The sequence below is a fragment of the Streptomyces sp. MS19 genome (assembly GCF_047200595.1).
Classification (GTDB): domain Bacteria; phylum Actinomycetota; class Actinomycetes; order Streptomycetales; family Streptomycetaceae; genus Streptomyces.
Window position 1 is genome coordinate 55435 of the sequence record NZ_JBJZOH010000017.1, and the last position, 57054, is coordinate 112488.

50 protein-coding genes and 1 pseudogene (1 of these 51 only partly in view) are annotated in these 57054 nt (G+C 74.8%); 15 read left to right on the forward strand and 36 right to left on the reverse strand.

Features of this window, described 5'->3' with window-relative positions; all coding sequences use genetic code 11:
- The first annotated feature begins 128 nt into the window (after positions 1–128).
- Positions 129–779 (forward strand): HAD family hydrolase, encoded by a 651-nt coding sequence (locus tag ACL02R_RS17885; RefSeq protein WP_412797922.1) that lies wholly within the window; start codon positions 129–131, stop codon positions 777–779.
- A gap of 6 nt (positions 780–785) precedes the next feature.
- Here ACL02R_RS17885 and ACL02R_RS17890 read toward each other — a convergent pair whose 3' ends face one another.
- The gene (locus ACL02R_RS17890) at positions 786–2819 is read right to left on the reverse strand and encodes a glycosyltransferase (RefSeq protein WP_412797923.1); all 2034 of its coding nucleotides are present in this window, start codon (positions 2817–2819) and stop codon (positions 786–788) included.
- 325 nt (positions 2820–3144) lie between these two features.
- Here ACL02R_RS17890 and ACL02R_RS17895 point away from each other — a divergent pair, with 325 nt between their 5' ends.
- Positions 3145–3855, forward strand: a complete 711-nt coding sequence (locus ACL02R_RS17895) for a LamG domain-containing protein (protein WP_412797924.1) — start codon at positions 3145–3147, stop codon at positions 3853–3855.
- Positions 3856–4126: 271 nt separating this feature from the next.
- Here ACL02R_RS17895 and ACL02R_RS17900 read toward each other — a convergent pair whose 3' ends face one another.
- The 6 genes from ACL02R_RS17900 to ACL02R_RS17925 all read right to left on the reverse strand — a co-directional run bounded on the left by ACL02R_RS17900 (position 4127) and on the right by ACL02R_RS17925 (position 8720).
- A complete protein-coding gene (locus ACL02R_RS17900) occupies positions 4127–4879 on the reverse strand; it encodes an urease accessory protein UreD (RefSeq protein WP_412797925.1) in 753 nt (250 codons plus the stop codon).
- Positions 4876–5589 carry an urease accessory protein UreG gene (gene ureG, locus ACL02R_RS17905; protein WP_412797926.1) on the reverse strand — a complete coding sequence of 238 codons (714 nt, stop codon included), beginning with the start codon at positions 5587–5589 and terminating at the stop codon, positions 4876–4878. The genes ACL02R_RS17900 and ureG overlap by 4 nt, the downstream gene beginning before the upstream one ends.
- Before the next feature lie 11 nt (positions 5590–5600).
- Positions 5601–6293, reverse strand: coding sequence for an urease accessory protein UreF (locus ACL02R_RS17910; RefSeq protein ID WP_412797927.1), 693 nt, complete (start codon positions 6291–6293; stop codon positions 5601–5603).
- 4 nt (positions 6294–6297) lie between these two features.
- A complete protein-coding gene (locus ACL02R_RS17915) occupies positions 6298–8031 on the reverse strand; it encodes an urease subunit alpha (RefSeq protein ID WP_412797928.1) in 1734 nt (577 codons plus the stop codon).
- A 64-nt stretch (positions 8032–8095) separates the two neighbouring features.
- Positions 8096–8401: an urease subunit beta gene (locus ACL02R_RS17920; RefSeq protein WP_362964870.1), complete on the reverse strand. Its 306-nt coding sequence runs from the start codon at positions 8399–8401 to the stop codon at positions 8096–8098.
- Between the two features lie 16 nt (positions 8402–8417).
- Entirely contained in the window at positions 8418–8720 is a 303-nt protein-coding gene (locus tag ACL02R_RS17925) for an urease subunit gamma (protein ID WP_362964872.1), read from the reverse strand.
- Between the two features lie 218 nt (positions 8721–8938).
- On the opposite strand from ACL02R_RS17925, the gene ACL02R_RS17930 reads away from it, so the two are divergent.
- Complete coding sequence (locus ACL02R_RS17930; protein WP_412797929.1) at positions 8939–9964, forward strand: aspartate-semialdehyde dehydrogenase; 1026 nt, start codon at positions 8939–8941, stop codon at positions 9962–9964.
- 783 nt (positions 9965–10747) lie between these two features.
- Here ACL02R_RS17930 and ACL02R_RS17935 read toward each other — a convergent pair.
- A complete protein-coding gene (locus ACL02R_RS17935; protein ID WP_412797930.1) occupies positions 10748–11311 on the reverse strand; it encodes a TetR/AcrR family transcriptional regulator in 564 nt (187 codons plus the stop codon).
- 102 nt (positions 11312–11413) lie between these two features.
- Here ACL02R_RS17935 and ACL02R_RS17940 point away from each other — a divergent pair, with 102 nt between their 5' ends.
- Positions 11414–12496 (forward strand): saccharopine dehydrogenase NADP-binding domain-containing protein, encoded by a 1083-nt coding sequence (locus ACL02R_RS17940; RefSeq protein ID WP_412797931.1) that lies wholly within the window; start codon positions 11414–11416, stop codon positions 12494–12496.
- Between the two features lie 610 nt (positions 12497–13106).
- Here the strand turns inward: ACL02R_RS17940 and ACL02R_RS17945 are convergent.
- The 3 genes from ACL02R_RS17945 to ACL02R_RS17955 form a co-directional block, all read right to left on the reverse strand.
- Complete coding sequence (locus tag ACL02R_RS17945; protein WP_412797932.1) at positions 13107–14315, reverse strand: DUF5685 family protein; 1209 nt, start codon at positions 14313–14315, stop codon at positions 13107–13109.
- A gap of 98 nt (positions 14316–14413) precedes the next feature.
- On the reverse strand, positions 14414–15505 hold the full coding sequence (locus ACL02R_RS17950) for a S1 family peptidase (protein WP_412797933.1): 1092 nt from the start codon (positions 15503–15505) through the stop codon (positions 14414–14416).
- A gap of 770 nt (positions 15506–16275) precedes the next feature.
- The gene (locus ACL02R_RS17955) at positions 16276–17196 is read right to left on the reverse strand and encodes a S1 family peptidase (protein WP_412797934.1); all 921 of its coding nucleotides are present in this window, start codon (positions 17194–17196) and stop codon (positions 16276–16278) included.
- A gap of 389 nt (positions 17197–17585) precedes the next feature.
- Between ACL02R_RS17955 and ACL02R_RS17960 the strand changes: the two genes are divergently transcribed.
- On the forward strand, positions 17586–18029 hold the full coding sequence (locus tag ACL02R_RS17960) for a cell division protein SepF (protein ID WP_412797935.1): 444 nt from the start codon (positions 17586–17588) through the stop codon (positions 18027–18029).
- Positions 18030–18059: 30 nt separating this feature from the next.
- On the opposite strand, the gene ACL02R_RS17965 is transcribed toward ACL02R_RS17960, so the two are convergent.
- Complete coding sequence (locus tag ACL02R_RS17965; RefSeq protein WP_412797936.1) at positions 18060–19244, reverse strand: acyl-CoA dehydrogenase family protein; 1185 nt, start codon at positions 19242–19244, stop codon at positions 18060–18062.
- A 25-nt stretch (positions 19245–19269) separates the two neighbouring features.
- Positions 19270–20895 (reverse strand): MFS transporter, encoded by a 1626-nt coding sequence (locus tag ACL02R_RS17970; RefSeq protein WP_412797937.1) that lies wholly within the window; start codon positions 20893–20895, stop codon positions 19270–19272.
- Between the two features lie 339 nt (positions 20896–21234).
- Between ACL02R_RS17970 and ACL02R_RS17975 the strand changes: the two genes are divergently transcribed.
- Complete coding sequence (locus ACL02R_RS17975; protein ID WP_412797938.1) at positions 21235–22194, forward strand: phosphatase PAP2 family protein; 960 nt, start codon at positions 21235–21237, stop codon at positions 22192–22194.
- A gap of 42 nt (positions 22195–22236) precedes the next feature.
- On the opposite strand, the gene ACL02R_RS17980 is transcribed toward ACL02R_RS17975, so the two are convergent.
- The gene (locus ACL02R_RS17980) at positions 22237–22452 is read right to left on the reverse strand and encodes a hypothetical protein (protein WP_398844291.1); all 216 of its coding nucleotides are present in this window, start codon (positions 22450–22452) and stop codon (positions 22237–22239) included.
- Between the two features lie 447 nt (positions 22453–22899).
- Between ACL02R_RS17980 and ACL02R_RS17985 the strand changes: the two genes are divergently transcribed.
- Both ACL02R_RS17985 and ACL02R_RS17990 read left to right on the forward strand, forming a co-directional pair.
- Positions 22900–23700: a hypothetical protein gene (locus ACL02R_RS17985; protein WP_362964894.1), complete on the forward strand. Its 801-nt coding sequence runs from the start codon at positions 22900–22902 to the stop codon at positions 23698–23700.
- Between the two features lie 124 nt (positions 23701–23824).
- The gene (locus tag ACL02R_RS17990; protein WP_412797939.1) at positions 23825–24190 is read left to right on the forward strand and encodes a hypothetical protein; all 366 of its coding nucleotides are present in this window, start codon (positions 23825–23827) and stop codon (positions 24188–24190) included.
- A gap of 99 nt (positions 24191–24289) precedes the next feature.
- Here the strand turns inward: ACL02R_RS17990 and der are convergent, their stop codons facing one another.
- From der to ACL02R_RS18055, 13 genes are all read right to left on the reverse strand, one after another.
- Positions 24290–25759: a ribosome biogenesis GTPase Der gene (der, locus tag ACL02R_RS17995; RefSeq protein ID WP_412797940.1), complete on the reverse strand. Its 1470-nt coding sequence runs from the start codon at positions 25757–25759 to the stop codon at positions 24290–24292.
- Positions 25760–25877: 118 nt separating this feature from the next.
- On the reverse strand, positions 25878–26534 hold the full coding sequence (locus tag ACL02R_RS18000; protein ID WP_412797941.1) for a lysophospholipid acyltransferase family protein: 657 nt from the start codon (positions 26532–26534) through the stop codon (positions 25878–25880).
- Positions 26531–27253, reverse strand: a complete 723-nt coding sequence (gene cmk / locus ACL02R_RS18005; protein ID WP_412797942.1) for a (d)CMP kinase — start codon at positions 27251–27253, stop codon at positions 26531–26533. The genes ACL02R_RS18000 and cmk overlap by 4 nt, the downstream gene beginning before the upstream one ends.
- 104 nt (positions 27254–27357) lie before the next feature.
- A complete protein-coding gene (locus tag ACL02R_RS18010; protein ID WP_412797943.1) occupies positions 27358–28443 on the reverse strand; it encodes a prephenate dehydrogenase in 1086 nt (361 codons plus the stop codon).
- Positions 28444–29487 (reverse strand): pseudouridine synthase, encoded by a 1044-nt coding sequence (locus tag ACL02R_RS18015; RefSeq protein WP_412797944.1) that lies wholly within the window; start codon positions 29485–29487, stop codon positions 28444–28446. It lies immediately after the preceding gene.
- The gene (gene scpB / locus ACL02R_RS18020; protein ID WP_412797945.1) at positions 29487–30164 is read right to left on the reverse strand and encodes an SMC-Scp complex subunit ScpB; all 678 of its coding nucleotides are present in this window, start codon (positions 30162–30164) and stop codon (positions 29487–29489) included. The genes ACL02R_RS18015 and scpB overlap by 1 nt, the downstream gene beginning before the upstream one ends.
- Positions 30161–31054 carry a segregation and condensation protein A gene (locus tag ACL02R_RS18025; RefSeq protein WP_412797946.1) on the reverse strand — a complete coding sequence of 298 codons (894 nt, stop codon included), beginning with the start codon at positions 31052–31054 and terminating at the stop codon, positions 30161–30163. The genes scpB and ACL02R_RS18025 overlap by 4 nt, the downstream gene beginning before the upstream one ends.
- 1252 nt (positions 31055–32306) lie before the next feature.
- Positions 32307–32927, reverse strand: a complete 621-nt coding sequence (locus ACL02R_RS18030) for a hypothetical protein (RefSeq protein ID WP_412797967.1) — start codon at positions 32925–32927, stop codon at positions 32307–32309.
- On the reverse strand, positions 32924–33916 hold the full coding sequence (locus ACL02R_RS18035) for a ParA family protein (protein ID WP_398844392.1): 993 nt from the start codon (positions 33914–33916) through the stop codon (positions 32924–32926). Before ACL02R_RS18035 ends, ACL02R_RS18030 begins: the two co-directional genes overlap by 4 nt.
- A 521-nt stretch (positions 33917–34437) precedes the next feature.
- Positions 34438–35553, reverse strand: coding sequence for an alanine dehydrogenase (gene ald / locus ACL02R_RS18040; RefSeq protein ID WP_412797947.1), 1116 nt, complete (start codon positions 35551–35553; stop codon positions 34438–34440).
- A gap of 134 nt (positions 35554–35687) precedes the next feature.
- A complete protein-coding gene (locus ACL02R_RS18045) occupies positions 35688–37790 on the reverse strand; it encodes an AAA family ATPase (protein ID WP_412797948.1) in 2103 nt (700 codons plus the stop codon).
- Positions 37791–37847: 57 nt separating this feature from the next.
- Positions 37848–38495: an NUDIX domain-containing protein gene (locus ACL02R_RS18050; RefSeq protein WP_412797949.1), complete on the reverse strand. Its 648-nt coding sequence runs from the start codon at positions 38493–38495 to the stop codon at positions 37848–37850.
- 5 nt (positions 38496–38500) lie between these two features.
- On the reverse strand, positions 38501–40198 hold the full coding sequence (locus ACL02R_RS18055) for a CTP synthase (RefSeq protein WP_412797968.1): 1698 nt from the start codon (positions 40196–40198) through the stop codon (positions 38501–38503).
- Between the two features lie 325 nt (positions 40199–40523).
- Here ACL02R_RS18055 and ACL02R_RS18060 point away from each other — a divergent pair, with 325 nt between their 5' ends.
- Together ACL02R_RS18060 and ACL02R_RS18065 are read left to right on the forward strand one after the other, a co-directional pair.
- Positions 40524–42389 (forward strand): glycoside hydrolase family 15 protein, encoded by a 1866-nt coding sequence (locus tag ACL02R_RS18060; RefSeq protein ID WP_412797950.1) that lies wholly within the window; start codon positions 40524–40526, stop codon positions 42387–42389.
- A 247-nt stretch (positions 42390–42636) separates the two neighbouring features.
- Positions 42637–43671 (forward strand): LacI family DNA-binding transcriptional regulator, encoded by a 1035-nt coding sequence (locus ACL02R_RS18065; RefSeq protein WP_412797951.1) that lies wholly within the window; start codon positions 42637–42639, stop codon positions 43669–43671.
- Positions 43672–43696: 25 nt separating this feature from the next.
- Here the strand turns inward: ACL02R_RS18065 and ACL02R_RS18070 are convergent, their stop codons facing one another.
- The 6 genes from ACL02R_RS18070 to ACL02R_RS18095 form a co-directional block, all read right to left on the reverse strand.
- On the reverse strand, positions 43697–44839 hold the full coding sequence (locus ACL02R_RS18070; RefSeq protein ID WP_412797952.1) for a glycosyltransferase family 4 protein: 1143 nt from the start codon (positions 44837–44839) through the stop codon (positions 43697–43699).
- Positions 44840–45072: 233 nt separating this feature from the next.
- Complete coding sequence (gene recN, locus ACL02R_RS18075) at positions 45073–46854, reverse strand: DNA repair protein RecN (protein WP_412797953.1); 1782 nt, start codon at positions 46852–46854, stop codon at positions 45073–45075.
- A 101-nt stretch (positions 46855–46955) separates the two neighbouring features.
- Entirely contained in the window at positions 46956–47912 is a 957-nt protein-coding gene (locus ACL02R_RS18080) for an NAD kinase (protein WP_412797954.1), read from the reverse strand.
- On the reverse strand, positions 47909–48733 hold the full coding sequence (locus ACL02R_RS18085; RefSeq protein WP_412797969.1) for a TlyA family RNA methyltransferase: 825 nt from the start codon (positions 48731–48733) through the stop codon (positions 47909–47911). The genes ACL02R_RS18080 and ACL02R_RS18085 overlap by 4 nt, the downstream gene beginning before the upstream one ends.
- 4 nt (positions 48734–48737) lie before the next feature.
- Complete coding sequence (locus tag ACL02R_RS18090) at positions 48738–49004, reverse strand: hypothetical protein (RefSeq protein ID WP_412797955.1); 267 nt, start codon at positions 49002–49004, stop codon at positions 48738–48740.
- A gap of 246 nt (positions 49005–49250) precedes the next feature.
- Complete coding sequence (locus tag ACL02R_RS18095) at positions 49251–49481, reverse strand: hypothetical protein (RefSeq protein WP_412797956.1); 231 nt, start codon at positions 49479–49481, stop codon at positions 49251–49253.
- Positions 49482–49486: 5 nt separating this feature from the next.
- Here ACL02R_RS18095 and ACL02R_RS18100 point away from each other — a divergent pair, with 5 nt between their 5' ends.
- A complete protein-coding gene (locus ACL02R_RS18100) occupies positions 49487–49768 on the forward strand; it encodes a hypothetical protein (RefSeq protein ID WP_412797957.1) in 282 nt (93 codons plus the stop codon).
- A gap of 66 nt (positions 49769–49834) precedes the next feature.
- On the opposite strand, the pseudogene ACL02R_RS18105 reads toward ACL02R_RS18100, so the two are convergent.
- Positions 49835–49939 (reverse strand): annotated as a pseudogene (locus ACL02R_RS18105) (GatB/YqeY domain-containing protein); the annotation flags it as partial.
- Positions 49940–50396: 457 nt separating this feature from the next.
- Between ACL02R_RS18105 and ACL02R_RS18110 the strand changes: the two are divergent.
- Entirely contained in the window at positions 50397–51236 is an 840-nt protein-coding gene (locus ACL02R_RS18110) for a siderophore-interacting protein (protein WP_412797958.1), read from the forward strand.
- Positions 51237–51251: 15 nt separating this feature from the next.
- Here the strand turns inward: ACL02R_RS18110 and ACL02R_RS18115 are convergent, their stop codons facing one another.
- Positions 51252–52292: an HAD hydrolase-like protein gene (locus tag ACL02R_RS18115; protein ID WP_412797970.1), complete on the reverse strand. Its 1041-nt coding sequence runs from the start codon at positions 52290–52292 to the stop codon at positions 51252–51254.
- 34 nt (positions 52293–52326) lie between these two features.
- Here ACL02R_RS18115 and ACL02R_RS18120 point away from each other — a divergent pair, with 34 nt between their 5' ends.
- Positions 52327–53598, forward strand: coding sequence for a DUF1015 family protein (locus ACL02R_RS18120; RefSeq protein WP_412797971.1), 1272 nt, complete (start codon positions 52327–52329; stop codon positions 53596–53598).
- 14 nt (positions 53599–53612) lie between these two features.
- Here ACL02R_RS18120 and ACL02R_RS18125 read toward each other — a convergent pair whose 3' ends face one another.
- Positions 53613–54743 (reverse strand): hypothetical protein, encoded by a 1131-nt coding sequence (locus ACL02R_RS18125; protein ID WP_412797959.1) that lies wholly within the window; start codon positions 54741–54743, stop codon positions 53613–53615.
- A gap of 333 nt (positions 54744–55076) precedes the next feature.
- Between ACL02R_RS18125 and ACL02R_RS18130 the strand changes: the two genes are divergently transcribed.
- Positions 55077–55652, forward strand: a complete 576-nt coding sequence (locus ACL02R_RS18130) for a GNAT family N-acetyltransferase (RefSeq protein ID WP_412797960.1) — start codon at positions 55077–55079, stop codon at positions 55650–55652.
- Positions 55649–57054, forward strand: partial view of an IucA/IucC family protein gene (locus ACL02R_RS18135; protein ID WP_412797961.1) — the 5' portion only. Its footprint extends 379 nt past the window's final position; the window shows 1406 of its 1785 coding nt (coding positions 1–1406); the start codon lies at positions 55649–55651; its stop codon lies beyond the right edge, outside the window. Before ACL02R_RS18130 ends, ACL02R_RS18135 begins: the two co-directional genes overlap by 4 nt.

Below are 57054 nucleotides of genomic sequence, written 5' to 3' on the forward strand. Positions count from 1 at the left end.
CGTTCCTGGGTCCACCATAAACCAGCCATCGAACATGTGTGCGACAGAGAGCGCCGCAGGTCAGCGGCGGACCCTCCCGCACCCTGGCCGGAACCCGACCCCCGCCCGGCACGGGTTAGGCTGCCCGGGTGGCGCTTCCCCTGGAGCTGGTGATCTTCGACTGCGACGGCGTGCTGGTGGACAGCGAGCCCCTCGCCCTGCGTGTGTGCGTCGAGTTGGGCGCCGAGCTGGGCTGGCCGCTCACCGAGCGCGAGATCGTCGACCGCTTCCTCGGCCGCTCCGAGCAGGCCGTGCGGCTCCAGGTCGCCGAACGGCTCGGCGAGGCCCTGGCCGAGCGGTGGGGCGAGGAGTACAGGGCGCGGCTCGCCGCCGCTGTCGATGCGGAGCTGACCGAGGTCGCGGGCGTCTCCGCCGCCCTGGACGCGCTCGGCCCGCTCCCCCACTGCATCGCGTCGAGCGGCGGGCACGACAAGATGCGCCGCACGCTGAGCCGTACGGGCCTGTACGAACGGTTCGCGGGGCGCATCTTCAGCGCCACCGAGGTGGCGCGCGGCAAGCCCGAGCCCGACCTGTTCCTGTACGCGGCGGAGCGGATGGGCGTCGCGCCGGAGCACTGCGTGGTCGTGGAGGACAGCCAGTACGGCGTACGGGCCGCCCGCGCGGCGGGGATGCGGTCGTTCGGCTACGCGGGCGGGCTCACGCCGGCCGAGTGGCTGGCGGGGCCCGACACCGTCGTCTTCCACGACATGCGCGAGCTGCCCGCCCTGCTCGGCCGCTGACTCACCTCACTCGTCGGCGGCGGCCTCGGCGGTCTCCCCGGGAGCGGGCGGCGGGACCTCGCGGGCGCTCAGGACGAGCACGTTGTCCGAGGTGTACCCCACACGCACGGCCACCCCGTCCCGCACGGCCGCCGGGTACACGTCCGTGGCCCTGCGGTCGGCGCTGTCCCCGCCGATGCGGCCGACCGTGAGCAGGTGCCCGTCCACGGTCCGCAGCCGTATCTCCCACTGCGTGGGCTCTTCCTGGGCGCGCCGGGCGAACGCCTCGCCGTAGGGCAGGGTCAGCAGCATCCGCTCCTCGTCGAGGGTCACGGCCCTGGCGGTGAAGTCGCGCCCGGCGTCGAGGCGGCACGCGGCGACGGCGCCCGCCATCCGGCCCGGGGCGGCGTTCCCCAGCAGCCGCACGGTGACGGTGGCCGAGTCCTCGTGCGCCGCGATCCCGGTGACCTCCGCGTGGGCGGGGCGCTGCCAGACGCGGACGGTGAGGTTGCCGTCCTTGGTGGTGTACGGGACCCAGGAGGTGACGCCGCCGGGGCCCGCGGCGGGCGGCGCGGTGACGAGCGCGGCCTGCTCGACGAGCGCGGCGGCGACGCGGCGCGGCTTGTCGCCCTCGGTGGCGAGGAAGCAGTCCCAGCGGCCCTCGGCGAGGGCGTGGGCGGCGCGGGGGACGGCGGCGCGGCCGTCCCGGTCCAGCGGGACCCGTATCTCCCGGCGCGGGGACGACTTGCGCAGCCGCAGCACCAGCTCGCCCCGTGCGGCCTGGCCGAGCGCGACGGTGAAGCCGCCGTCGGGCGTGGCGGCGCAGTGGGCGGACGGCGGTCCCGCGTCGGGCACGGCCGCGACGACCGGCTCGGCCGCCGCCTGCCGCTTCCGGCCGCCGAACAGGCCCCGCAGCTTCCCGGCCGGGCGCAGCGCGGGCCGCAGTTCGCCGAACAGCTCCTCGTACCGGCGCGCTATCGCGTCCGGCCGGTAACGGGCCGCCGTGGCCTGCGCCTTCCCCGCCATGCGGCGGCGCAGCGCGGCGTCCGTCATCAGGGTCCGCAGGCTCTGCGCGACGGCGTCGGCACCGCCCTCCGGCGGGACGAGCAGGCCGTCCTCGCCGTGCGTGATGATCTCGCGCGGCCCGACCGGGCAGTCCGTGGAGACGACGGGCACGCCGCACGCCATCGCCTCGACGATGGTCAGGCCGAACGACTCGTACTCCGACGTGACGGCGGCTATCGCGCCCTTGGCCCACTCGGTCTCGATGGGCGCGGCGGCCCCCATGAGGCGGGCGCGGTCGGCCAGGCCGAGCCGTTCGATGTGCTCCCGCAGCCCCGGCTTGGCCTGGCCGCGGCCGTAGATCCGCAGCTCCCAGTCGGGGAACTCGCCGGTCAGCTTGGCGAACGCGTCGAGCAGCCGGTCGTAGCGCTTGACGCCGACGAGCCGCCCGGCGGCGACGATCACCCGGCTGTCCCCGGTGGCCGGGGCGGCGGCGGGCGCGGCGGAGCCGTTGGGTATGTGGACGATGCGGGCGGGGGCGTCCGGCAGCGCCGCGCGGTAGTCGGCGGCGTCGGCGGCGGCCACGGGGGCGAACGCGTCGAGCAGCGGCACGGCGGCGAGTTGCATCTCCCGCGACAGGTCGGACCGGGTGCCGAGCTGCGAGTGCTCCTGCCCGATCCGCAGGTGGCGCGAGGTACCGAGCCTGCCGAGGTAGGTGTTGAGGGTGGGCCGGGTGCCGATCACGACATCGGCGTCGGTGGCGGCGAGGAACGCGCCCATCCGCTCGTCGCTGAGCCGCGACGCGGTCCGCTCCCCCGGCAGCACCTCGCTCGGCCCGGCCTGCGCGAGCAGCGCGGCGTCCGCCGTCCCCTCCCGCTCGTCGATCAGCGTGACGATCCGGACGCGCGGGTCGAACGTGAAGCTGGTCGTGTCGCGGTGCCGGTAAAGGCTCGCGATCGTGACGGTGTGCCGCTCGGCGAACGCCGCCGACAGCGTCGACACGGCCCGGATGGTCCCCCCGATGCCATAGGCGTTGTTGAGCAAGAACGTGATCTTCACACCGACTCCCCCTCACACGGCCCGCCTTCTCCCCCCGGCGGACACGCTTTCTCCATAACGTGCCAAAGATGTTGCCACATCGGCATCGGGTGTCACAGAAAAGAACCGACGTCACACCACGTCGAGCCGGGCGAACGGCGCAATCCACACACATCCCCACCTCGGAAGTGGGGGAAGTCACAAGATTTTTTGTCCATGGACACGTCATCGACACGCGATTCCCCCCCTTCGGCCACCTTTCCGCCACAGGGACGTCACCCTAGAGTCAGCTGGCGTCTACCTGCCGTGCTGATCCGGGTTGGGGTGGACCGTTGCAACAGGCAAGATGACGAAACAAGGAACGGGCGGGGACGCTGCTGGCGTCCGCGGCGCTGCTCGCCGGGCTGGTGCCCGCCGTCCTGGCGGCGGACGCCACGGCGGCACCGGCGGAGGGGCCACCGGACCAGATCGCTCCCGCCCAGACGAGGCCGCCGGTGCGTCCGCCACCCCCGCCGCCGTCCCGGCCCGCTGGGCGAACCTGGCGGGCACGGCCACCCTCGGCGCCCCCGGGACCACCGGCACGGCGCTCCACCTCGACGGCGCGACGGGATACGCGGCGACGACCGCCGCGGTCGTGGACACGAGCAGGTCGTTCACCGTGTCCGCCTGGGCGCGGCTGGACGCGGAACCGGGACAGGACGCCGTGGTGGTCACGCAGACCGGCAGGCGGCAGGCGGGCTTCGAGCTGTCCTGGTCGGCGGCCGACGGCGGCTGGTCCTTCGCGCAGTACGACGGGGAGGGCGCCGGGGCACGGGTCACCCAGCCGGACGGGCAGGCCGCCGCGAAGGACACGTGGACGCACCTCGTCGGCGTGCACGACGCGTACGCGGGGACGCTGACCCTGTACGTGGACGGCGAGAGGGCGGCTCGGTCCCCTTCGACACCCCGTTCACGGCGGACGGCCCCGTCCTCATCGGCGCGGGCGACACCGGCGGGACCCCGCGTTCCTTCTTCCCCGGCGCCATCGACGACGTCCGCGTCTGGGACCGCATGGTGACCGACTACGAGGCCGCGCAGATCTACCACCAGGCCCCGATCACCCCCTGACACGGCGCCGCGCCGCCCCATGCCCACGAGGCGGCGCGGCGTCAGGGCGCCGGGACGGCGAACGGAGTGCGCTGATGAACGGGCAGCGAGTCGGGATCTCTTCCGGAGAACTGCGGCCGTGCACGCCGCGCCCGACGTCCGCGCCGATCCGTCCGAGCAGACCATCGGGCTGCCGTGCTGTGGGGACCTGCTGCGTGCCATCGGTGGCGGAAGTGGCCTGACTACAGCAGCACGCCCAGGTGTTCCGCGCCCGCTGTCAGGAGGCGGCGCAGTGTCAGGCCGTCGTCGGCCACCGCTGTCACCAGGGCGGCGGGGGCGGCCAGCGGTGTCACCATCGCCGTGTCGCCGAGGAGCAGCGGTTCGGCGGGCTTGTCGGTGAACGCCGGGTCGGCGACGAGGAGCTGGCCGACCGCCCGGTGCCCGCCCAGGACGGCCCCGCCGTCGGCGCCCGGCGCGCCGGGCCCGTACGCCAGTTCCTGGTCGAGCACGACGGCCCCACCGATCCCCAGCACCAGCCGCGCCACCAGCCGCCCCGGCGCCTCGCCGGAACGCCCGAGGATCTGCTCCTCCCGGTAGACGAGCCGCGCCGTGTCCGCGAGATCGACGCGGGTCGTCATCCGCAGGTCGCTGCGCGCGGCGGAGATCACGGGCTCGGGCAGCCAGTGCAGCGAGCCGCCGTCGCCCACGCTCAGCGCGGTGTCGTACGTCGCGCCCGCCGCGTCACGCCCCGGCAGCGCGACGGTCGCGGCGGCGGAGGTGACGCGCAGCGCCGCGCCCGGCAGGACGTCGGCGGTCAGCCGCAGCCGGTCCCCGCCGAGCGGCGCGCTCATCGCGCCGACCACCGTGACCTGGCTGTACGCCCCCGCCGCCCGCGTGCGGCGCAGCGCGAGCGGGCCGTCGCCCCGCAGCAGCGGCAGTGTCCCGTCCGCCGCCGCGGTGAGGCGCGCGTGGGCGGTGACCCCCGCCCCCGTCATACGGCGGCGGCACGCACCGGGCGCCCGGCCGTCCAGGCGGCGAGCCGCTCCCGCACCCACTCCGCGACCGGCCGCACGCCGTCCTCGCCGCGCAGCGACGTGAACGCGACGGGCAGGTCGCCACGCTGCGCCCTCGCGTCGCGCGCCATGCCGTCGAGGTCGGAGCCGACGTACGGGGCGAGGTCGGTCTTGTTGACGACGAGCAGGTCCGCCGAGGTGACGCCGGGTCCGCCCTTGCGCGGGATGTCGTCCCCCGCGGCGACGTCGATCACGAAGATCTGCGCGTCCACCAGCCCGGTGGAGAAGGTGGCGGTGAGGTTGTCACCGCCCGACTCGACGAGCACGAGGTCGAGCGGCCCCGTGCGTTCCTCCAGGTCCTCCACCGCCTCCAGGTTGGCGGAGATGTCGTCGCGGATGGCGGTGTGGGGGCAGGCGCCGGTCTCGACGGCGGTGATGCGCTCCGGCGGGAGGACGGCGTTGCGCAGCAGGAAGTCGGCGTCCTCGCGGGTGTAGATGTCGTTGGTGACGACGGCGATGGACAGTTCGTCGCGCAGCGCGCGGCACAGGGCGGCGACGGTCGCGGTCTTGCCGGAGCCGACGGGCCCGCCCAGGCCGATCCGCAGGGCGCGGCGCGTGCCGTCGGGGAGGGTGGGGCGGGCGCTGCTCCAGGTGTGGCGGTGGGGGAAGGTCTCGGGGTGGTCGAGGTGCATGGGCGGGCTCCCTAGGAGGCGAAGAGGCGCACGGGCCAGGCGGCGTGCTGCTGTGCGGTGATGTCGAGGAGGGGCGCGGAGGCGGCGGGGAGGCGGCCGGTGTCGCCGGTGGCGCGTACGGCGTCGGCGGCCGCGGTGGCGCGCTCGGCGACGGCGTCCATGGCGTCGGCGAGCCCGGCGAGCACGGCGGTGGCGTCGAAGGGGTCGAGGCTCAGGAGCCGTACGGCGGCGGTCGCCGGGCCGCCGCAGCTCTCGTACGCGGCCGTCTGCGCGGCGTCGCGCGGCGCCAGCCCGGCGGCGCGGGCGGTCAGGCCGAGGACGACGGGCTGGTGCAGGCCGCGCGGCCTGGCGGTGGCCACGGCGTCCAGCTCCGGGGAGGGCCAGGTGGCGCGTGCGGCGCGCAGGAGCTGGCGGCCCAGCTTGCGGGCGGTGTCGCGCAGGGCGGGCGCGGGCGTACGGGCGTCGGCGGCGGCGTCGAGCGCGTACGGGTCGCAGCCGGCGCAGGCGGCGGCCGCCAGGGCGGCGGCGACCAGGCCCGTGGTGTGGAGGCGGCCCTCGCAGAAGGCGGCCAGGGTGGCGGGGCCCTGGATGCGGCCCGCGCGGACGGCGGCCTCGGCGCCGCCGGAGTGGGCGTGCGCCCCGGCGGGGAAGCGGCCGTCCGCGAGGAGCAGCAGCGCCGCGCGGCGGGAACTCGTCAAAGGCATGCCCCTAGAAGAGGAAGTAGCGCTGGGCGAGGGGCAGTTCGGTGGCGGGCTGGGGGACGACCGGCTCGCCGTCGATGGTGACGGTGAAGGTGTCGGGGTCCACGGCGACGGCGGGCCTGGCGTCGTTGAGCCGCATGTCGGCCTTGGTGACGCCCCGGGTGTTCGCGATGGCGGTGAACGACTTGCCGACGCCGTACCGGTCGCCGAGGCGCTCGTCGAGCCCGGCCTCCAGCGCGAGCGCGGTGACGAAGTTGAGCGAGTTCGCCGCCGGGGCGCGACCCGTGGCGCCGAACATGGGGCGCGGCAGGACCGGCTGCGGCGTCGGGATGGACGCGTTGGCGTCGCCCATCTGCGCCCAGGCGATCTGGCCGCCCTTGATGACGAGCAGCGGCTTCACGCCGAAGAACGCCGGGTCCCACAACACCAGGTCGGCGAGCTTGCCCGGCTCGACGGAGCCGATCTCGTGGTCGAGCCCCTGCGCGACGGCCGGGTTGATCGTGTACTTGGCGATGTAGCGGCGGGCCCGCAGGTTGTCGGCGGCGCCGTCGCCCGGCAGCGCGCCGCGCCGCCGCTTCATCACGTGCGCGGTCTGCCACGTGCGCATGACCACCTCGCCGACACGGCCCATGGCCTGCGAGTCGGAGGAGATGATCGAGAGGGCGCCCAGGTCGTGCAGGACGTCCTCGGCGGCGATGGTGGACGGCCTGATCCTGGACTCGGCGAAGGCCAGGTCCTCGGGCACGGACGGGTTGAGGTGGTGGCAGACCATCAGCATGTCGAGGTGCTCCTCGACGGTGTTGACGGTGTGGGGGCGCGTCGGGTTGGTCGAGCTGGGCAGGACGTTCGCCTCGGAGACGACGGTGATGATGTCCGGCGCGTGCCCGCCGCCCGCGCCCTCGGTGTGGTACGCGTGGATGCCGCGCCCGGCGATCGCGGCGAGGGTGTCGGCGACGAAGCCCGCCTCGTTCAGCGTGTCCGTGTGGATCGCGAGCTGGGCGCCGGTCTCCTCGCACACGGACAGGCAGGCGTCGATGGCGGCGGGGGTGGCGCCCCAGTCCTCGTGGATCTTGAAGCTGACGGCGCCGCCGCGCAGCTGGGCGAGCATGGCGTCGCGGGAGACGGTGTTGCCCTTGCCGAGCAGGCCGATGTTGAGGGGGATGCCGTCCAGGGCGGCGAACATGCGGGCCAGGTGCCAGCCGCCTGGCGTGACGGTGGTGGCCTTGGTGCCCTCGGCGGGGCCCGTGCCGCCGCCGACGAGGGTGGTGACGCCGGAGGCGAGCGCCTCGTCGGCGATGGTCGGCGAGATGAAGTGGACGTGCGCGTCGATGGCCCCGGCGGTGAGTATCCGGCCGTTGCCCGCGATGACCTCGGTCTCGGGGCCGATCACGAGGTCCGGGTGCACGCCGTCCATGGTGTCGGGGTTCCCGGCCTTGCCGAGGGCGGTGATGCGGCCGTCCCTGATGCCGATGTCCGCCTTGACGATCCCGGTGTGGTCGAGGACGACGGCGCCGGTGATGACCGTGTCGGGGGTGCCCTCGGCGCGGGTGGCGCGCGACTGCCCCATGGACTCGCGGATGACCTTGCCGCCGCCGAAGACGGCCTCGTCGCCCGCCCTGCCGGGGCCGCCCGCGAGGTCGTCCTCGATCTCGATCAGCAGGTCCGTGTCGGCGAGCCGCAGCCGGTCGCCGGTGGTCGGTCCGAACAGGTCGGCGTACCGGGCGCGGGTCAGCTCGGCCATGCCCGTCCCCTCTCCTCGGTCGTGCGGATAGCGGCGGCGGCGGTGGTGGCGGGGGCGGGGGCGGTCACAGCGCGCCGCCGGTCTCGCCGCGCAGGCCCGGCACGACGCGGCGGCCGGCCAGCGGCACCAGCTCCACCTCGACCGGGATGCCCGGCTCGAAGCGGACGGCGGTCCCGGCGGCGATCCCGAGCCGCTTGCCGCGCGCGGCGGCGCGGTCGAAGACGAGGCCGGGGTTGGCCTCGGCGAAGTGGTAGTGCGACCCGACCTGGACGGGGCGGTCGGCGCCGTTGGTGACGGTCAGCCGTGTCACGGGCGCGCCCTCGTTCAGGGGGACGGGGGTGTCGGCGTACAGGATCTCTCCGGGGATCACGGGTGCCTCCTCCCGTTCAGGCGATGGGCTCGTGGACGGTGACGAGCTTGGTGCCGTCCGGGAAGGTCGCCTCGACCTGGACGTCGTGGATCATCTCGGGCACCCCCTCCATCACGTCGGCCCGGCCGAGGACGCGGCGGCCCGACTCCATCAGCTCGGCGACCGTGCGGCCGTCGCGCGCGCCCTCCAGGACGTGGGCGGTGATCAGGGCGACGGCCTCCGGGTGGTTGAGCCGCAGTCCCCGGGCGCGCCGCCGGTCGGCGACGTCCGCGGCCACGTGGATGAGCAGTCGCTCCTGCTCGCGCGGGGTGAGTTGCACGCCTTCCACCTCTGCTGTCGTGGGGGACCGGAAACGCCAGGTTCCGGAGGCTAGTTCGACCTCGTTACGGTGGCGTTACTTCCATACAGAACTATCACCGGCGTGAATGGATTGGCCTTCGGCACTCCGCTCGGGGCAGTCTGGTGGGGGACGGCGGGACATCCACCGGACGAGCACCCTGCCCGTACGGACGGGCGGGCGTACTGCGAAGGAGCCTCATGAAGATCGGGATCGTCGGAGCAACGGGACAGGTCGGCGGCGTGATGCGCGGCATCCTCGCCGAGCAGAAGTTCCCCGTGGACGAGCTCCGGCTGTTCGCCTCGGCCCGCTCGGCGGGCAGCACGCTGCCCTGGCAGGACGGCGTGGTCACGGTCGAGGACGCGGCGGCCGCCGACTTCTCCGGGCTCGACATCGTGCTGTTCTCGGCGGGCAAGACCACGTCGAAGGCGCTCGCCGAGAAGGTCGCGGACGCCGGGGCCGTCGTGATCGACAACTCCTCCGCCTGGCGCATGGACCCGGACGTCCCGCTCGTCGTCTCCGAGGTCAACCCGCACGCCGCCGCGCACCGCCCCAAGGGCATCATCGCCAACCCGAACTGCACCACCATGGCCGCCATGCCCGTGCTGCGCCCTCTGCACGCCGAGGCGGAGCTGACGGCCCTCGTCGTCGCCACCTACCAGGCGGTCTCCGGCAGCGGCCTGTCCGGCGTCGCCGAGCTGGAGGACCAGGTGCGCGCCGCCGCCGGGCAGGACCTGACGCGCCTCACCTTCGACGGCCAGGCCGTGGACTTCCCCGCGCCGCAGCAGTACGTGCGCCCCATCGCGTTCAACGTCCTGCCGATGGCCGGCTCGCTCGTCGAGGACGGCCTGGAGGAGACGGACGAGGAGCAGAAGCTCCGCAACGAGAGCCGCAAGATCCTGGAGATCCCCGGCCTCAAGGTCTCCGGCACCTGCGTACGCGTCCCCGTCTTCACGGGCCACTCGCTCCAGATCAACGCGCGCTTCGCCCGCCCCCTCGGCCCGGCACGCGCCCGCGAGCTGCTCGACGGCGCGCCCGGCGTGGCCCTGTCCGACATCCCGACGCCGCAGCAGGCGGCGGGCCGCGACGCCAGCTACGTCGGGCGCATCCGCGCGGACGAGACGGCGGAGAACGGGCTCGCGCTCTTCGTCTCCAACGACAACCTGCGCAAGGGCGCGGCGCTCAACGCGGTGCAGATCGCGGAAGTGGTCGCGGCCGGCCTGTAGCCGTCACGGGCGGCGGCTGCCCCCGTCCCCCGCGAGGACACGGGGACAGCCGCCCCTCCCCACCGCCACCACCCGCCGGTACGTCCCGCGCCATCCCCCGGGTGGCCTCGCCGGACGGCCGCCGGCGCCACCGGCTTTCGGGAGGCGAGGAGGGCACGCACCCGCTCCGCGGACCGTCCGGAACCGCGACTCCGCCGGACGGTCCCACGGGCGAACCCCGGCCGCCCGGCGAGCATCACCGGGACGTCGCCGCTGACCGTCGACGACCACGCCCCACGCGCCCAGCGCCTGGGCCGGCACGGCCCCCGGCGCCGTATGGGCGGCCGATCGACACACCCTGACGCCTTCCGTGCGGGTCGCCGGAGGGCCTCTCACATGTCGAGGACCACGCCCGCCGACACCGCCGCGCGGACCTCAGCCCCGGTCCGGCGCCCACCGTGATCCCGTACGCGCCCCACCCGGCCCGCGCCGACGCCCCGGGCCACGGCCACCCCGTGGAGCGCACCCCCTCGCTCGGCGCACGCACAGCCACCACCGCCAAGCCCCGTCCCGCCGCACGCAGCGGAACAGAGCAGCCGCCCGACACCACGTCCCCGTCCGGCGGCGCACACCGGTCCACACGCATCACCCGGCGCAGCACCTCCACGCCCCCTGTGCCGGCCACCGCGCCTAGGTGTATCAACCACGAGCGTCGTTGACAGGGGTGGGCGAGCCTCCTGCTCGTCCGCGGTGTCCTCGCGGGCTGTCTGCAATGCTGAGCGGGGCGGCGCCGCCGCTCTCGGCTCACGCGCCCCCGGCCAGCACCGTCTGGAGCGCAGCCTCTGCGGCGTCGAAGCACTCGGGGAAGGCGCCCTCGCCGCTGGCCCAGCGGGCGAACGCCTCCTCGGAGACGATCGAGGCCACCCGCGCGGTGAGGTGCGCCTCGGTGGACCCAGCGCCGCGCTGCTCCAGCGCGTCCCGAAGCGCGGCGGTGACCTCCGCAAGCTTGCTGCGCTCGCGCTCAACGAGCTCCGGGCTGGACTCGATGATCGCCTTGCGGCGCCCGGAGTCGGTGACCATGTCGCTGGCCGCCGTACCGATCTCGCGAAGGGCCGACAGCGCCGCCGGTAGCGGCGCAAGCCCGGGGTCCGCGGCCAGGACGGCCTCGGCCACGGCGGGCGGAAGCCGTTCGGAGCCGGCGAAGAGGATCTCCCGCTTGTCCGGGAAGTACCGGTGGAAGGTCCGCCGGGTCAGCCCCGCCCTCTCCGCGATCTGCGCCACCGTCACGGCGTCGTAGTCGTGCTCGGCGAACAGGTCGAGCGCCGCCTGGCGCAGGCGTTCCGGTGCTCCAGGGTCCCAACGTGCCATGCCCCCACACTACCCACACCGATGTCTCACTGTGTCATCGGGATGTTAGCCTGGCGATGACACACTGAGACATCGGAGAGACGCCGGAGAAGGAGAAGAGCGATGACACAGGGTGAGATGTGGATTCTGGGGGCCACCGGCCGGGTCGGGCGGGCCGTCGCGGCGCAGATCGTGGCCGCCGGGACCATCCCCGTACTGGTCGGACGCGACGTCGGCCGACTGCGTGAAGTCGCCGCCGGACTCGGGCTCGACGCCGACTCGAAGACCGTTGTCGCGGCGGGGGCGGACGCCATGGCGGCCGAAATCACCCGCCAGCGGCCCGCCGTGGTCGTCAACACCATCGGCGACTACGCCGAGACCGTCGTCCCGCTCGCCCGCGCCTGCCTGTCGGGCGGCAGCCACTACCTCGACCAGGCCAACGACCCGACCGCCTTCCACCGCCTGCTCGCCCTGCACGACGAGGCCGCCGCCGCGAGCAGCACCCTGGTGACCGGTGCGGGGTTCGGCGTCCTCGGCACCGAGGCGATTGTGGCCCACCTGTGCCAGAACCGCCCCGTGCCGAGCCGGGTCCGGGTGGACGCCTTCGCTTCGGTTGCGGTGGAGGCAGGCGTGCTCGGCACCGCCCTCGCTACCAGCATCGTGGACGGCTTCGCGATGGGCGGTCGCCGTTACGAAGGCGGCCAGTTGCTCAAGACCCGCCTCGGCGGGGAGGTTCATCACCTGACCCTGCCCGACGGGGAACGCATGTCCGCGGTCGGTGTCCCCTCCGGTGAACTCATCGCCGCTCAGCGGGTGAGCGGGGCCCCCTCGGTATCGGCGACCTCCGGCCTCATTCCCGCCTCGCGTGCCGTCCGGGCGGCCCTGCCGCTGCTGTCCGCGCTCCTGCGGATCCGGGCGGTACGGACCTTCGCGATCGGCCGGATGGCGGGGATCAAGACCAAGGCCGCCCCGCGCCCGCGCCCGCACACCTGGGGCCACGCCGTCGTTACCTGGCCCGACGGCACCGTCCGCGAAGGCTGGCTGCGGACCGGCGACGCCATGGACTTCACCTCCGCCGTCGCCGCGCAGACCGCGCTCCACCTCGCCGCGGGCAAGGGACGACCCGGCGCACACACCCCGGCCGCCGCCCTCGGCCCGGACCTCGCTACCGCCGCCGGAGGCCACATCGTAGATGAGGTTGCTTGACCACGGGCGTTGTCAACCGTGCCGAGCGATCCGGGTCCTTCGCTCAGCGCGGCCCCGCCGGAGCAATTGATGTCGACGTCCCTGGTAGGGACTGCCGCTGTTCTGCCACGGAGATTGGTGACAGGTTTCACGGCGAGGTGATCTTGAGCGAGTGAAGGCTGTCCGGGTTCGGTGTGGATTGCTGCGTCTGGCCCGCTGCGTCGTGGACGACGGCTGGTCGCTGCGACGAGACGCCTACCCGCGATGGCACCACACTCACAATCCCCGCCGCGGACACACCGCACTCAAGGGCCAACCACCCGCCAACCGCGTCCCCGACCTCACGGGTCAGGACACCCAAGGCGCGTCGTCCGGATCTTCCCTGGCACGCGCTGTCGGCGTGGGGGCACCTCCCAGGCCCCCTCGGGCCTGGGGGACCCTCGCCGCGTTGTCTCATCGCGAAGAGTAGGACCGAGTACGAGCCGCGATGCTCCGCCTTGCGAGGCACCGCATCCGACAACGCGGCCTGACCCGGCAAGACCCGGAAGCCGAACCCTGGCGGTCAGTGCACCACGGTCACGTGTCGGCCATCCCCACGGCCACGGCCACGGCGCGGCGGGGGCCGGGGCGCTCAGCAGTCACAGTTGCAGTCGCAGCAGCCTCCGTCGCCCCCGCTGTCGCCGCCACCGCAGTTGCAGCACTGGCAGCAGTTGCAACACTCGCAGCACTCCGCGTAGTGGCACCAGCCGTGCCGCTCCTTGCCCGTCCACGGGTCGGCGTAGTCCTCGCGGCAGCAGACCTGGCAGGTACAGAACATCGCACTCCACGCCGCGCAGCCCGCCCAGAAGTTGCGCCGCTTCTTCCGCTTGTCGCGGTCGGGGAGCAGATCGGGGAGTATGTCGGGCACACCGGGCGGCACCGGCAGCCGGGGGTCGCCCGAACCGGACGCCCACGGCATGGCGGGCCCGTGCCCGTCGTGCGCGTGCCCGCCGCCGAAGGCGCGGTCCACCGAGCGCCCGACCTCGTGGGCCAGCAGCAGGTGCGCCAGCTTCCCGTCGGAGAACTCGGCGTCCCGCAGCGCCAGCCGTATCCCGGTCACCGCCTCGTCGCACAGCCGCCTGACCTCGGGCAGCGGCGTCCCGGTGGCGTCGATGGGGTTCCACGCGCCCTCCCGCCGGTCCTTCTCCAGGTCCTCCACGGCGTCGAGCAGGTGCGCGAGGCGGCCGAAGAGGGTGCCCGCCTCCGCGAGCGGCGCCGCGTTCCCCGGCCGCCCGGCGAGCCGCGCGGTGTGGGCGAACGCGGCGGCGGTCGCCGTCTCGACCGGCTCGGTCACGGCCAGCACGGACGTGCCGGGCCCCGCGAGCCCCTCCACCTCCGGCTGCCGCGCCACCGCGTCCACCAGCACCGACGTGTCGAAGCCGACCGCCCCGCCGGAACGCGCGCCCGCCGCGTCCCACCCGGAGGCGACGCGCCGCGCCGCGCCCGCGAGCACCGGACGCGCGAACACGCCGTCCCGGTCGGCCACATGGTCGCGCAGCTTGGCCGACGCCAGGACCAGGGAGACCACCGCCGCGAGACGCGCGCCCTCGTCCGCCGCGACCGACGCCGTACGCATCCCCCGCAGCGCGCACGGCCCCGCGGTGCGCCGTACCCGCGCGCCGGCGGGCGCCTGGGCGGCGAACAGCACGGATATCAGCAGCCCGTCGTAGTTGGTGGCGACCCGCGCCGCCTGCCCCCGCACCCCCCGCAGGGCCAGGCACAGCCCGCACAGATGCCCCATCCACTCCTGGAACAGACCTTCGGGCAGCCGGTGTCTGCACGGCCGCACGATTCCGAACATTGCGCGTTCCCCCCTGTCGCGCCGCAGCGCGGAGCCCCCGGTCCCTGTCGGACCGGGGGCTCCGTGCAGCGACGTGCCGGTGATCTGACGGTCTACCGCTACGGGATCGTAGCCCCCACCGCGGCGAGCGCGTCCGTCACGGGGTAGAAGAACGTCGTCCCGCCCGACGTGCAGTCGCCGCTGCCGCCCGAGGTGAGGCCGACCGCGCTCGACCCGTCGAACAGGGCGCCGCCGCTGTCGCCCGGTTCGGCGCACACGGTCGTCTGGATCGCGCCCTCGACGGTGCCCTGCGGGTAGCGGACGGCGACGTCCACGGCGGTCACCTGGCCGTCGTGGACGCCCGTGGTGCTGCCGCTGCGCCGCACGTTCTGACCGACCGTCGCCTCGGCGGCGCCGGTGATCTCCTGGGTGCCGCCGTCGTAGAGGGACACCTCGCTCGGGTGCTCGGGCGCCGGGTCGGCGTACTCGACCAGCGCGTAGTCGGAGCCGGGGAACTCACCCGCCGTCAGGGTGCCGACCGCCGCGCCGCCGGCGGAGTCGGACCAGGAGCTGCCGACGCTCCCGCAGTGCCCGGCCGTGAGGAAGCCGGGGGCGCCGCCCACCGTGACGTTGAACCCGAGCGAGCAGCGCGCGCCCGAGCTGTAGATCGCCTCGCCGCCCGCGAGGAAGGGCTGGAACTCCCCGGGCACCGCGGCCAGGGAGGCGGTGTCGCCGAGTCCGGCGACGGCGGTGCGCAGGTCCGTCAGCTCCGTGCCGCGCACCGTGCTGTCGGTGGTGACGCGGACCGTGTTGGAGACCGGGTCGACGGCCCAGGCCGTGCCCGCCACCGCGAACCCGGCGACGGCGTCCTTCACCTCGTCGAGTTCGGCGAGGCTGTGGCGGACGACACGGGCCTCGGCGCCCGCGCCGCGGACGGTCGAGGCGGCCGCCTCGTCCGTGACGTTGACGACGAGCGTGCCCGAGTCCGCGTCGTAGTAGGTGCCGCCCGAGGTCTCGGGGGTGAGTTGTGCGGAGAGTGAGGCCGCGAGAGTGCCCGCCTCGGCGGACGAGAGGACCCGGGGCGCGGCCGTGGGGACCGCGGCCGGGTCGGCGTTCGCCTCCGCGACGGCGAAGGTGCCGGCGAAGAGGGCCGCGGCGCCGGCCGCCGCGGCGGCGACACGTCGCCGGTGTGACGTACGTCGGTGTGTCACGCTCTTTTCCTCCTGTGGGGGTTGGAGCCAGGGCTCCGGAGAGCGCATGAACCCGGCCGGTCCCGGCCGGCGCGGCGCGGGCCAGTCACGTTCATGCCAAGCGATACCGGCGAGTATCCGAGCCGGGCGGGTACGGCACAAGGCCGAGAACTTGCCCCGACCATATGAGCACACCGGTGAAGGTAATGCGCGTAAACCATCCAGAACACTCCGGCTTTTCCTGCGTGGGACGGACAGTGCGGCGGCACCTTGCGTATGTGTACGCCCGCCCGGCGCGGTGGGAGCGGCGACATCAAGTGGTCTGGACCTGTCCGGAAATCGCCGCCTGCTACGCGCGTTTCACCCACATACCGGTCCCCCCGAACACATGTCAGGTGAGCTGTGTCACAGCGACGCCACGGACGGGAGCGCGTCGTTCCGGAGCGGGCGCGGGAACCGACCGCCGCTGCCGGGCGGCCTTCTGACGCGGCGCCGGGCGCGGCGGGGACGGGCGCACGCGCAGGTGGGCGGCGTACGCGGGCGCTGCCCGGCGGACGGCGGTACGGGCGCCGGGCGCCGTCGCACGGGCCGCCCGGCGCGGTGGCCGGGCGCGGCGGGGAGGCGCCTGAGGCAGGGTCAACGGGCCGCCGGTCGCCCCCGGCCGGTGCGCGGCCACAGGACAGGACCACGGACGAAAGGCCGGGGGCGTCCGCCGGCGGTCCCGGACAGCGCTCCGCCCCGCCGGTCGGGGACCGGCGGGGCGGAGCGTCGTGCGAGGGGACGCGCGTGCGTCAGAGGATGGTCGCCCCGTAGGCGTTCAGGGCCTCGACGACGGGCTGGAAGTACGTCGTGCCGCCCGTCGAGCAGTTGCCGTTGCCGCCGGAGGTGAGGCCGATGGCGGTGCGGCCGGAGAACAGCGGGCCACCGCTGTCGCCGGGCTGGGCGCAGACGTTGGTGCGGATCAGGCCGGAGACGATGTCACCGCCGCCGTAGTTCACCGTGTAGTTGAGACCGGTGACCGAGCCGCCCCACACACCCGTGGTGCTGCCGCTGCGCTGGACGCTCTGGCCGACCGTCGGGTTCGCCGCGCCGGTGATGTCCACCGTGCTGCCGTTGTACAGGTTGACCACACCGGGATGCGGGATGGCGCTGTTCGCGTAGCGCACCAGGCCGTAGTCGTTGCCCGGGAAGCTGGACCCGGCCGTCGGACCGATGTACGTGGTCAGCGACGAGTTGGTGTACCAGTTCGGGAAGCCCTCGGTGCAGTGGCCCGCCGTCAGGAAGTAGGCGGCGCCGCCGATCGAGACGTTGAAGCCCGCCGAGCAGCGCCAGCCGAGGTCGGCGTAGATCGGGTCGCCGCCGGCGAGGTAGCGCTGGAGGGTGCCCTCGGTGCGCTCCACCGAGAGGGCGCCGGAGAGCGCGCCGGCGCTGCTGCGCAGCTCGGCGATCTCGGCGTTCGAGACCGTCTCGTCCACCGTGACGACGACACGGCCCGACTGCTTGTCCACCGTCCAGGCGGTGCCCGCGACGTCCGCTTCGAGCACGGCGTCGCCGGCGGCCCTCAGCTGCGAGGTGCTGTAGGTGGCGACGGGCTCGGCCTGGGCCGCGTTCGGCATCACGAACGCGGCGGCGGCCAGCAGCCCCGAGGCGGCGGCGGCCAGCCGGAGCCGGCGGGACGTACGCCCGTGGGGGTTGGTGCGCTTCAAACCCACTTGATCCTCCAGTAAGGAATCCGGTGCCCATTGGCTGTCTGGGCAGGGGTGAGGCGTGGCCAGGGGCAGGACGGCGGGGACGCACCCCTTCCGCCATGGCCCTGACAAGCGCTGGTGCAGAGTCTTCTCACCGCCGACGCCGTTGAAAAGAACGCCTTTCGGACACCCTCCGCACGCGCTCCGTCACCCGATCGGCCGGGCGTGCCGAACTTACTCGCAGTCAGCACGCCGCGAGCACAACACCGCTGATGAAGCCCCACTTCGAATGCACCAGAACCGTCACGAAAACGGGATCTGATGGGCATACCCTTGGCGCATCATCCGCATGATGGACGACCATAGGGGGGATGCGGACGGGTACAGGCCGCCCGGGAGGAGAGGAGGCATCCATGGGATCGGTGCGAAAGGCGAGCGCCTGGCTCGGTCTCGTCGAGGACCGCGAGATGCGCTACTACGACGACGAGTACGCGGAGGGGCCCGAGCCCGGCGACGCCGCCGGTCCGTGGACCACCGACCCGCGGGTCAGGGTCGCGGCCGAGGTCGCGCACGACCAGGGGGGCCGTATCGCCACGGTCACGCCGGACGGCTTCGGCGACGCGCGCCGGATCGGCGAGCTGTTCCGCGACGGGGTCCCCGTCGTGATCAACCTGACCGTCCTCGACTCCGCCGACGCCAAGCGCGTGGTGGACTTCGCGGCCGGTCTCACCTTCGGCCTGCGCGGGACGATCGAACGGGTCGCCAACCGCGTCTTCCTCCTCACCCCCGCCGACTACCAGATCGTCACCGCACAGCGCGACCGTTCCGCCGAGGACGGCTTCTACAACCAGAGCTGATCCGCTCCCGCCCCCACCGGGCGGAGCGGATCAGCCGCGGAACGCGTCGAGACCGGTGAGCGCCTTGCCGAGCACCAGCTGATGCATCTCGCTGGTGCCCTCGTAGGTGAGGACCGTCTCCAGGTTCGCCATGTGGCGCATCACCGGGTACTCCCACGAGATGCCGTTCGCGCCCAGGACGGTCCTGGCGGTGCGGCAGATGTCCAGCGCCTCGCGCACGTTGTTCAGCTTGCCGAGGCTCACCTGCTCCGGCAGCAGCCGCCCGGCGTCCATACGGCGCCCGAGGTGCAGGGCGAGCAGCAGCCCTTTCTCCAGCTCCACCGCCATGTCCGCGAGCTTCGCCTGCGTCAGCTGGAAGGCGCCGATGGGCCGCCCGAACTGCTCCCGCGTCCCCGCGTACTCAAGCGCCGTGCGGAAGCACGTCCTCGCGGCGCCGAGCGCGCCCCAGACGATCCCGTACCGCGCGTGGCTCAGGCAGCTCAGCGGCGCCCGCAGCCCGCGCCCCCCGGGCAGCGCCGCGTCGGCGGGCAGCCGCACCCCGTCGAGGACCAGCTCGCTCGTCACCGAGGCGCGCAGCGAGCCCTTGTGCCGGATGGTGTGCGCCGTGAAGCCTGGCGTCCCGGCGGGGACGAGGAAGCCCCGCACGCCCTCGTCCGTCCTGGCCCAGACGACGGCGACGTCGGCGATCGAGCCGTTGGTGATCCACGTCTTGCGGCCGGTCAGGACCCAGTCGCCGCCGTCGCGCACCGCGCCGGTGCGCATGCCGGACGGGTCGGAGCCGTGGTCGGGCTCGGTGAGGGCGAAGCAGCCGATGGCCGCCCCGGCGGCCATGCCCGGCAGCCAGGCGCGGCGCTGCTCCTCCGAGCCGTACCGGTGGATCGCGTACATGGCGAGGGAGCCCTGCACGGAGACGAGGGAGCGGATGCCCGAGTCCGCGGCTTCCAGCTCCAGGCACACCAGCCCGTACTGGACGGCCGACGCGCCCGCGCAGCCGTAGCCGTGCAGCGGCATGCCGAGCGCGCCCATGGCGCCCAGCTCGCGGGCCAGGCCGCGCGGGTCGGGCAGTTCGCCGCGCTCGTACCAGCCGGCGACGTACGGCAGCACCCGGTCCGCGGCCCAGCGGCGCGCGGTGGCCCGGACGGCGAGGTCGTCGTCGCCGAGCAGTTCGTCGATGCCGAGCGGGTCGGCGGGATCGAAGGCGGGACGGTCCGGCATGCGGGACCCCTTCCCTTGCGTCGTCTCAGCTGTCGGCGCGCGGGACGGACCCCGCCGCACCCGCGCGTCCCGCGACGCTACGGGCCGGTAACGCCGGAGGGCAAGCGGACGGCGCCCGCGTCTCCTCGTCCGGCCCGCGCAGATCGCGCGGCAGGCGCCTGGCGGCGACGGCGCCCGCGAGCAGCAGGACGGCGCTGACCAGCAGCGTCGTCTTCATGCCGTGGACGAACGCGTCGCGCGCCGCCTGCCGCAGCGCCTCCCCCGCCCCGCCGCCGACGTGCGAGGCGACCGTGTACGCCTCGCCGAGCGAGTGCCCCGCGGCGGCCCTCTCGTCCCCCCTGACGCCCTTGAAGCGGTGGACGGCGGGCCCGTACACGGCGTTCATGATGCTGCCGAGGACGGCGATGCCGAGGCCCGCGCCGAACTGGTAGGCCGTCTCGCCGATCGCCGCCGCGCCGCCCGCCTGCCGCACCGGGACGTCGCTCAGCATCGACTCGTAGGAAGCGAACAGCGTCGTCTCCAGGCCGAAGCCGAGCAGCACGAAGCCGGTCACCATGAGGACCGGCCGGTCGTGGCCGTCCAGGCAGGTCAGCGTCAGGACGGCCACCGCCGTCAGGACGAACCCGGCGGTCACCATCAGGCGCGGCCCCAGAGCCGCCAGCAGGCGCGAGCCGGCGAGCCCGGCCGCGATGGCTGCCACACTGAGCGGCAGCAGGCGCAGCCCGGTCCGGAGCGGCGAGAGCCCGAGGACGAGCTGGAGGTACTGCGCCGCGACGAGCGCGAGGCCGACGAGTGCCAGCACCGTCAGCACGATGCAGCCGACCGCCGTGCCGAACGCGGGCCTGGCGAACGACGACAGGTCGATCAGCGGCTCGGGCAGCCGCCGCTGCCGCCGCGCGAACAGCACGAGCAGCAGCGCCCCGCCGCCCGCGGCCAGCGCGGTCCCCGGCGTGAACAGGTCGCCCCCGCCCGCCCGTTTGACCGCGAGGATCACGGCGAAGAGCCCGCAGGCCGCCATCAGCGCGCCCGTGACGTCCCACGGGCCGGTGCTGTCCCCCGTGGACTCGGGCAGCAGCAGGCGCGCCACGGGCAGGCAGGCGGCCATCAGCGGCAGGTTGACGAGGAAGACCGAGCCCCACCAGAAGTGTTCGAGCAGGACACCGCCGGCCAGCGGGCCGATCGCCGCGCCGACGGCGGCGACCGCGCTCCAGATGCCGACGGCCAGGGCCCGTTCGCGCCGGTCGGGGAAGACCTGCCGGAGGATGGACAGCGTGGCGGGCATGATCATCGCGCCGCCCGCGCCGAGCAGCACGCGCGCGGCTATGAGCGTCCCGGGCCCTGGGGCGTACGCGGCGGCGGCGGACGCGAGGGCGAAGCAGCCGTAGCCGGCCAGCAGCACGCGGCGGCGGCCGACGCGGTCGCCGAGGGTGCCGAAGAGGATCAGCAGTGAGGCGCAGGCGAGGGGGTACGCGTCGACGATCCACAGGAGTTCGACGCCGCTCGGGCGCAGGTCCTCGGTCACGGCGGGGACCGCGACGTGCAGCACCGTCGCGTCGATCGCGACGACCAGCAGGCTCACGCACAGGACGACCAGGACCGTCCAGCGGTTACGGGCACCGCGACAGGCTCCGGGCGGGGCGATCCCGGACATCGACGCACCTTTCCTCCGCGCGCGCGGACGGCGGCCCCGCGCCACCACGGGGGACTCCCGGCGGCACGCGCGGCGCCGGGCACGGTGGTTGCGGGCGGATGGTCAGACAGACTACGGCAGCGCGTCACCAGGACAAGGGGGCGGCGTTCACCCGCCGCGCCCGGCGGGAAACCGATGCGAAGCTCCGCCGAATTGACCGGAACACAATTCCCGGACGCCGCGCATTCCATGGAGCGAAGCGAAGCCGGGCGGGTGAATTGACGGGCCATACATCACATAGCCATTACGAAGGCGGGGCCGCGCAGGAGGGCCGCTATCACGGGCTGTAATCTTGAAAAAGTGCGTACCGACCGACTCCTCGCCCGCCTCGAACAGGAGCCTCAGCCACCCGACGCGCCGGCTCCCGTGATGAGCCGCACGCGCGTCGCGCTGCTGTGGGCCACCCTCGGCTTCTACGCGGCCATCGTGGCGGCGGTCCTGAGCACGTCCTGGCTGGTCCGGCTGGACTGGCAGGTGATGCTGTTCCGGCCGTACAAGCAGTGGCCGGAGATGCACGCGTTCCTCGACTACTTCGTCGTCCTCGGCCAGCGCGGCCCGACCGCCGCGCTGGTCGTGGCATGGCTGGGCTGGCGCTCGTGGCGCACGCGCACCCCGCGCCCGCTGCTGGTGATGGCCTGCGCGCTGCTGCTGCTGAACGTCACGGTGGGCGCCGCGAAGATCGGCATGGGCCGCGAGGGCCCGCACTACGCGACGGTCATGGGCTCGAACGAGATGTTCCTGACCGGCGATATATTTCCCTCGGGCCACACCGCCAACGCCGTCGTGACCTGGGGAATCCTCGCCTATCTGGCCACCACCCCCCGCGCCAGGCGCGGCCTGTCGGTCATCGCCGCCCTGTGCGCCCTCGGCGTCGGCGCCACGACCGTCTACCTCGGTACGCACTGGGTGAGCGACGTCCTGCTCGGCTGGGCCGCCGGTCTGCTCATCCTGCTGGCGCTCCCGTGGTGCGAGCCGGTCATCACGCGCGTCGAGCGCCTCCTCCTGACCCTCTGGGGGCACGCCCTGGGGACGGCCCCGCGGCGGTCCGGCACCGGGACGCCCCGTCCGCTCGGCGTGACGCCGCTCCCGGCGGCCGCCTCGGTGCGCGTGCCGGAGGAGCAGCTGACCGGGGCGGGCGAGCCCGCGCGGCTCGCGAAGATCCGGCTGCGTCCCGCCACCGCGCACACCACCCACCAGGTCGCCCACCCGCACCAGCCCGACCATCCGGAGCACCCGGCGCGGCCCGTCGGAAGCCACTGAGACGCCCCGGAAGCCGCCCGGAGCGGCGGCCAGGGGCCGGGGTCAGCCCTGCCAGCAGCGCACGACCTCGCCGTCGCGCACGGCGAGGTTGAGGCGCCCCGGCATGAACTCCATGGTGACGATCGCGTCCGGCGCCAGTCTCCGGACGCGGGGCCAGCCCCGTTCCGTGGCGGAGCGTTCGGCGTCGTCGGCGCGCATGCCGACGTAGCGGTCGGGGACGTCCTGCGGCGGCTGCGGCGGCCTGGGTACGGGAGCCATGCTGCCACCGTACGGCCTCGGCCGGACCACCCGGAAGTCCCGCCGGGATCGGCGAACTGTCACGCTTCTGTCACAGCGGAACCCCGCGCCACCCGTTCGGCCCAACAGGGCCTTCGCGTTCGCACGGCCTCCCGCAATTTCCTCCCGGCACGGCGCCCCGCGCAATTCCCGCGCCTTTTCCCGCGCGCCGGAAAATCAGCCCGCGCCACCGCGAATTCACCTTTCCGGTGAACAACGGGAACGGCGGGACCCGGCGGCGGCGCCCTCCCCGGCCGGGGCGCGCCCGCGCCCCGGCACGGCGCCGGGCAGGATTGGCCGCCCCTCGGGCGTGACCCGGGCGCCGTCCCGCCCGTTGAGCACGGGGCACCTCGCCGCCCGTGGCGGGGCGCCCGAGATGCCACAGCCCGAACCGACCACAGCCCGAACCGAGGAGCGACAGTGTCCCCCTTGCTCGACGTCAGCGATGACGTACGCGCCGAGATCGGCGACGAAGAGGCCGAACGGCTGCTCGCCGGCGAGAACGCCCCGGGAAGCTACGACTGCACCTCCTGCCGTACCCCGGGCAACACCGAGCAGGAGCGCACCAGCACGGTCCTCTTCGTCGGGGACGAGACCGCCGTCCTCGCCTTCGCGCACGCCTCCTGCATCCCGTCCCAGGTCGTGACGGTCTCCGAGGAGCAGCTCAAGGGCGCGGTCAGGTCGCTGACCGGCGACAGCCCCGTGGGCGGCGTGCCCGCGCAGGCCACGGCCCCCGGCGGCCTCCCCGAACCGCAGCCCGAGCAGGCCGTACTGGGCGTGACATGCGGCCAGATCCTCGTCGAGGAGCAGCTGTACCCGGCGATCGTCGTCGAGCCGACGGGCCCGATCGCCCGCCCCGGCACGGAGGGTCCGGGCGACGACTTCCTGCCCCTGCTGATCGAGGCGGGCTTCGTGCCCGTCACCGACGTCGCGACGCCGCCGCAGAAGCTGCCCGGCTGGTCCGTGCTGGTCGCCATGGGCCAGCTGCACGCGGTGCTCCAGGCCAACCCGGGCGGCCAGCCGCTCGCCTGGTGGCAGGCGCACCAGCCGCTCGCCGTCACGGACGGCTGGCGCGCGAGCGCGAACCAGCGGGGCACCGTGCTCGTCTACTGCGCCCCGGCCGGTGCCATCGGGCAGCAGCCGCGCGAGGACCTGATGCGGGAGGCCCTGGAGAAGGCCGCGGCGGGCGGGCTGCTGGTCGCCGCCGCGATGCCGCTCGCCGGTACCTGATCCGGTACGCGCGCCCCGGCGCGGGCGCGCGTGCGGGCGCCCGGGGGCGGCTCCTGGCTGGGGCGATCGGGTAGAAGCGGTTCCGCGGCCCGCATCCGTCGGGCGCGCCGCTCGTTGGAGGGGCGTGCACCCATATGACCCTTCCCGACCGCAGCACTCCCCCCGGCACGCGACGGCCCGCACCGGCATCCCCGGCATGCGGGCGCCGTACGAGCACGCGGTGACGTCGGAGACCCCGATCTTCGACGCGCTGTGCGCCGAGTACCGGCGGCTGTTCCGGTCCCTGCCGGGGGACCGTTCGGGAGAGGAACACCTGGCGTTCGTCGCCTTCGGCTCGTTCCACGGCGCGCACCACGGCCAGGGCAGCGCGCTCGCGGCGTACGGGTACGGCACCGCGGGGTCGCTCCACGCGCCCGCCGTGCTCGTCCCCGCCGTCATGCCGCCGACACGGCAGGACCCCGGGCGGCACTCGTCGTCCCAGAGCCTGTGACGGCGCCGGGCGCCAGAGCGGCGGAGACCGCGGGGACGAGCAAGGGGAAGGGCCGCGCATCCGCGCGGCCCTTCCCCTTGTGCCGTCCGTCCGCCCCGGCTACTTCCTGGCGCGCCCGCGCTTCTCCCGCACGCGCACGGACACATGGATCGGCGTGCCCTCGAAGCCGAACTCCTCGCGCAGCCGCCGCTCCAGGAAGCGCCGGTAGCCCGCCTCCAGGAAGCCGGACGCGAACAGCACGAAGCGCGGCGGGCGCGTGCCCGCCTGGGTGCCGAAGAGGATGCGCGGCTGCTTGCCGCCCCGCACCGGGTGCGGGTGGGCGGCGACGATCTCGCCGAGGAACGCGTTCAGCTTGCCCGTCGGGATGCGGCTCTCCCAGCTGGCGAGCGCGGTCTCGATGGCCGGGACGAGCTTCTCCATGTGGCGGCCGGTGCGCGCGGAGATGTTCACGCGCGGCGCCCACTGGACCTGGACCAGCTCCTGCTCGATCTCGCGCTCCAGGTAGAAGCGGCGCTCGTCGTCGAGCTGGTCCCACTTGTTGTACGCGATCACCAGGGCGCGTCCGGCGTCCACGGCCATCGTGATGATGCGGGTGTCCTGGACGCTGATCGGCTCGGTCACGTCGATCAGGACGACCGCCGCCTCCGCCTTCTCCAGCGCGGCGGCCGTGCGCAGCGACGCGTAGTAGTCGGCGCCGTCCTGGAGGTGGACGCGGCGCCTGATGCCGGCCGTGTCGACGAAGCGCCATGTCGTGCCGCCGAGGTCGATCAGCTCGTCCACCGGGTCCCTGGTGGTGCCCGCGGTCGGGTCCACCACCACCCGCTCCTCGCCCGCGACCTTGTTCAGCAGCGACGACTTGCCGACGTTGGGGCGCCCGATCAGCGCGATGCGGCGCGGCCCGCCCACGGTGACGCCGAACGTCTCGCGGGGCGCCTCGGGCAGCACGTCGAGGACCTTGTCGAGCATGTCGCCCGTGCCGCGCCCGTGGAGCGCCGAGACGGGCTGCGGCTCGCCGAGGCCGAGGGACCACAGGTAGGCGGCGTCGGACTCCATGTTGGGGCCGTCCACCTTGTTCGCGCACAGCACGACGGGCTTCCCCGAGCGGCGCAGCAGCTTGACGACGGCCTCGTCCGTGTCGGTGGCGCCGACCGTGGCGTCCACGACGAGGACGACCGCGTCGGCCGCCTCGATGGCGAACTCGGCCTGGGCCGCCACGGACGCCTGGATGCCCAGGACATCCTGCTCCCAGCCGCCGGTGTCGACCACCTTGAAGCGGCGGCCCGACCACTCGGCCTCGTAGGTCACGCGGTCGCGGGTCACGCCGGGCCGGTCCTCGACGACGGCCTCGCGGCGGCCGAGGATGCGGTTGACGAGCGTGGACTTCCCGACGTTCGGGCGGCCGACGACGGCCAGCACGGGCAGCGGGCCCGCCGCGGCGGCGGCCAGCTCACCGGCGATCTCGTCGGCCTCGAAGCCCTCCTCGGCCGCGAGGGCCATGAACTCCTCGTACTCGGCGCCCCCGAGGGCACCGTGCGGGGCATCGGTGCCTGGGTGGTTCTGGTCGGTCATGGAGTTCAGTACCTCGTGTCGGTGTGCGTTGCGGGGCTGTGCTGTCGGGGCTGTGCTGTCGGGGCGGGAACGGCGCGGCGCGCGGTGTCCCCGGGTGTCCCCCGGTGTCCAGTGTCGCTCAGCGGCCGGTGAGACGGCGGGCGTCCTTCAGGTGCGCGGTCAGCCGCTCCTGTATACGCACGGTCGCGTCGTCCAGCGCCGTTCGCGTACGCCGTCCCCCGGCCGCGCCCTCGGGCGTGACGGTGAACGGGTCGCCGAAGACGACGTCGATCCGGCTGCGCAGCGGCGGCATGCCGGGCACGAGGCGGCCGCGCCGCTCGTTGCTGCCGAGGACGGCCACCGGCACGACGGGCGCGCCCGAGCGCAGCGCGAAGTACGCCAGTCCGGCCCGCAGGGCGGCGAAGTCGCCCTCGGTGCGGGTGCCCTCGGGGAATATCCCCAGAACACCGCCGCCCTTCAGGATGTCGAGCGCCCCGGTGACGGCGGCGCGGTCCGTGCCCTTCCGGTCGACGCTGAGCTGCCCGATGCCGCGCAGGAACGAGCCGACCGGGCCGACGAACGCCTCCTTCTTGACCAGGAAGCTCACCGGCCGGGGCGACGTCCCCATCAGGACGGGTCCGTCGACGTTGTGCGTGTGGTTGACCGCGAGGATGACCGGGCCGCCCGGCGGGACCCGCCAGGCGCCCAGCACGCGCGGGCGGAAAGCACCGTTGATGATGCCGATGGCCAGCCTGCGTCCGGTGGCCGCGCCCCTGCCGGCGCCGGGTGCGGTCACCTCGGCCGCCGCTTCCCGTCCACCAGCTCCGCGACCCGTTCGACGACCTGGTCGAGGGTCAGCTCGGTGGTGTCCACCTCGATGGCGTCGGCGGCCTTGGCGAGCGGGGACGTCTTGCGGCCCGAGTCGGCGGCGTCGCGGCGGACGAGCGCGGCACGGGTGGCGGCCACGTCGGCGGCCTCGGCGCCCGTCAGCTCGGCGCTGCGGCGGGCGGCCCGCGCCTCGGCGGACGCGGTGAGGAAGATCTTGACGTCCGCGTCCGGCAGCACGGTGGTGCCGATGTCGCGGCCCTCGACGACGATGCCGCCGCCCGCCCCGGCGGCGATGGTGCGCTGGAGCCCGGTGACGCGCGTACGGACCTCGGGGACGGCGCTGACGGCGCTGACCGCGGCGGTGACGGCCTGGCCGCGGATCGGGGCGGCGACGTCCGTGCCGTCCACGGTGATGGTGGGCGCGCGGGGGTCGGTGCCCGAGACGATGACGGGCTTCGACGCGGCGGCGGCGACGGCGGCCTGGTCGGCGACGTCCACGCCGTTCTCCAGCATCCACCAGGTCATCGCGCGGTACTGGGCGCCGGTGTCGAGGTAGCCGAGCCCGAGCCGGACGGCGACGGCCTTCGAGGTGCTCGACTTGCCCGTGCCCGACGGGCCGTCGATGGCGACGATGACGGGGTTCCCGGCCGGGGGGACGGTCGTGGGAACAGCCTCGGGAACAGCCACGGGGGGTGCGCACCTTTCTCACATGCCGGCCTGCGCCAGACAGCGCGGCGGGGACGGGACCGGCCGCCCCCGGGGAAGAAGGGTACCGGTCCCGCCGCGGAGCCCTACTGCCGGATAGGCCAGCCCCGCTGCCGCAGGGCGGCGATGAGCCCGGGGGCCGCCGTGGGCTCCACCATGAGCTGCACGAGACCGGCCTGCTGCCCGGTGGCGTGCTCGATACGGACGTCCTCCACGTTGACGCCCGCGCTGCCCGCGTCCGCGAAGATCCTGGCCAGCTCGCCGGGCCGGTCGCTGATGTGGACGGCGACGGTCTCGTACGCGGCGGGCGCCGCGCCGTGCTTGCCCGGGACGCGGTCCTGCCCGGCGCGGCCGCGCCGCAGCAGCTCCTCGACGGCGGCGAACCCGGCGTCGCGCTTCGCGTCGTCGGCGGACTCCAGGGCCCGCAGCGCCCGTACGGCCTCCTCCAGGTCGGCGGCCACCTCGGCGAGCACGTCGGCGACCGGTCCCGGGTTGCTGCTGAGGATGTCGAGCCACATCCGGGGGTCGGACGCGGCGACGCGGGTGACGTCCCGCAGGCCCTGCCCGCTCAGCCGGACGGCGGACTCGGCCGCGTTCTCCAGCCGCGCCGCGACCAGGCTGGAGACCAGCTGCGGCGTGTGGGAGACGAGGGCGACGGCGCGGTCGTGCGCGTCGGCGTCCATCACGACGGGGACGGCGCGGCAGAGCGCGACGAGTTCCAGCGCCAGGTTCAGCACCTCGGTGTCGGTGCCTGGCGTCGGGGTCAGGACCCAGGGCCTGCCCTCGAAGAGGTCGGCGGTCGCGGCGAGCGGCCCGGACCGCTCCTTGCCCGACATCGGGTGCGTGCCGAGGTAGCTGTCCAGGTCGCCGCCGAGGTCGGCCAGCTCGCGGCGCGGGCCTCCCTTGACGCTGCCCACGTCCACGTAGCCGCGGGCCGCGCCGCGCTTCTGGAGCGCGGCGAGGGTCCTGGCGATGTGGGCCGGGGGGACGGCGACGACGGCCAGGTCCACCGGTCCGGCGGGCGGCTCGTCCGTCCCCGCGCCCAGGGCGGCGGCCGTCTTCGGCTGGTCGGGGTCGTGGTCCTCCAGGTGCACCCGGACACCGCGCGCGGACAGCGCGAGCGCCACGGACGTGCCGATGAGGCCGGTCCCGACGACGAGTGCGGTGCGCATCTACAGACCGACCTCCTTCATGAGCCGGCCGACCTCGGTGTGGGTCATGCGGCGCAGCCAGCCCGATTTCTGGTCGCCGAGCGCGATCGGGCCGAAGTGCGTGCGGACGAGCTTGTCCACGGGGAAACCGGCCTCGGCGAGCATGCGGCGCACGATGTGCTTGCGGCCCTCGTGCAGGACGACCTCGACGAGGTAGTCGCGGCCCGTGTTCTCGACCACGCGGAAGTGGTCGGCGCGGGCGTAGCCGTCCTCCAGCTGGATGCCCTCCTTGAGCTGCTTGCCCAGGTCGCGCGGGATGGGCCCGCGGATGGCGGCCAGGTAGGTCTTGGTGACGCCGTACCGGGGGTGCGTCAGGCGGTGGGCCAGCTCGCCGTGGTTGGTGAGCAGGATGATGCCCTCGGTCTCGGTGTCGAGCCGCCCGACGTGGAAGAGCCGCGTCTCGCGGTTCTGCACGTAGTCGCCCAGGCACTGGCGGCCCTCGGGGTCCTCCATGGAGGAGACGACGCCCGCCGGCTTGTTGAGGGCGAAGAAGAGGTACGACTGCGCGGCGACCGTCAGGCCGTCCACCTTGATCTCGTCCTTCTCGACGTCCACACGGCGGCCCTGCTCCGTGACGACCTTGCCGTTGACCTCCACGCGGCGCTGCTCGATCAGCTCCTCGCAGGCGCGCCGCGAGCCGAGGCCGGCGCGGGCGAGGACCTTCTGGAGCCGCTCGCCCTCCTGGTCGCCGAAGGTCTTCGGCAGCTTCGCGGCGGGCCCTGCGTGCCGCTCGCGGTTGCGGTCCTCCAGCAGCGCCTCGTACTCGCGGGAGCGCGCCGGCGCGGCGGGACGGCGCTTGCCCTGACCCCTGCCCTGGCCCTGACCCCTGCCCTGGCCCTGGCCCTTGCCCCCGCCCTGGGCGGCCCCCGGCCGCCCGGCGCCGGACTGGCCCTGGCCGTGGCGGCGCTCCTCGGGGCGGGGGCGGCCCGCCCCCTGCCGCCGGTCGTCGCGGTCGTTGCCCGCGCCCCGGTAGTTCCGGTTGTTGTTCCTGCCGCTGCTTCGCATCAATGATCCGTCGGTGAGTCGCCGCTGTCGTCTGCATCTGCATCCACGCTGAACGACGGCACGCCCTCCCGGCTCTCGCCCTCGACCTGGTCGGCCTCCGGGAGGAAAGGGGCGAGCTCGGGCAGTTCGTCCAGGCCGCGCAGGCCCATCCGCTCCAGGAAGTAGTGCGTCGTCCCATACAGGATCGCACCTGTTTCGGGTTCGGTGCCCGCCTCGGCCACCAGCCCCCGCTGGAGCAGGGTGCGCATGACGCCGTCGCAGTTGACTCCCCGGATGGCGGACACGCGGGAACGGCTCACCGGCTGGCGGTACGCGACGACCGCGAGCGTCTCCAGCGCGGCCTGGGTGAGGCGGGCGTGCTGGCCGTCCAGGACGAAGCCCTCGACGGCCGGGGCGTACGCGGGGCGCGCGTAGAACCGCCAGCCGCCCGCCACCTGCCGCAGCTCGAAGCCGCGCTCCTGGGCGGTGTACTCGTCGGCCAGCTCGCGCAGGGCGGCGGCCACGGCGCGCCGGGGGCGGCCGAGGACCTTCGCGAGGTGCTCCTCGGTGGCGGGCTCGTCCACGACCATGAGGACGGCTTCGAGCGCCGGGCGCAGCGGCAGCGCGGCGGGGCCGTCCGGGGGCGCGGCGGTCCCGGTGGCTTCGGTGTCTGCGGTGTCTGCGGTGTCTGCGGTCATTCCTGCGCGTCCTTCCCTTCGGCGGGCACCGCGGTCTCCTGGTCGAACTCGTCCGTGACCAGCGGCCGGTCCCCCGCCGCCGTACCGCTCCAGCGGACGAGCAGGGGGCCGAGCGCCTCGTCCTGGTCGAGGGCGACGGCCCGCTCCCGGTACAGCTCCAGGAGCGCGAGGAAGCGGGCGACGACGGTGAGGGTGTCGGGGGCGTCCCTGGTCAGCTCGGCGAACGTCGCCTCGCCCGCCTCGCGCAGGCGGCCGATGACGATGTCCGCCTGCTCGCGGACGCTGACCAGCGGCGCGTGGATGTGGTCGACGTACACCTGGGGCCTGGGCTTCGGCTGCATGGCCTTGACGGCGAGGCGGGCGAAGCCCTCGGGGCCGAGGCGGATGACGACCTCGGGGAGCAGCTCGGCGTGGTGCGGTTCGAGGCCGACCGTGCGGGGGCGGCGGAGTGCCTCGGCGGCGAGGCGGTCCGCGAGGATGCCGGCCACCTTCTTGTACGCGCGGTACTGGAGGAGGCGGGCGAAGAGCAGGTCGCGCGCTTCGAGGAGCGCGAGGTCCCCCTCGTCCTCCACCTCGGCGGTGGGCAGGAGCCGCGCGGCCTTGAGGTCGAGGAGGGTCGCGGCGACGACGAGGAACTCGGTGGTCTGGTCGAGGTCCCAGTCGGGGCCCATGGCGCGGATGTGCGCCATGAAGTCGTCGGTGACGCGGGAGAGCGCCACCTCGGTGACGTCCATCTTGTGCCGCGAGATGAGCTGGAGGAGCAGGTCGAAGGGGCCTTCGAAGTTCTCCAGGACGACCTTGAACCGGCCGTCGTCGGGCTGTTCGCCGGACGGGAGCGCATCGGTCGGGCCCGCCTGGGCGGGAACGGCGGGGCGCGGCGGGGCCTCCACGGCTTCCCCGGCGTCCTCGGTCCTGGGCCGGGGCGGTGCGGCGTCCGGCCCGTCCGCCGCCTCAGCGGCCGCCCGCGCCGGGGCCGGGCCCTCACCGGCACGCCTGCCCGAGGGAATCCGCGTGCCTTCGGACGTGCCGGCACCCCCTGCATCGGCACGTCCACCCGAAAGGACAGTGGCAGACGCCACAGGACGCTCACCGGTCCGCGTACCTGCGGACGACTCTTCAGAAGCGCCGACCCCGTCCGCCGCGTCACCGGAAGGCATCAGGGAGTACGCGGCATCGCGTGCATCGCCCGCCCGGGACGAGCCGACACCCGCACCGGAACGCACGCTGGCCCCCGTACCCTCGGACGGCTCCCCCGCCGTGACGGCGTTTGCGGCATCGGCGCGTCCGCCGGAGAGCATGGCGGCGGACCGCACGGGGCGCTCACCGCCTCGCACGCCTCCGGGCGACTCCTCCGAGGCGCTCGGCCCGTCCGACGTTGTGGCGGAAGATGTCGGCGGCCACGCGGCGTCGCGTGCGTCGCCCCCGGCATCGGGTCGCACGCCGGTATGCGCGCTGCCGCCTGACTCCCCCGCGCCTTCCGATCGGTCTCCGGCGCTGTCGGCCTCATCGGGGCGGTCGAGTGCGCCACCGTCCGCACGAGGCGAGGCCGTGCGCGCATCAGCGCGTCCGCCCGGAACGACGGCGGCGGACGGCACAGGACACTCACCGCCCTGCGCACCTCCAGGCAACTCCCCGGAATCGCTCGCCCCTTCCGCCGCGGTGTCGGAAGGCGACGGGGAGTACGCGGCATCGCGTGCGCCGTCTGCCCAGGACAGGTCCGCACCCGCACCGGAGGGCGCGTCCTCGGGCGACTCCTCCGCGGTGACGGCATCCGCCGCATCGCCGCGCCTGCCCGAAGGGACGGCGACGGTGTCGCCCGAACCCGTGTCGGAGCGGCCAGGCGCCTCGGCGGGCGTCGTCGGGTGCGCGGTCCCCGGGGCGGAGGCGTCGTCTCCCGCGCGGGAGAGGGCCGTGCTCGGCGGAGTGGCGGCGGACGGCTCGTCCGTCCCGGTCTCCGGGGGCGGCAGGGGGTGCGCGGCGTCTTCCGTCCGGGGCGGGGGCGGTACGGCCTCCGGCTCGGTGTGCGGCTGCGTGGGCGGCGCCGTTCCCGGGCCGAGGCCGAGGGAACGGCGGCGGCGGGGATCGGGGGCGGGCGGGGTCATCGCGGGGCAGACTACCGCGCCGTATCGGGCGAAGCGGACGTCAGCGACCGCGCAGGCGGCGCACGAGGATGCTCGCGTCGCCACGCGACTCAAGGTCGGCCAGGACGACCGCGACGGCCTCCCTGACGATGCGGCCGCGGTCCACCGCGAGGCCGTGCTCGCCGCGCAGGACGAGACGCGCGTGTTCGAGGTCCATCAGTTCCTCGGCGGAGACGTAGACCGTGATCTTCTCGTCGTGCCGCTCCCGCCCGCTCGGGCGGCGCGCGGCGCGGCCACGGCGAGCCGATGACTGGGCGCTCTGAGCGCCCTGGGCGTTCTGGGCCGCGCCGGACCCGGCGCCGCCCCTCGTCTGCTTGGGCGGCCCGGACGCGCCGCCGCCCGCCGGGGCGGGGGCGGCCGGTTCGCGCTGCTGGCGCGCCTGGGGGCCGCCGCCCCCGGGCGCCCGGTCGGCGGCGGGCCGGCCCCTGCGGGAGTCCTCCGCCGTGCCGCCCGCGGTCTCCTCGCCGCCGGGAGCGGCGGCGGACTGCTGCTCGGCCGCGGGGGCGGGCAGCCGTGGGGTGGCACCGTTGTCCTGCGCCCCGCCGCCGTCGTGCGGGGTCGAGGGCTGCACGGCGGCCCCACCGGTGGTACGGAAGAGTTCGTCAGCCGCCGGGAGACTCACTCGGCGTGGCACCGGGCGAGCACCTCCCTTGCGAGCTGGCGGTAGGCGGCGGCGCCGACGGAGTTGGACGCGTAAGTGGTGATGGGCTCGCCGGCCACCGTCGTCTCGGGGAAGCGGACGGTGCGGCCGATGACGGTGTGGTACACGTTGTCGTCGAACGCCTCGACGACGCGCGCGAGCACCTCGCGGCTGTGGACCGTGCGCGAGTCGTACATCGTCGCCAGGATGCCGTCGAGGTGCAGGCCGGGGTTGAGCCGCTCCTGGACCTTCTCGATGGTCTCGGTGAGCAGCGCGACGCCGCGCAGCGCGAAGAACTCGCACTCCAGCGGCACGATCACCTTGTCCGCGGCGGTGAGCGCGTTCACCGTGAGCAGGCCGAGGGACGGCTGGCAGTCGATGATGATGAAGTCGTAGTCGGCGAGCAGCGGTTGCAGGGCGCGCTGGAGCGTGGACTCGCGGGCGACCTCGCTGACGAGCTGGACCTCGGCGGCGGACAGGTCGATGTTGCTCGGCAGCAGGTCCATCCCGGCGACGGCGGTCTTGAGGAGCACCTCGTCGGGCGCCATCCCCCGCTCCATCAGCAGGTTGTAGATGGTGAGGTCGAGTTCCATCGGGTTGACGCCGAGGCCGACCGAGAGGGCGCCCTGCGGGTCGAAGTCCACGAGCAGGACGCGGCGTCCGTACTCGGCGAGCGCGGCACCCAGGTTGATGGCGGAGGTGGTCTTGCCGACGCCGCCCTTCTGGTTGCACATGGCGATGATCTTGGCCGGGCCGCGCTCGGTGAGCGGTCCCGGGATCGGGAAGTACGGGAGCGGGCGGCCGGTGGGGCCGATGCGCTCGCGCCGCTGGCGCGCCGCGTCGGGCGCGATGGTGGCCGCGTACTCGGGGTCGGGCTCGTACTCGGCGTCGGGGTCGTAGAACTGCCCGTCGGGCAGCTCTTCGTAGTCGGGGAAACGGTCGGCGTCGCCGGCCGTGCGGTCCGCTGCCATGGGCGTGGTCACATGGCTGTCCGTGCTCTGATGCGCAGTCATGCTCGGTTGGCTCTGGTGGGTTGCGAAGGTATGGACGGCGACGGAGCCCAGGCCCGTGTGATCCGCGGCGCCGTGGCGCCCGGCCTGGACCCCTGGGTGTCCTCCCCCGGGAGTAATTGTCGACTCATTCACAAGTCGTCTTACCTCCTTGGGGACCAGGAAACATCTGGACAGAGTCAGCGTTGCACCATGCCGACGATTGGCGACTCTATGGCGTGTCGGCGGTCGACAGCAACACAATCCGCCGGACCGGCACGGATGTGTCGGCCGTCGAACATTCGCCTGTCAACCGCACAAGGCTCGCCAGTGGGACGTTTCTCCGGTGGGCGAATCGGTCAAAGGGCCATCTTCGCCGCGAGTTGACACCCCGCCGGGGAGTGGCCGGAAGCCGACCCGCGGCGGAACGGGCGGCGCGGCGCCGACGCAGCGTGTGACATTCCCGATGTTGACGCCGGGAGTTGACCGGCGTGTCCGCCCGGTCAGGCGAGCACGGAACGGAGTTCGGCGTGCGGCAGACCGTGGGCCTCGGCGACCGGCCCCGAGACGACCTCCCTCTCGTGCACGTTGAGCCCGAGCGCGAGCGCCGGGTCGTGCCGCAGGGCGTCGCGCCAGCCGTGCCGGGCGAGGCGGGAGATGTAGGGGAGGGTCGCGTTGGTCAGCGCCCAGGTCGAGGTGCTCGGGACGACGCCCGGCATGTTGGCCACGCAGTAGAACACCGACTCGTGGACGCGGAAGGTGGGTTCGGCGTGGGTCGTGGGACGCGACCCCTCGAAGCAGCCGCCCTGGTCGATCGCGATGTCGACAAGGACACTCCCCGGCTTCATCCGTGACACCAGGCCGTCGGAGACCAGCTTCGGCGCGCGGGCGCCCGGCACGAGGACCGCGCCGACGACGAGGTCGGCGTCGAGGACTGCGCGCTCCAGCGCGTACGCGTTGGAGGCGGCGGTCTGCACGCGCGTGCCGAAGATGCGGTCGGCCTCGCGCAGCCGGGCGGCGTCGGTGTCGAGGAGCGTCACGTGGAAGCCCATCCCGACGGCGATCTGCGTCGCGTTGAAGCCCGAGACGCCGCCGCCGATGACGACGGCGCGCCCGGCCGGGGTGCCCGGGACGCCGCCGGGCAGCACGCCGCGGCCGCCCGCGGAGCGCATCAGGTGGTACGCGCCGACCTGCGGGGCGATCCGGCCCGCGACCTCGGACATCGGGGCGAGCAGCGGGAGCGCGCGTCCCGGCGTCTCGACGGTCTCGTACGCGATGGCGGTCGTGCCGGAGGCGAGCAGCGCGTCCGTGCACTCCCGGGACGCGGCGAGGTGCAGGTAGGTGAAGAGCACCTGGTCCTTGCGCAGGCGGTGGTACTCCTCGGCGACGGGCTCCTTGACCTTGAGCACGAGGTCGGCGCCGCCCCAGACGTCGTCGGCGGTGGGCAGCAGCGTGGCGCCCGCGGCGGTGTACTCGTCGTCGGGGATGGCGGAGCCGACGCCGGCGCCGCGTTCGACGGTCACCTCGTGCCCTGCCGTGACGAGTTCGTGCACACCGGCGGGGGTGATGGCGACGCGGAACTCGTTGTTCTTGACCTCGCGGGGGATGCCGACCTTCATGGGGGATCACGTTCCTCGGCTTGTGAAGCGTGTGTAGCTTCGGGAGCACTGCCAGCCAGCGCCGCTTCGACCAGTTTATTGAAGGAGCTGAGGTTGTCCAGCCTTGCTTTCAGTCAGCATGTGCGACGTAGTGGCTATGTTTCGAAAGTTGTGGCCTCGGGCAGCAGGGAGGCGTCGTGCGTCAGGAGCGCGTCGGCCGCCGCCCGGTGCCGGTCCGCGCCCGGGGTGTCGCCCTGCCGGTCCGCGTACTCCGCGAGCCGCAGGCGCAGCGCCGCCTGGAGCCGCGTGTCACCGGCGCGGACGGCGAGGCGCAGCGCGTCCGTCGCCATGCGTTCCGCGTCCCGCGTCCGGCCGGCGTGCTCCAGGACGCGTGCCGCCTCGGCGAGCGCGCGTGCCTGCGCGGGCACGTCGCCGCGCCGCCGGTGCGCCGCGCCCGCCGCGCGCCAGGCGCGCAGGGCGTCCGTCCACTCCTCGGCGCAGGCGAGGGCCGCGCCGACGCGGGCGTGCAGCCGGGCCGTTCCGTCCAGGTCACCGCGTGACTGGGCCAGCGTCAGGGCGCGGCCGTACCAGTCGGCGGCCCGCTGGCGGTCGCGCAGTTCGGTGTAGGTGTCGCCGATCGATTCGAGCGCCCGGCCGAGGGTGGCGGTGTCGGCCTGGTCGCGTTCGTCCCTGGCGGCGTCGAGCGCCGCGCGGTAACGGGCGAGCGCGGCGGTGTGGCGGCCCGCCCGCGCGTCGATGTCCCCCAGGTTGAGGTGTGCGGCGGCCAGTTCGCGCGGCAGGCGCTGCCGGGTGGCGACCTCGACGACGAGACCGTGCAGCTCGTACAGCTCGCGGGCCGCGCCCCCTGCGCCCCGGTGCGCGACGAGGGCGTGGGTGAGGGCGGAGAGCAGGCGCCGGGCGAGCGTGTCGAGCCCGCCGTCCGCGACGGCCAGCCGGGCGGCGGCGAGGAGCGCGCCGCGCCGCGCGTCGAGCCAGCCGGCGGCGGCCTCCCCGGTCTCGAAGCGGAGCGCGGCCGGGAGCCCGGAGAGCCAGCGTCTGGCGGCGGATCCTGGCGGCTCGGTGACGGCCTCGGCGGCGCGGAGGCGGCGTACCGTCCGTTCGAGCGTCCGGGCGCGGGCGAGGACGACCTCGGCCGGGCGTTCCTGGGTGCGGACGAGGGTGTGCAGGAGCGTCTCGAAGCAGGCGGGCAGGACGTACTGGCCCGGTTCCGGCGCGGCGCGCAGCAGGCCGAGCGTGGCGAACTCGGCGAGTGCCGCGCGTGCGGCCTGCACCGGGCAGCCCGCGAGTGCGGCGGCGGTGTGGGCGTCCACGGGTCCCGCGGGCGCGAGGGTGAGCAGGCGCAGGAGCCGGGCGGCCGGTGCGGGCAGGGAGGCGTGGACGAGTCCGAACGCGCGGCGCAGCGGCCCGTCCGCGAGGCCCGCGTCCGCCGCCGCGCCGTCGTCGTCCTCCTCTTCTCCGCCCTCCGCGGGGCGTTCCGCCGCGGCCAGGAGCGGGCCCATGTGGTCGGTGCGCATGCGGTGCAGCGCGTCCGCGACCGTCGCCTCCGGGTGGGCGCCGAGCCACCCGGCCGCCAGCACGAGGGCGGCGGGCAGGTCGGCGCACTCCTCGGCCAGGCTCTCGGCGGCGGTGGGGTCCACGGTGATGCGGACGGGGCCCGCGCCCCTGGCCAGCAGCCGTACGGACGTCTGCCGGTCGAGCCCGCCGAGCGTGCAGGGGCGTACGTCGGGCACGCCGGTCAGCGGGCCGCGCGCGACGGCGACGACGAGGCAGTCACGGCTGTCGGGGACGAGGTCGGCGAGCTGCGCGCCGTCGTGCACGTCGTCGAGGACGAGGACGGCGCGCCGCTCCTGGAGCGCGTCGCGGAGGGTGTCGCTCAGTTCGGCGTCGTCCGCGCCGGGCGGGGCCGCCTCGCCCAGGGCGTCGAGCAGCGCACGGGCGGCGCGCCCGGTGGGGACGGCGGCGCCGCCGGGATCGGTGAGGCGGACGTGGAGCACCCCGTCCGGGTGGTCGCCGTCGGCGGCCAGCTCGCGGGCGAACTTGCCCGCGAGCGCCGTGCGGCCGGTGCCGGGCCGGCCGGCGATCAGCAGGACGCGGCAGCGGGGTGCGGGGCGCCCCGCGAGGGTGTCGAGACCGGCCCGTGCGATGTCGGAGCGCAGCGCCGCCAGCTCGCGGCGGCGGCCCAGGAACTCGGGCGCCGGTGGCCCTTCGGTGACTGTCTGGTGCGTCACGTCCGTCACGGGCCCGAGCGTATGCCACGGTCCCCGCGCGGGCCGGTCAGGACACGTCAGGGCACGTCAGGCGGTGAACGGGCGGGCCGGCCAGGGAGCGTTCGCCGGGCGCAGCGACGCCAGGCCGCCGTCGGCGGCGCGCGCCGCCTGGAGGGCGAGCACGCCGACGGCGAGGCAGGTGTTGTGCAGGCGGCCGTCGAGGACCGCCCTGACCAGGTCGCCGAGCGGCACGCGGGCGAGCCGCATGTCGGCCTCCTCCTCGGTGGCGGCGAACCGCTCGCCCGTCGCGTCGGACAGCCCGGTCGCGAGGAAGATCCGCACCGCCTCGTCGGAGCCGCCCGGCGACGTGTAGACGTCGGCCAGGACGTGCCACTCGTCCGCCTTGACGTACGCCTCCTCGTACAGCTCGCGCTGCGCGGCGTGCAGCGGGTTCTCGCCCGGCACGTCGAGGAGTCCCGCGGGGATCTCCCAGAGCTTGTGCCGCACGGGGTGGCGGTACTGCTCCAGGACGACGACCTCGTCGTCGTCCCCCAGGGCGAGCACGGCCACCGACCCCGGGTGCACCTGGTAGTCGCGGCGGGCGGCGGAGCCGTCGGGCATCACCACCTCGTCGGCGCGGACGCTGGTCTTGGCGCCGGTGAAAGGGGTCTCCGTGACGGTGACGGACCAGTGTGCCGGTGTGTCGGCGAGGAAGTCGCCGGTCTGCTCGGTCATGGCAGTCAGTCTCCTACGCCCCCGGCGCCCTGCGCGCCCCCGCCCGGCGTGGCGCCCGGCCCGGTGCCGCGCGCGGCCACCGCCGCGCCGATCAGCCCGGCGAACAGCGGGTGCGGACGCGTCGGGCGCGAGCGCAGCTCCGGGTGCGCCTGGGTGGCGACCAGGTACGGGTGGACCTCGCGCGGATACTCGACGTACTCCACGAGCTGGTTGTCGGGCGACGTGCCGGAGAAGAGCAGGCCGGCCTTCTCCAGCTCGGCGCGGTAGGCGTTGTTCACCTCGTACCGGTGGCGGTGCCGCTCCTCGACGGTCTCGGCGCCGCCGTACACCTCGCGCACGATCGAGCCCTCGGCGAGCCGCGCCGGGTACATGCCCAGGCGCATCGTGCCGCCCATGTCGCCCTCGCCGCCGACGATGTCCAGCTGCTCCTCCATGGTCGAGATGACCGGGTGCGGGGTGCCCTGGTCGAACTCGGTGGAGCCCGCCGTCTCGATGCCCGCGAGGTGGCGCGCGGCCTCGATGACGATGCACTGGAGGCCCAGGCACAGCCCGAGCAGCGGGACGCGGTTCTCCCTGGCGAAGCGGATCGTGGAGATCTTGCCCTCCACGCCGCGCTCGCCGAAGCCGCCGGGGACGCAGATCGCGTCCACGTCGCCGAGCTGCTCGGCGGCGCCGGACGCGGTGCGGCAGTCGTCGGAGGTGACCCACTTGACGCGGACCCGCGCGTTGTTCGCGAAGCCGCCCGCGCGCAGGGCCTCGGTGACGGAGAGGTACGCGTCGGGCAGGTCGATGTACTTGCCGACGAGCGCGACCGTCACGTCGTGCTCCGGGTGGTGGACGCGGCGCAGCAGGTCGTTCCACTGCGTCCAGTTGACGTCGCGGAACGGCAGGTCGAGGCGGCGCACCACGTACGCGTCGAGGCCCTCGCCGTGCAGGACCTTCGGGATGTCGTAGATCGACTTCGCGTCGATCGCGGCGACGACTGCGGCCTCGTCCACGTCGCACATCAGCGAGATCTTGCGCTTGATGGCCGTCGGGACCTCGCGGTCGGCGCGCAGCACGATCGCGTCCGGCTGGATGCCGATGCTGCGCAGCGCCGCGACGGAGTGCTGCGTCGGCTTGGTCTTCAGCTCGCCCGAGGGGCCGATGTAGGGCAGGAGGGAGATGTGGACGACGAAGACGTTGTCCCGCCCCACCTCGTGCCGCACCTGGCGCACGGACTCCAGGAACGGGAGCGACTCGATGTCGCCGACCGTGCCGCCGACCTCGGTGATGACGACGTCCACGTCGTCGCCCGCCACGCGGCGGATGCGGTGCTTGATCTCATTGGTGATGTGCGGGATGACCTGCACGGTGTCGCCCAGGTACTCGCCGCGCCGCTCCTTGGCGATCACGGTCGAGTAGACCTGCCCGGTCGTGACGTTGGCGGACCCGTCGAGGTCCACGTCGAGGAAGCGCTCGTAGTGGCCGATGTCGAGGTCGGTCTCCGCGCCGTCGTCGGTGACGAACACCTCGCCGTGCTGGAAGGGGTTCATCGTGCCGGGATCGACGTTCAGGTACGGGTCCAGCTTCTGCATGGTGACCCGCAGGCCGCGCGCCTTCAGGAGCGCTCCGAGACTGGACGCGGTGAGCCCCTTGCCGAGCGAGGAGGCGACCCCGCCGGTGACGAAGATGTGCTTGGTCGTCGTGGTGCTGGGCGGAATGGCCAAAGGGAGCTCCCGTGGTCGCGAGGTCGGATGCGTGACAGCGCCCGGCGGAGGCGGTGCCTCGCATCGGGGTGGGTGCCGTCGCTGGATGTCGGGGGTTCGGCTGCCCTCCGGTCCACGGGCTACCAGGGTAACAGCGGACGGGAGCGGGCGGCGGCGCGGGCGGCGGCGCGGGCGGCCGCTGAGGACTCGCTGAAGAGTCGCTGAACCCGATTCCGACTTATCGCACCCAAGGTGAACAAGCTCACCCCGCCCCGCGGTGACGGCCCCGCGCGCGACGCGCGGCGGGCCTGGTGCCGTCGTATTCTGCTCGGACGCTCGAATGGGCGACGAAACCCGCACGTCCCACGGGGGGCGGAGCGCTGTTCGACTGGAGACGCAAGTGGCCGGGCGTATCGAGGACTACGCACTCGTCGGGGACATGCAGACCGCCGCGCTCATCTGCCGGGACGGCTCGGCCGACTGGATGTGCCTGCCCAGATTCGACTCCCATGCCGTGTTCGCCGGGCTCCTGGGCACGGACGAGCACGGCTTCTGGCGGCTGGGGCCCGCCCACGGCAAGGACGCTCCCCCGCCCCCGGCCAGCCGGCGGCGCTACCGGGGCGACTCCCTGATCCTGGAGTCCGAGTGGGACACCCCGCGCGGCACGGTCCGGGTGATCGACTTCATGCCGCCGCGCGGTACGGACGCGCCGCAGCTGGTGCGCATCGTGGAGGGCGTCAGCGGCCGCGTGCCGATGCGCTCGGTGCTGCGCATGCGGTTCTCCTACGGCTGGGTCGTGCCGTGGGTGCACAAGGTGGAGGACCGTACGGTCGCCGTCGCCGGGCCCGACTCGGTGTGGCTCGACACGAGCGTGGACACGTACGGCAAGAACCTGACGACGTACTCCGACTTCACCGTCGCGCCGGGCGACCGGGTCGCCTTCGCGATCAGCTGGCAGCCGTCGCACAAGGAGCCGCCGCCGGTGCCGCGGCCGGAGGAGGCGCTGGAGACGACCGCCGAGTTCTGGCGCGACTGGGTCGCGCAGTGCACGTACCACGGGCCGTACCGCGAGGCCGTGGTCCGCTCGCTGATCACGCTCAAGGCGCTGACGTACGCGCCGACCGGCGGGATCGTCGCGGCGCCGACCACCTCGCTGCCCGAGGAGATCGGCGGCTCGCGGAACTGGGACTACCGCTTCACCTGGCTGCGCGACGCGGCCATCACCCTCTCGTCGCTGCTGCGCACGGGCTACCACGAGGAGGCGCGCGCCTGGCGCGAGTGGCTGCTGCGCGCGGTCGCGGGCGATCCGCAGAACCTCCAGATCATGTACAGCATCGCGGGCGACCGCGAGCTGTCCGAGGCGGAGCTGAGCTGGCTGCCCGGCTACGAGAACTCGCAGCCCGTCCGCGTCGGCAACGGCGCGGCGGCCCAGCTCCAGCTCGACGTGTACGGGGAGGTCACCGAGGCGCTGCACCTGGCGCACATGACCGGCCTGGCCCGCAACGATCACGCCAATCTGCTCCAGCTCAAGCTGATCCGCTACCTGGAGGACCACTGGAACGAGCCGGACGAGGGGATCTGGGAGGTGCGCGGCCCGCGCCGCCACTTCGTCCACTCGAAGGTGATGGCCTGGGTCGCCGTGGACCGCACCGTGCGGCTGATCGAGTCCGGCGAGGTGGACGGCCCGCTGGAGCGCTGGCGCGACCTGCGGGACGAGATCCACCGCGAGGTCTGCGAGAAGGGGTACGACAAGGAGCGCAACACGTTCACGCAGTCGTACGGGTCCAAGGAGCTGGACGCCTCCCTGCTGCTGATCCCGCAGATGGGCTTCCTGCCGCCCGACGACAAGCGCGTGATCGGCACGATCGAGGCGATCCAGCGGGAGCTGTCCACGCTGGACGGCTTCATCCTGCGCTACCCCACGGCGGGCGACCAGGCGGGCGTGGACGGCCTGGAGGGCGACGAGGGCGCGTTCCTCGCCTGCTCCTTCTGGCTGGCGGACGACCTGGCGATGATCGGCCGGGTGGACGAGGCGCGCAAGCTCTTCGAGAAGCTGCTCGCCCTGCGCAACGACCTCGGGCTGCTCGCCGAGGAGTGGGACCCGCGGCGGATGCGGCAGGTGGGCAACTTCCCGCAGGCCTTCAGCCATGTGCCGCTGATCGACACCGCCCTGCGGCTGACGGCCTCCGGCGCGTACGGCGGCTGACCGTACGGGCGCGGCGCCGCCGGGGCCGGCCGGAGGCGGACGGCCAGGCGGCGCGGTGGCCGGATCTGTACGGTGCACCGGGCAGATCCGGCCGTCTTCCGGGCCTGTGCGGCGGGAGCGGCCCCCGTACGCGCCGGGGGGTGACGCGGGCCCCCGGGCACGGCGAGGATGAAAGCGCTCTCCACCGCGTTCCGGCACACCGGCGCCCGGGGAGGCGTCGAGGAAACCGTCGGGAAAGGAGCGTCCGGTGCAGCCGGCCCATCCCACCCTGGAGGCCGTGGCGGCGCACGCCGGGGTCTCCCGCGCCACCGTCTCCCGCGTCGTCAACGGCACCCCCGGGGTACGGCCCGAGCTGCGCGAACGCGTCCGCCGCTCGGTCGCGGCGCTCGGCTACGTCCCGAACTCCGCGGCCCGCAGCCTCGTGACCCGCCGCACCGGCGCCGTCGCCGTCGTGATCGCCGAGCCGGAGACCCGCGTCTTCGCCGACCCGTTCTTCGCCCAGCAGCTGCGCGGCATCGGCAGCGAGCTGTCGGCGCACGACACGCAGCTGCTGCTGATGCTGCTGGAGGGCCGCACGGACTACGAGCGCATCGAGCGCTACCTGTCGGGCGGCCACGTGGACGGCGTGCTGATGTTCTCGGTGCACACCGACGATCCCCTGCCCGCCATGGCGGCGGCCTCCGGGCTGCCCACGGTGTACGGCGGCCGCCCCGGCTGGCCCGGCGGGGCGGACGAGCCGGGGCTGCTCTATGTGGACACGGACAACCGCGACGGCGCCCGCCAGGCCGTACGGCACCTCCTGGCGCGCGGCAGGCGGCGCATCGCGGTGGTCACCGGGCCGCTCGACCAGACCGCCGCCGTGGACCGGCTGGACGGCTATCTCGACGCCATCGGCCGTGACGCGCCCGATCCGGCGCTGCTCGTCCACGGCGACTTCACGGCGGAGGGCGGCGCCCGCGCCATGGCGGAGTTGCTCGACCGCTCCCCCACACCGCCCGACGCGGTGTTCGCGGGCAACGACCTGATGGCCACCGGCGCGCTGCGCGTGCTGCGCGCACGGGGGCTGCGGGTCCCGGAGGACGTGGCGGTGGTGGGGTACGACGACCTGGAACCGGCCGCCTGGTCGGAACCGGCGCTGACGACCGTGCGGCAGGACGTCCGCCGGATGGGCGAGCTGATGGCCGCGCTGCTGCTGCGTCTGCTGCCGCCTGGCAGTCCGCAGGGGGAACCGCCCGCGCCGGTCATCACCCCGGCGCGGCTGGTCGTCCGCGACTCGGCCTGACGCCGCGTCCCCCGGCCGGCGTTCCTCAGCCGGTGCGCGTCAGCTCGTCGTAGACGCTGAGGACCTGCGCGACCGTCGTGTCCTCCGTCGGCCAGCTCCCCGCCCGCACCCGGCCCGCGGCGGCGAGTCCCGCCCGCCGCGCCGGGTCCCCCAGCAGCACGCGCACGGCCGCGCCGAGCGCCACGGGATCGCCGTACGGCACCAGGACCGCCGCGTCCCCCACCATCTCGGGGACGCCGCCGACCGCCGTCGCGACCAGCGGCACCCCGCCCCGCAGCGCCTCCAGGGCCAGCGGCGCCCGCCCGGCCCACTCCACGACGAGCAGCGCCGCGTCGGCCGCCGCCAGCAGCCGCGCCGGGTCGGGGCAGCCGCCGAGCAGCCGCACGGGCAGCCGTTCGCGGTCGATGCGCCGCTGGAGGGCGGCCCGGCCGGGCCCGTCACCGGCGACGAGCAGCAGCGGCTGCGGCGTGAGGCCGCGCCAGGCACGGGACGCGGTGAGCAGGACGTCGAGGCTGGGGTCTCGGTCGAGGCGAGTGACGGTCAGCAGCAGCGGTCTGTCGGTCGCCCCGAGCTCGGCGCGCAGCTTGTGCGGGTCGGGTTCCGGGGTGGGGCCGTCGGCGTCGGGCGCGGACTGCCCCGGCGGCGGGGAGGGCAGGGCCACGGGAGCCAGCCGCGCGTCGCGGGCGCCGCGCCGCCGGGCCCGTTCGACCAGGTCGGAGGTGGCGCCCAGGACGACGGACGCGGTGCGCGCGACCCAGCTCTCGGTCAGCTGCCGGACGCGGGCGCGCAGCCCGGGGGTCGTCGAGCGGGTGTGCCAGGTGACGACGAGGGGGCTGGTGTCGCGGCGGCGGCGCGCGAGGGCGGCGAGCGTCCCGGCGCGCATGCCGTGCGCGTGGACGAGGTCGGCCCCGGCGCAGACGGTCCGCAGGATGCCGACGGCGGCCCGCCGCGTGGTGATGGGGACGGGCACGAAACGGGCGCCCGCGCCGGTGAAGTCGTAGCGCCGCTCGGCGGAGGCGGGGGCGCAGACGGTGACGGTCAGGCCGCGTGCGACGAGCCCGGCCGACAGGGACCTGACGTGGACGCCGGTGCCCGCGCTGCCGCCGCCGAGGAGCTGGACGACGTGCGCCGGGCCGCGGCCATGGGGACCGGCGGACGGGCCGCTCACAGCGCCACCCGGCCAGGGTCCGTCTCCGGCGGGGACGTCCGTCCCCCGGGTGTGTGCGCCCGCGGGGCGCCGGATCGTCCTCGCACCGGGCGTACCCGGGCGGCGCGGGCAGGGCGGGCGGACCGCGCTCGCGGGCGCGCGTGACTCACGGCGGCCTCTCGTTCGCTGGGGTCGCGGGGGCTCCAGGATGCCAGTCCCGGCGCCGCGGACGGTAGCGCGGCCACTCGCACGGGCTATCCCCGGCCGAGCCGGGCGGCGGTGGCGAGGAGTTCCTCGGCGTGGGCGCGGGCGAGGCGGGAGTCCTCCTGCCCGGCGAGCATGCGGGACAGCTCGCGGACCCGGCCCTCGCCGTGGACCGTGCGGACGCCGCTGCTGGTCACGGTGCCGTCGCTGGTCTTCTCGACCACCAGGTGCCGGTCGGCGAAGGCGGCGACCTGCGGGAGGTGCGTGACGACGACGACCTGCGCCGACTCGGCCAGCTTCGCGAGGCGGCGGCCCACCTCGACCGCCGCCTTGCCGCCGATGCCCGCGTCCACCTCGTCGAAGAGGTACGTGGGCACGGGCGCGGCGTCTGCGAAGACGACCTCGATGGCGAGCATCACGCGGGACAGCTCGCCGCCGGACGCGCCCTTGGCGATGGGGCGTGCGGGGGCGCCGGGGTGGGGGGCGAGGAGGAGTTCGACGTCGTCGGCGCCGTGGGGGCCGTACGCGACCTGGCGGCCGTCGATGTCGAGCGCGTCCTCGTCGGGCGCGGCGGTGGGCTGGGTGACGGAGAACTGGACGCGGGCGTGCGGCATGGCGAGCTGCGTCAGCTCGGCGGTGACGGCGTCGGCGAAGCGCTTGGCGGCGTCGTTGCGGGCGTCGGTGAGGGTGCGGGCGAGGTCGGTCAGCTCCTCGCGCAGGCGGGCGCGTTCGGCGGCGAGCGTGTCGATGCGGTCGTCGTCGCCTTCGAGTTCGGCGAGGCGGGCGGCGCCGCGTTCCGCCCAGGCGAGGACGGCGGAGCAGCCGTCCTCCTCGGCGGCCGCGCCCGGCTCGGCGTACTTGCGGACGAGGTGGGCGAGGGCGGCGCGGCGTTCCTCGACGGCGGCGAGGCGCAGGGGGTCGGCGTCGAGGCCGTCGGCGTAGCCGGCGAGTTCCTGCGCGACGTCGGCGAGGAGGATGCCGACCTCGCCGAGCCGGTCGGCGAGTCCGGCGAGGGCGGCGTCGTGGCCGCGCACGGCGTTCAGCGCGCGGTGGGCGCCGGCGACGAGGGTCCCGGCGTCCACGCCCTCGGGGTCCGCCGGGTCCCCGGCGAGCGCGCCGTGGGCGACGGCGGCGGCGGAGGCGAGGGCCTCGGCGTGGCCGAGGCGTGCCGCCTCGGCGGCGAGTCCGGTGTCCTCGCCGGGGCGCGGCTCGGCGGCGGCGATCTCGTCGAGGCCGAAGCGGAGGAGGTCGGCCTCCTGGGCACGTTCGCGCGCGCGGGTGGTCAGTTCGGTGAGCGTGCTGTTGACGGCGCGCAGCCGGCGGTACGTCTCCAGGTAGGCGGCGAGCGGCACGGAGACGGCGTCGCCCGCGTACCGGTCGAGCGCGCCGCGCTGGCGCGCGGGCCGCAGCAGGCCCTGCTGGTCGGTCTGCCCGTGGACGGCGACGAGGTCCTCGCCCAGTTCGGCGAGCAGCCCCGCGGGGACCGAGCGGCCGCCGACGTGGGCGCGCGATCTGCCCTCGGCCGAGACGGTCCTGCTGATCAGCAGGGCGCCGTCGTCCAGCTCGGCGCCCGCCTCCACGGCCCTGCGGGCGGCGGGGGCGCCGTCGGGCACGGCGACGCGGCCCTCGACGACGGCGGCGGCGGCCCCGGCCCGTACGTACCCGGCGTCGCCGCGTCCGCCGAGCAGCAGCCCGAGGCTGGTGACGACCATGGTCTTGCCGGCCCCGGTCTCGCCGGTCACGGCGGTGAATCCGGTGGACAGCTCGACCACGGCGTCGTCGATCACGCCGAGGTCCTTGATCCGCATCTCCTCCAACACGGATACGACCATACGAGGTTCGGGGGCGCGATGGCGACGACCGCACCCGAACATCAGTACGGAAATCGCACGGATGTCGTGCGGGGGTCGGCGCGAAGAGCCGGCGCGTAGGGTCAGTGCGGCGCCCCGCGCCACCCCGCCACGGGCAGGGCGAACTTCGCCACCAGCCGGTCCGTGAACGGCGCGTGGTGCAGCCGCGCGAGCCGTACGGGCACGGCACCGCGCCGCACCTCCACCCGCGCGCCCGCGGGCAGTTCGACCGTGCGGCGGCCGTCGCACCACAGGACGCCTGGCCCCGTCCCCGGCCGCACCTCGACCGCGAGGACCGACCCCGGCGCGGTGACCAGGGGCTTGGCGAAGAGCGCGTGCGCGCTGATCGGCACCATCAGCAGCGCCTCCACCTCCGGCCAGACGACCGGCCCCCCGGCGGAGAAGGCGTACGCGGTGGACCCGGTGGGCGTGGCGCAGACCACACCGTCGCCGCCGAAGCCGGAGACGGGGCGGCCGTCCACCTCCGTGACGACCTCAAGCAGCCGTTCGCGCGCGGCCTTCTCGACGGACGCCTCGTTGAGCGCCCAGTCGGTGTGGCGCGTGCCACCGTCGACGAGCACGGTGACATCGAGCGTCATGCGCTCCTCGACCTCGTAGTCCCGGCGCACCACGCGGTCCACGACCTGGTCGAGGTCGTCGCGCTCGGCCTCGGCGAGGAAGCCGACGCGCCCGAGGTTGACGCCGAGCAGCGGCACGCCCGTGGCGCGCGAGAACTCGGCGCCGCGCAGCAGCGTCCCGTCCCCGCCCAGGACGACGAGCAGCTCACAGCCCTCGACGGCGGCGCGGGCGCCGTCGTCGGTGGGCGCGGTCTTCACGATGCGCTCGGCCGACTCGGGCAGGTCCAGGTCGGCGGCCTCCTCGGCGAGGACGCGCACGCCGATGCCGTGGCCGAGGAGGCCGCGGACGACGAGTTCGGCGCTGCGGATGGCGGCGGGACGCCCGGTGTGGGCGAGCAGGAAGACGGTGCGCTCCGGCGCCGGTCGCCCGGTCCCGCCGGAGCTGCGTGGGCTGTCGGTCACTGGGGTCCCTCTGTCACGGCGTGGTCGAGGTCGGCCGGGTCGAGTGGCGGCGCCCCGGCGTGGAGCCAGAGAAAGTATTCAACATTGCCGGACGGGCCGGGCAGCGGGCTTGCCGTGACGCCGCGCACACCGAGGCCGAGCCCGGCGGCGCGGTCGGCGACACCGCGTACGGCCTCGGCCCGCAGCGCCGGGCTGCGGACGACGCCGCCGCTGCCGAGCCGTTCCCTGCCGACCTCGAACTGCGGCTTCACCATCAGGACGAGGTCCGCGTCCGGCGCGGCGCAGCGCACGAGCGCGGGGAGCACCAGGCCGAGGGGGATGAACGACAGGTCGCCGACGACCACGTCCACCGGCTCGCCGCCGAGGGCGTCGAGGGTGAGGTCGCGTACGTTGGTGCGGTCCCGGACGGTGACGCGCGCGTCGGCCTGGAGGGACCAGGCGAGCTGCCCGTAGCCGACGTCCACGGCGACGACGTGCGCGGCGCCCGCGCGCAGCAGGACATCGGTGAAGCCGCCCGTCGAGGCGCCCGCGTCGAGGGCGCGGCGGCCCGCCACGCGCAGCCCGTGCGGGGTGAAGGCGGTGAGGGCGCCCGCGAGTTTGTGGCCGCCGCGCGAGGCGTAGCCGGGGTCGTCGGCGTCCTCGGTGACGAGGAGGGCGGCGCCGGTGGCGACCTGGGTGGCGGGCTTGGCGGCGCGCGTGCCGTTCACGGTGACGCGTCCTGCCTCGATCAGGGTCCTGGCGTGGTCGCGAGAACGGGCGAGCTTGCGGCGGACGAGTTCCGCGTCGAGCCGGGCGAGGCGGCCCTGGGTGGCGGGTGGCATCGGGTCACATCCCCGGCGCGGGGCGGTCGAGGCTCGCCAGGGTCTCGCGCAGCGCGCGGTGGACGTCCTCGTACACCTCGGGGTGGCCCGCCACTCCGATGCCGTCGGCGTCGGCGAGGCGCTGGAGGTGCGCGTCGAGGGGGGCGTGGCCGGTGGGCCTGACGCCGATGCCGAGCGGCTGCGGTCCGTCGTCGGGCGTGGTGTCCTCGGCGGCTTCGGGCGGGAGGTGCGCGCCGGGGGTCTCGGGGGAGGCGGAGTGGGGCTCGTCCATGCGTCCGACGCTACCCGGTGACCGGGCCGCCGCTCCGCCGCGCCGCCGGTTCTGCGGGCGGGACGCGTCGATTCGTCGATACGGGCGCTGCGGCGGCGCCGTCGGAGAGGTCGGTGCCGCGCGCCCCGGTCCGGTCGGGCGACGGGTCGAGCCTCGACCGTGCCCCGGCCGCCGAGCCGCGGCCCGGGTCGCCGGTGCGGAGGAGCCGGACGGCGGCCCAGGGCAGGTTGACACCGGTGAAGGCTGTCAGGAAGATCCCGGCGGACGGCCGCGGGTCCGCTTCGAGGAGCGCAGGCCGCCCCGGCAGTGGCGCAGTCGGACATCCGACACGCAGGCGAGCTTGAAGTGCCCGGCGACGAGCCAGGCGATCCGCGCCGCCTCGGGGTCGGCCAGGCAGGGCAGCACGGGGAAGCCGGGTGTCTTCTCGCGCGCCTGCGCCGCCCGTTCCAGCGCTTCCGCGACCGCGCCGACCGACATCCGGGATGCGGAAGCCGAACGCGCAGCACCCGCCCGCCGGTCTGACGCACACCGGCCGCAGGCCGTCCGCGTCCGACACGACCCGCCGGTCGGGCACCGGCACGCCGATGGCGCGGGCGGCCTCGCACGTGCGGCTCTTGCCGGTCAGCGGCGCACAGCGGCCGGTACGAACGGGGCGCGCGGAGGTCGCGGAGGCATGCCAGGAACGGGGTGGCCGTGACCACAGTGGCGGCGGCTTCGACTTCGGCGACCTGCCCGACATCGAGTTCCCGCCCAACCGCGACTGACCGCGGCCGGGCATGAAGAAGGCACTCCCGGCGCACGACGCGCCGGAAGGGCCTTCCGCCGTTCTCCCGCCCGCCCTCGTCCCGCCCGGCGGCCTTCGGGTTCACGATCTTCATCACCGCGCCCATCGCCCGCGGCCCCTCGGCGCCACCGGCACGCGCCTCCGCCACGGCTCCCCCTTCCGGGGCACACGGTCCACACCCGCCGGGCTCCGTTGCCGGACTCCCTCCGGGCGGCGACCCGCGCGGGACCTCGCCGCGTTGTCGAAGGAGGACGTCCGCGCGAGCGCGTCCCTGTGACCCGCGACGCACCGCATCGGGCATGGCCCACGATCGCCGCGTCCGGTCCCCGAAGCGGCCCGTCCATGGGATCGGACGCCCCCTTCCACCGCCGCACACCGCGCGCGGCGCCGCACGGGCGCCCCCGGCGCGCTTCCCGTCCGCCGCCACGCGGCCTCCCCCGCGCCCCGCGAGTTAGGTTAGCCTAACCTCGCTTTCGGACCTCGTGCCCCGGCTCCCACCGGGGGCAGTGCAGGGCCCCGCGTCCGCGTCCCACCGTGCCGCGCGCCGCCGCCCCGGCACGCCCCCGCCCGGCCGGGCGCGGCCCGCCTCACCGGAAAGGACCCGCACCATGGCCACGGCTCCCTACGCGTTCTTCGACCTCGACGTCCTCCGCACGTCCCGCCTCAGCCCCGGTTTCGCCCGCGTCACCCTCGGCGGCGGGCAGATCGCCGCCGTCGGACACGCCGGCCGTGACCAGCGCGTCAAGCTCTTCGTGCCCCAGCCGGGCCACCGGACGATCGCCGTCCCCCGCGACCGGGGCGGCGACTGGTGGACCGCCTGGCAGCGGATGCACCCGGCCGAGCGCGCGTCCATGCGCACCTACACCGTGCGCGAACTGCGCCGCGACGCGGGCGAGTTGGACATCGACTTCGCCCTGCACCCCCATCCGGGGCCCGCCGCCGAGTGGGCCACGACCGTCCGCCCCGGCGACCCCGCGACCATCCTCGGCCCGACCCAGGACGAGAACGCCGGCATCGGCTTCCACCCTCCCGCAGCCACCGACGCCGTCCTGCTGGCCGGTGACGCCTCGGCGCTGCCCGCCATCGCGGGCATCCTCGCCTGGCTCCCGCCGGGCACCCGCGCCACCGTCCTCGTGGAGACGGCCGACGCCGCCGACCGCCGGCACCTGCCCACCCGCGCCGACGCCGACATCACCTGGCTCACCCACACCGACACCCACCCCGGCACGGACGACAGCCCCCTGCTCGCCGCACTGCGCACCACCCCGCTCCCCGGCAGCGCGCCGTACGCCTGGGTCGCGGGCGAGGCGGGCTGCGTACGGGCGCTGCGCCGCCACCTCGTACGCGAACGCGGCATCGACCGCCGCCACATCACGTTCACGGGCTACTGGCGGCGCCACGCCTCCGAGGACACGCTCATGCAGGAGGCCATCGCCGCCGCGGCCTGACGGGAAACGGGCGCGCTACGCGCCGAGCCCGAGCCGCTCCAGCGCCTCGTCCGCAGGCAGCCCGCAGCGCCCCTCCCCCGCGTCGGTCCACGCCGCCGCGCACAGGGCGCGCAGGCCGTCCAGCGGGTCCCCGTCGCCCTCGACGGCCAGCCGCCCGTCCCGTACGGACGCGCGGACGCCGCCGCACCGCCAGCCGTCGCCGTCCCGCACCACCTCGGGGTGCGGGACGAGCAGGCCACGGAGGTCGGCGGCGACGTACGTCGGCCGGTGGTCGGGCCGCGCCGCCAGCAGCACGGCGGGCGTGGTCACGCCGGTCAGCACGAGCAGCGAGTCCACGCCCCCGGCGTACGCCCCCTCGATGTCCGTGTCCAGCCGGTCCCCCACCACCAGCGCGCGGCGCGCGCCGGTCCGCAGGATCGTCTCGCGGTGCATGGGCGGCAGCGGCTTGCCGGCCACGACGGGCCCCTCCTCCCGCCCGGCGGCGAGGCGCACGACCTCGACGGCCGCCCCGTTGCCCGGCATGATGCCGCGGCCGCTGGGGATGGTCAGATCGGTGTTCGACGCGTACCACGGCACGCCGCGCGAGACCGCGAGCGCCGCCTCGGACACCAGCGCCCAGCGCATGTCGGGCCCGCCGTACCCCTGCACGACGGCGACCGGCCCGTCGTCGGCGGAGTCCACCGGGACGAGGCCGCGTTCGCGCAGCGCGACACGCAGGCCCTCGCCGCCCGAGCACAGCACGCGTGCCCCGACGGGCACGTCGTCCGCGATCACCCGCGCCACGGCCTGCGCCGACGTGACGACCTCGGAGGCGTCGGCGGGCACGCCCAGGCTCGTCAGGTGCCCGGCGACCGTCTCGGGCGTCCGCGCCGCGTTGTTGGTGACGTAGGCGAGCCCCATCCCGTCCGCCTCGGCGGCGCGCAGCGAGGCGACGGCGTGCGGCAGGGCGTCGCCGCCCGCGTAGACCACGCCGTCGAGGTCGAGGAGCGCGGTGTCGTACGCCGTGTGCAGCTCCCGCTCGGAGGCGTCGGGTCGCGAGCGAGGCGTCCCCGGAATCTTCGTCTCAGTCATCTCGCACCGATCATCCCCCATCACACCGGCGGCCTACGATGCGAGGGTGCGCACCGCAGGCCTCGATCTCGCCCCGTTCCGCGCCCTGCGCTACGCGCCCGGCCGCGTGGCGGGGCTCGCCGACGTCACCTCGCCGCCGTACGACGTCGTGGTCAGGCCGGACGGCCAGCGCGCGCTGGAGACCGCCGACCCGCACAACATCGTGCGGCTCATCCTCCCGCCCTCCCCCGACCGCGCCGCCGCCACGCTCACCGCCTGGCGCCGCGCGGGCGTCCTCGTGACCGACGACCTGCCCGCCCTGTACGTCTACGAGCAGCGCGCCGCCGGCACCGTCGTCCAGCGCGGCCTCATCGGCGCCCTCCGCCTCACCCCGCCCGCCGAACGCACCGTACTCCCCCACGAGGACGTGATGCCCGACGTCGTCGCGGAACGGGCCGCGCTCCTGCGCGCCACGGCCACCAACTTCGAACCCCTGCTCCTCTCCTACCGCGGCCACGCCGACGACGCCGCCGCGGACCTCGTGGAACGCACCGCCGCCCGCGCCCCGGACACCTCCCTCACCACGGACGACGGCATGGCGCACCGGCTGTGGCGCGTCACCGACCCGGCCGGACAGTCCGCCGCGACGCGCGCCCTGGCGGCCCACCGCGCCCTGATCGCGGACGGCCACCACCGCTGGGCCACCTGCCTGCGCCTGCGCGACGAGCACGGCGCCCGGCCGCCGTGGGACCGGACGCTCGTGCTGCTCGTGGACACCGCCAGATACCCCCTGCGCGTGCAGGCGATCCACCGGGTCCTGCCGGGCCTGGCCCCGGCGGACGCGCTCGGCCGCCTCACCGGCGCGTTCCGCGTCCGCCACGTCACGGGGCCGCTCGACGCCGCGCTGCGTTTCCTGGACGACACGCCGGGCACCGCGTTCCTGCTCGCCGGCGCGGGCACGTTCCACCTGCTCGACCGGCCCGACCCGGCGCTGCTCGACCGTACGGTCCCCGGCGGCCGTCCCGAGGCGTGGCGCCGCCTCGACGCGACGGTGCTGCACGCCACGCTGCTCGACGCGGTGTGGCGCGTCCCCGACCGGCCGGGCGGCATCGCGTACCTGCACGACGCCGCGGCGGCCGTCACCCAGGCGGAACGCCTCGGCGGCACCGCCGTCCTGCTCCGCCCCGTCCGTGAGGACACCGTCCTGGCGCTGGCCGAGCAGGGCGTCACGATGCCCCGGAAGTCCACCTCGTTCGGCCCGAAACCGGCCACGGGCCTCGTGATGCGGTCCCTGGCCGACGAGGAGGACTAGGGTCTGTCCCCGGCTCACGCCGGACCGGCCGCCGCCGCCCACTGGTGGGCGCTGCCCTGGTGGACGGCGGCGTAGACGCGGTCGCGCAACTGGTTGGCGTCCTGGTCGGTGAGGGTGCGGTCCAGGTGCCGCAGAACCACCTTGAGAAGCACGTTCTTCTGGTCCGGCCGGGCTCCGAGCCGTTCCCGTGCCCGCGGCGGGAGCCCGGCGCACGGCGTCTCGGCCAGGATCCCGACGCTCTCCACGCAGTCGGCGTCGGCGCCGAGCGCGTCGCGGACCCGGTCGCCGAGGTCTTCCGCCAGGTCGTCGCGGTCGACGGCCACGGACAGGTCCCGGCGGACGGCGGGCATGGCGGAGACGGGCCGGTACGGGCTCAGGTCGGTCATCTGCGCGTCCACGGACGGGTCGGCCGACCGCAGGGCGCGGATGTCCGGGATGCCTTTGAGCAGCATCAGCATCCGGTCGAGCCCCATGCCGAGCGCGAGTCCGCTCCACGCGGCGCCGAGTCCGGCGCGCGCGAGCACCGCCGGATGCGCCAGGCCGCACTCCGCCACCTCGATCCACTCGCCGCCGCGCTCCACGTCCACCTGGCGGCCGGAGAGGGTGTACGGGTGGACGCGGTCCTCGTGGCGGTGCCTCGCCCCGGGGAGCAGCGTTTCGACGAGGGTGGTGACCATGCCGTCGAGGTCGGCGGTGGTCATGGGGGCCGGGCGGCGGGTGACGCGCCACAGGTCGAGCTGGTGGGGCGTGCCGGTGTGCAGGCGGTCGATGCTGTCCCGGCGGTAGACCATCCCGGGGCAGACGAGGAGCACGTCGTCGGCCGGGTCCGCCGCCAGGGCGCGCAGCGCGGCGGGGATCAGCGCGCTGGAGTGGCTGCGCAGCATGTGCCGGTCGTCGGTGTAGCGGGTGTAGCGGGCGTCGCGGGTGATGTCGTCGGGGCGGTAGCCGAGGTTGTCGTAGTTGTCCTCGACGGTGACGACGCGTTCGCCCCGGCACCACCTGACCTGGCAGCCCCAGCGGTCCGCCAGCGCCTGGACGGCGTCGGCGAGGACGAGTTGGAGCGCGTGCGGTCCGGCGGCGGGGTCGGTGAGGTCCCGGACGGAAAGGTCGCGGGCGAGCTGTTCAGCGGTGAGACGGGCGGGCATGTCGGCCTCCTGGCCACGGAGCGGTGACGGGGTTTCGGGAACCCCCCGGCCCCGGGGCCCAGCCGCTCGGTGGGGACGGCCCGCTCAGTTCCGCGGACGTGGCGAGGTCCGACCCCTGCGGCGCCCTTCGGGGGCCAGGGGGCCGGTAAATCGGCGAGAGATCGCTACGACGGCCACACCCACACTGTAACGCGCTCCCGGCACAAGGCCTCGGCCGTCTCCGCCGGGCGGCCACCGGTGACCGGCTGACGCCCCGTCCGGCCCACTGGCCCCAGCAGATTAGGTTAGGCTAACCTCACTCTCGGTCGTTCCCCCCGCGCTCCCGGGAGTCCCATGCGTACACCCCTCTTCGCCCGGCACGACGCACGCCTCGGCGAGTTCGCGCTGCGCCCCGTCGATCCCGACCGCGACACCCCCCTCCTGCACCGCTGGCTGACGCACCCCAAGTCGGCGTTCTGGCTGATGGGCGACGCGACCGCTGAGGACGTCGGCAAGGAGTACCGCGCCCTCGCGGCGTCACCGGCGCACGACGCGTTCCTCGGCCTCCACAAGGGCCGCCCCGCCTTCCTGACCGAACGCTACGACCCGGCGGCCGAGCCCGTCGGCCGCGTCTTCACGGTCCAGACCGGCGACATCGGCATGCACTTCCTCACCGCACCGGCCGACACCCCGCTGCCGGGCTTCACCCGCGCCGTCATCACGACCGTCATGGCGTTCCTCTTCGACGACCCGTCCGTCCGCCGCGTCGTGGTCGAACCCGACGTGCGCAACGAGGCCGTCCACCGGCTGAACGCCCTCGTCGGCTTCGAGGCCGACCGCACCGTCACCCTCCCCGGCAAGGAAGCCCTCCTCAGCTTCTGCACCCGCGAGCAGTTCACCGCCGCCGTCACGCCGGGAGCGACCCGATGAACGCCACCGACGCCACCGCGCACCTCACCCCCGTCCTGTGGGCGCGCGCCGAGCGGCACCTGATACGCAAGGCGCTCGCCGAGTTCTCCCACGAGCGCCTGTTCACCCCGCGCCAGGACCCCGCGGACGGCCGCTGGAGCGTCACCAGCGACGACGGCGCCGTCACCTACCGCTTCCCCGCGACCCGCCACGCGCTGGACCACTGGCACATCGACGCGGACGGCATCACCCGCGAACGCACGGCGGACGGCACCGCGCTGCCCCTGGACGCCCTCGCCTTCTTCATCGAGACGCGCGGCGCCCTGGGCCTGTCCGACACCGTCCTGCCGACCTACCTGGAGGAGATCACCTCCACGCTCGCGGGGGCCGCCTACAAGCTGTCCCTCCCCGCCCGCTCCGCCGCCGACCTGGCGGCCGCCGACTTCCAGACCATCGAGGCCGGCATGACGGAGGGCCACCCCTGCTTCGTCGCGAACAACGGCCGCCTCGGCTTCGACTCCGCCGAGTACCACGCGTACGCGCCCGAGGCCGCCGCCCCCGTCCGCCTCGTCTGGCTCGCCGCGCGCCGCGACCTGGCCACCTTCACCGCGTGCGCCGGCCTGGACTACGAGACGCTGATCGCCGCCGAGCTGGACCCCGCCACGCGCGCCGCGTTCGCCGGCCGCCTCACCGCCCTCGGCCTCGACCCGGACGGCTACCACCTCCTCCCGGTCCACCCCTGGCAGTGGCACAACCGGCTGTCCGTCACCTTCGCGGGCGAACTGGCGCGCCGGCACCTCGTGCTCCTGGGCGAAGGCCCCGACGACCACCGCCCCCAGCAGTCGATCCGCACGTTCTTCAACGTCTCGCACCCGGAGAAGCACTACGTCAAGACGGCCATCTCCGTGCTCAACATGGGCTTCCTGCGCGGCCTGTCCGCCGCCTATATGGAGGTGACCCCGGCCATCAACGACTGGCTCGCCGGACTGATCGCCCGCGACGGCGTCTTCGCCGAGACGGGTTTCTCCATCCTCCGCGAGCGCGCCGCCATCGGCTACCACCACCGGCACTACGAGGCGGCCACGCAGAAAGGCTCGCCCTACCTCAAGATGCTCGCCGCGCTCTGGCGCGAGAGCCCCGTCCCCACGCTCGCGCCCGGCCAGCGCCTGGCCACCATGGCAGCACTGCTGCACGTGGACCGGGACGGCCGCTCCCTGGCCGCCGCGTTCATCGCCGAGTCGGGCCTGCCCCCCGCCGACTGGCTCCGGCACTACCTGCGCGCCTATCTGACGCCGCTCCTGCACAGCATGTACGCGTACGACCTCGCGTTCATGCCGCACGGCGAGAACGTCATCCTCGTCCTGGAGAACGGCGTCCCGCGCCGCGTCGTCATGAAGGACATCGCCGAGGAGGTCGTCGTCAT

What these genes read in the sequence shown, in the direction of transcription:
- ACL02R_RS17895 (WP_412797924.1), top strand. Translation starts at nt 3,145, where the DNA reads ATGACGAAACAAGGAACGGGCGGGGACGCTGCTGGCGTCCGCGGCGCT.
- ACL02R_RS17900 (WP_412797925.1), bottom strand. Translation starts at nt 4,879, where the DNA reads ATGACGGGGGCGGGGGTCACCGCCCACGCGCGCCTCACCGCGGCGGCG.
- ureG (WP_412797926.1), bottom strand. Translation starts at nt 5,589, where the DNA reads ATGCACCTCGACCACCCCGAGACCTTCCCCCACCGCCACACCTGGAGC.
- ACL02R_RS17910 (WP_412797927.1), bottom strand. Translation starts at nt 6,293, where the DNA reads ATGCCTTTGACGAGTTCCCGCCGCGCGGCGCTGCTGCTCCTCGCGGAC.
- ACL02R_RS17915 (WP_412797928.1), bottom strand. Translation starts at nt 8,031, where the DNA reads ATGGCCGAGCTGACCCGCGCCCGGTACGCCGACCTGTTCGGACCGACC.
- ACL02R_RS17930 (WP_412797929.1), top strand. Translation starts at nt 8,939, where the DNA reads ATGAAGATCGGGATCGTCGGAGCAACGGGACAGGTCGGCGGCGTGATG.
- ACL02R_RS17935 (WP_412797930.1), bottom strand. Translation starts at nt 11,311, where the DNA reads ATGGCACGTTGGGACCCTGGAGCACCGGAACGCCTGCGCCAGGCGGCG.
- ACL02R_RS17940 (WP_412797931.1), top strand. Translation starts at nt 11,414, where the DNA reads ATGACACAGGGTGAGATGTGGATTCTGGGGGCCACCGGCCGGGTCGGG.
- ACL02R_RS17945 (WP_412797932.1), bottom strand. Translation starts at nt 14,315, where the DNA reads ATGTTCGGAATCGTGCGGCCGTGCAGACACCGGCTGCCCGAAGGTCTG.
- ACL02R_RS17960 (WP_412797935.1), top strand. Translation starts at nt 17,586, where the DNA reads ATGGGATCGGTGCGAAAGGCGAGCGCCTGGCTCGGTCTCGTCGAGGAC.
- ACL02R_RS17965 (WP_412797936.1), bottom strand. Translation starts at nt 19,244, where the DNA reads ATGCCGGACCGTCCCGCCTTCGATCCCGCCGACCCGCTCGGCATCGAC.
- ACL02R_RS17970 (WP_412797937.1), bottom strand. Translation starts at nt 20,895, where the DNA reads ATGTCCGGGATCGCCCCGCCCGGAGCCTGTCGCGGTGCCCGTAACCGC.
- ACL02R_RS17980 (WP_398844291.1), bottom strand. Translation starts at nt 22,452, where the DNA reads ATGGCTCCCGTACCCAGGCCGCCGCAGCCGCCGCAGGACGTCCCCGAC.
- der (WP_412797940.1), bottom strand. Translation starts at nt 25,759, where the DNA reads ATGACCGACCAGAACCACCCAGGCACCGATGCCCCGCACGGTGCCCTC.
- ACL02R_RS18010 (WP_412797943.1), bottom strand. Translation starts at nt 28,443, where the DNA reads ATGCGCACCGCACTCGTCGTCGGGACCGGCCTCATCGGCACGTCCGTG.
- ACL02R_RS18015 (WP_412797944.1), bottom strand. Translation starts at nt 29,487, where the DNA reads ATGCGAAGCAGCGGCAGGAACAACAACCGGAACTACCGGGGCGCGGGC.
- scpB (WP_412797945.1), bottom strand. Translation starts at nt 30,164, where the DNA reads ATGACCGCAGACACCGCAGACACCGCAGACACCGAAGCCACCGGGACC.
- ACL02R_RS18035 (WP_398844392.1), bottom strand. Translation starts at nt 33,916, where the DNA reads ATGGCAGCGGACCGCACGGCCGGCGACGCCGACCGTTTCCCCGACTAC.
- ald (WP_412797947.1), bottom strand. Translation starts at nt 35,553, where the DNA reads ATGAAGGTCGGCATCCCCCGCGAGGTCAAGAACAACGAGTTCCGCGTC.
- ACL02R_RS18050 (WP_412797949.1), bottom strand. Translation starts at nt 38,495, where the DNA reads ATGACCGAGCAGACCGGCGACTTCCTCGCCGACACACCGGCACACTGG.
- ACL02R_RS18060 (WP_412797950.1), top strand. Translation starts at nt 40,524, where the DNA reads ATGGGCGACGAAACCCGCACGTCCCACGGGGGGCGGAGCGCTGTTCGA.
- recN (WP_412797953.1), bottom strand. Translation starts at nt 46,854, where the DNA reads ATGGTCGTATCCGTGTTGGAGGAGATGCGGATCAAGGACCTCGGCGTG.
- ACL02R_RS18085 (WP_412797969.1), bottom strand. Translation starts at nt 48,733, where the DNA reads ATGCCACCCGCCACCCAGGGCCGCCTCGCCCGGCTCGACGCGGAACTC.
- ACL02R_RS18090 (WP_412797955.1), bottom strand. Translation starts at nt 49,004, where the DNA reads ATGGACGAGCCCCACTCCGCCTCCCCCGAGACCCCCGGCGCGCACCTC.
- ACL02R_RS18095 (WP_412797956.1), bottom strand. Translation starts at nt 49,481, where the DNA reads ATGTCGGTCGGCGCGGTCGCGGAAGCGCTGGAACGGGCGGCGCAGGCG.
- ACL02R_RS18100 (WP_412797957.1), top strand. Translation starts at nt 49,487, where the DNA reads ATGCGGAAGCCGAACGCGCAGCACCCGCCCGCCGGTCTGACGCACACC.
- ACL02R_RS18110 (WP_412797958.1), top strand. Translation starts at nt 50,397, where the DNA reads ATGGCCACGGCTCCCTACGCGTTCTTCGACCTCGACGTCCTCCGCACG.
- ACL02R_RS18125 (WP_412797959.1), bottom strand. Translation starts at nt 54,743, where the DNA reads ATGCCCGCCCGTCTCACCGCTGAACAGCTCGCCCGCGACCTTTCCGTC.
- ACL02R_RS18130 (WP_412797960.1), top strand. Translation starts at nt 55,077, where the DNA reads ATGCGTACACCCCTCTTCGCCCGGCACGACGCACGCCTCGGCGAGTTC.